Source organism: Proteus sp. FME41, from assembly GCF_014897315.1.
Lineage (GTDB): Bacteria > Pseudomonadota > Gammaproteobacteria > Enterobacterales > Enterobacteriaceae > Proteus.
Genome location: NZ_JABUYL010000004.1, coordinates 57672 through 115342, shown reverse-complemented (window position 1 = coordinate 115342; position 57671 = coordinate 57672). Strand labels below are relative to the sequence as shown.

Genomic DNA, 57671 nt, shown 5'->3' with positions numbered 1-57671 from the left:
AAATTATGCTCTGAAGCCTTAATTAATGACAATAAACTCAATATCACCATTGTTGAAGCCCATGAACTTCTCCCCTCTATTTTAAGCAGCATGTTTGATAGCAAGAAAAATGACAAGATAATTGAGCGAGAAAGTCGCTGGGTAAACATTAGTGCTTCTCATGAAATGGTGTTTAATTTAGATGGAGAACCCCTTTTAGGGAATAAATTTGAATTTATTGTGTTACCTGAAGCGATCCACTGCCGGTTACCGCCTCAATGTGACTTGTTATCTTAATGTAGATAAATGACAATCACTCTCATCTCATCATGAACTGGAGTATGTAATGACTGATATAGTAAGTTTGTTAGGTGCTGATGCAAAATCATTATTAGACCATCGTTGCCAAACCATCCCGAGCGAAAATCTCTACCTGCCAGGTTCTGACTTTGTTGATCGTGTCATGATTGATAACAATCGCCCTAATAGCGTGTTACGCTCAATGCAAACCCTGTTTAATCACGGGCGTTTAGCGGGAACGGGTTATCTGTCTATTCTACCTGTTGACCAAGGTGTTGAGCACTCTGCCGCAGCCTCTTTTGCCGCAAACCCACTCTATTTTGATCCAAAAAATATTGTGGAACTGGCAATTGAAGCAGGTTGTAACTGTGTTGCCTCTACTTATGGTGTTCTTGCTTCTGTTTCTCGCCGCTATGCACACAAAATCCCTTTTCTTGTGAAATTAAACCACAATGAAACACTAAGCTACCCAGCGCAATATGACCAAACACTGTATGCCAGTGTAGAACAAGCCTTTGAAATGGGTGCTGTTGCAGTGGGTGCGACCATTTACTTTGGTTCACAAGAAAGCCGTCGCCAAATTGAAGAGATCTCAATGGCCTTTGAACGTGCTCATGAATTGGGTATGGTCACTGTATTATGGGCTTATTTACGCAACCCTGCGTTCAAAAAAGATGGTGTAGATTACCATGCAAGTGCAGATTTAACCGGTCAGGCAAACCATTTAGCGGCGACTATTGGTGCTGATATCGTTAAACAAAAAATGGCTGAAAATAACGGTGGCTTTAAAGCGATTGGTTTTGGTCATACTGATGAGCGTGTTTACACAAAACTTACCACTGAAAATCCAATTGATTTAGTTCGTTACCAATTAGCTAATTGCTATATGGGACGCGCGGGATTAATTAACTCAGGTGGCGCTTCGGGTAAAAATGACCTTGAAGATGCAGTTCGTACCGCCGTTATTAACAAACGTGCGGGAGGGATGGGCTTGATCTTAGGCCGCAAAGCGTTCAAAAAATCAATGAAAGACGGCGTTGCATTGATTAACGCAGTACAAGATGTTTATTTGGATAAATCTGTCACTATTGCTTAATGGATAGATTTGCCTGTGAAAGCCACTCGAATGAGTGGCTTTTATTGTTTATTATTTATTGCTTAGCGGCTAAACGTTTTTGGTTTTTGCACTTGCGTAACTGAATGTTGATGAGCCTTACTTTCGCTTTCGATCACTTTCATTGTGTTTTGCCCTGCTGGCAATGCTCGTTCAACCAATAGTTCTGCATGAGACTTCGCTAAAATTGTTTGTAATTGTTGATGCTGACTACACCAAATCGCATCAACATCTTTATCTCTCGCGGTATCACGTTGATGTGTTAACGCCACCGTTCTCGCTTGAAAACGTGCCTGTTTTCCGCCTAACTCTAAGCCATAATCAGGAATAGTGGCATGAGACACAACAACTTGCCCATTATCAAGCCATGAATTTACTGCATTTTCATGCACCACATAGCCTAACTCACTTAAACCCGTTAATACGGCTTCACATTGTTGTCGCATTGAAAGTTGCTGTTCATGAGTTTCAATGGCCTGTTTTAGCTTAGTGATCATCACATCCAGTTGCTCGGCTGTTGCTAATGAGGCAATCGCTTCTGTATCACGACCCAGTGTCAGCATCTCTTTATCATCAAAGCTTTCAAGCTCTGCACATAGACGTGTTAATTCGTCCATTAACTCAATGCGTCTTATGCTATTACGCAAGCTTTCAGCCATCTTCATTATCATTGAATCTGCCAGTAAACGCTGTTTCTTGCTATCAGAAAGTTTCTGCATCTCAATAAGCTGATTTGCATGATGATTGGCTTCTACTTCATTCCCCACCAGCCGTAATTTTTCAATCATCAATTCAATTTGGTGGCATTGCTGTGCAAATGGACTTTGAGGCTCACCACCTTGCCATAATTGTTGGTTATATGCAGATTGCACTTTTAGTTGTGCCAATAATTCAGTTTGTGCAGGGCTGAATTGTGCTTTTTGCGCTTCAATTTCACCCGTTACACGAAATAATAATAAGCTCATTTCCTCCATGCTCATGTTTTCGCTCAGTTCAATTTCAGCCTTCAAAACACTGTTGGGTGTTAATTGTGATTTTAATTGTTTTAACAGTGCCGATGATTTTTGTTTACCTTGGTGGATATGACGTGCAAGCGCTTTTTCTTCAAGCACTTGTTCGCGTAGGTTTTTCATATCCTGTCGTAATGGTGCAATAAACTGACTTAATTTTTCTGTTAATCGACTCACTGAATGAGCATCTAATACATCCAATTGTTGATTATCTTTAACCAATGCATTAAAAGTCGATTCAATTTGGCTCACACGTTCATCTTGATATGTAAGTTGTTCAACTAATGCCTTCCATTGCTTAAATTGTTTTTTGCTATTCGCTAATTGTCGATGATAGCGGATAACAGTGGTTTCTTTTATAGAGATATAATGTACCGATGAACTCATCATTCACTCACTTTTTCATTCAGTAAAGCGGCATGTTGTAAGGCTTCAAGAAGTTGTTGTTGTGCTTCTTGGCGATGATAAAACCATTGTGTCAACGAAACGCGATAATGATAGGGCACCACTTTACGCAAAATATCTTTTCGCCATAACTCACGCGCACAAGCCTGAGATAACCACTCATGTTGTGGCATATCGCACTCAATTCCCATCAGTAACTTACCTTGCTGTTCATCTTCAATTAAACAGTCAAAAGAGAAAATACCCACTTGTTGTGACGGTGCCATATGATATCCCTGAGACGCAATAAAGCGTTTCACATCTATAACAAACTGATCGTTTATCTGATCTTGCGTTGCCACGCTGGCTTGAGTTCGGCATAAACGGGCTAATAAACGTTTATTTTCCTCTTGTTTATTAATCTGATGGCAATGACTCGCGTAAGTTAAATAGCCTTGTAAGTAATCGCGTGGAATTTCAGGGTGTTTATGGGTACTTAATAAATCAGAGATTTCATCAATTGGCATTGATGACATGATCACCACTTGCTTTTTCGCTCTGGTGATAGCAACATTTAAACGACGCTCTCCCCCTGTTTGCCCTAACACACCAAAATTACGTCTAAAAGTACCTTGTGCATTACGGCCAAACGTTGTCGAAAATAAAATAACATCTCGCTCGTCACCCTGCACATTTTCAACATTTTTCACAAAAAACGACATATCTTCATCGTTATCCAAACGCGCACTTTCTTCGGTATAAGCCTTTAAAAAATCCACATCATAGTCATTTCGATCACGAATATGCTGATTAATTAACTGCGCTTGTTTCTGGTTAAACGTCACCACCCCCACAGAAGGACGTTTATCAAAAGGCGTTTGCCATAAAGTTGCTAAATGCTCAACGATCGCCAAGGCCTCTTTTTCATTGGTTTGATTAATATAAATGCCATTAATCGCCATAAAATGCAGTGGTTTTACTGTACTAACGGTTTTCGCTGAATGTTGAGCCGGAATGTTCAACCGATTCTCGTAAAAGGCATAATTTGAGAAATTAATTAATTCTCTAAATGCCGAACGATAGTGAATATCTAGGGTATGAATAGGTAAGACGGTTCGTGCAAGATGAAGCAAATCAGGACAATGGCAAATTTGACTTGAGTCCCATTGAGCACTGCTTTTCTCTTGTTGTTCATCTTCCTCGTTATCGCTATCTTCATCGTCTTCATTTTCACTAAATTTACCGCTGAAGAAAGAAGAAGGCGGCATCTGTTTCTCATCCCCACTCACAATCGCTTGTTTACCGCGATATAACGTCGGTAGTGCAAATTCAATGGGCATTTGAGAGGCTTCATCATAAATAACACTGTCAAAAAGCCCTGCTTTTAAAGGTAATACTTGGCTTGCTACATCGGGTGTCATCAACCAAATAGGGCGTAATCTTAACAATCCCATTTGAGTTGCTTCGTCAATAAACTCGCGTAACCGTAATGCTCTAGGTCCAGCTAAACGTGTAATTCTTTCCCAATGACGCGCATTTTCAATTTTTGATAATTCAATGTTGTCAGTTAATAATGCACGATTAATTTGCTGCAATTGCTGATAGTGCTCTGTCAGTTGCTCAATATATTCCTGCAATTGTTCAGCAGGCGTCTTTAATACTGGATTTTTTATTTCAATGTCCGTTTTGACAGCGACATAAAACTGATAACTCAATGTTGCTTTTAAAAGTTCGATAGGATTAGCGAGTGGGCTTTCACTTTCCTCTATTAGCTGTCGCGATAATGCTAAAACTTGCCAATCATTGGGCGAAAAATGTGTCGTTCTTTCTCGAAATAACTGAAATTGGTTTAAAGAAGGCAAGCTTAACGCTAATTGTTGTAATGGAGTTGTCAGTAATTCACCTTTGCTTATCGCTCCATAAAATTGCTGGTAACATTGTTCAGAGAGCGTTTCTTGTAAGTTGGCTAATTTATCAAGGCTCGTTTGATGTGCTTTAGCGCGAACTATAGCATTCTCAATTTCTAAACATTGCTGTTCAAAGCCTTGTTTTTTCGCTAATAGAATAGGTTTAATAAAATGTTCAGGTTGAGGATATAACGCTAATATCAAAAGATCATCACCACAGGCTTTAAGCTCAGTAATCACCGTATTTACAGTGTTCTGCCACTGCGTATCTTGTCGATCGAGACGCTGTTCTAGCCCTAATTGTTGATAAATAGGTTGCAACTCTTGATATAACAAGCGCCATTGTTGTTCAGTGATGATAGTTTTATGCAGTGTTATATAATGCTCAACTCTGTCTTCTTTACCACTTTGTGCAATAAAGCTTTTTAACTTACTGTTTCTACTATAATAATAAGGGTTTAAAAACCGCAAAAATGAGGGTTTAATTTTATCAGCCACAGCTCTTGATAACGTTGCTAACGTTGCATTATCTAACGGAGCCAGTAAGCGGAAAATCAAAGGATCACAACCTTCACTATCAATTTGCTGCAAACGTGCCTCTAATTGCTCTAATTGAGCAATCAACTGTTCCCCTTTATTTTGCTTACCTTGTTCATTTAAAAACAGTGTTAACCAATGCGATAAATTATCCCATTGGTGGTCATTGCGATTTTTTAACTGCTGTTTGCACTGCTCTAATGCCGTTTCGTGAGTCGTTAATTTATCGATTATGATTTGTTGATTAGGCAATCTATATGCCATATCACGCTGTTTTTCTGCTTCGATAAATAGCGGAATATTTTCATTAAACTGACGATATAATGGACTTTCAGGTAAGAACACTGTAACGCCATTTAATGGTGTGTTTTCATAATTAATCGCATACCAATCTAAACCATATAACGCTAAGTTATCGATAAGCTTAACAAACGTTGTTTTATTATATTGAGAAAGCAGTAAGGTTAATTTATCCGAACTCGTTACTAACTTTTGTTGTGACTCTAATTCGAGTAATGCGGATAACACTTCTCGATATGAATAATCATATTGTTTATCCGTTAGATATAACGCTTTATAGTAGGCATCTAATGTCGTTTCATAAAATTGAATTAAATTAAGCGTTCTATCACGATGGAAAGGGGTATCTTGCTTAACATCTGCAATCAGTTGCCGTTTACGCTCTAATTCCAGTTGTTCTCTAATAGCGGAAATAATCTCTCGCCCTTTAGGGTTTTGATGAATAATCAGCACCCTATCTTGCAAGCCATTTGCGACTAATCGTTTATACACCACATCCAGTGCAGCAGGCTTTTGACAAAGCACCAGTGCTGTTTTTTGTCGCCCTATTGCATCAGCAATTAAATTAACAATAGTTTGGCTTTTGCCTGTTCCCGGAGGCCCTTCTATTAATAACCCTGTTTGCTTTCTTGCGGCCTGAATAATGGTATTTTGGGAGGGATCTGCCAACGACAGCAAATAGTTATCGCTCAGTAGATCTTGTGTTTCTAACACTTGTGCCTGTGTATTCACTTTCAGCATAGTGGCAAGTGCCGTGCCATTGATAGGTAAATTAGCAATGTGTTGTAAATCGGCACTTATCATTTGCCCAATAAAAGACGTGTGGAATAACACCGCTGAACAATGAATATAAGCACTATTTTCTGGTATCTCTTCAGTTAATGCAGGTAATGGACTTAATGTATGATCTGATGTGTTTAATAAAGATGAGAGTGTGAGCATCATTTCACTGACACTCAAGCCCGTTTGTGACATTAAGCTATCGAGTACTTTTTGCCATTCATTAATGGCAGGAACACCGACAAAATTCGCCAAAGCTGGATTTAAACGCACCGATGCACGCTCTGTATCAAACCCAATTTGCACAGCACCTTGAGTGCCACCCAAAATATTCATTGAAACAGGCCACAAGAAAAGCGGTGCAATACGGGGTTTTATTTTATTGGGTTGTGTATTTAGCACTAAAAAAGGAAAGCCTAAATACATGCCGTTAATACCCGTATCTCGTTGGTAAGATTGAGTATTTTGTTGCAAGAGCCACAAGCGATTATTTAATTTCTCACGGTGGCGTAAAACGTCCCCCTCTAATGAGAACAACCTTTTCTTACGGTTAATTAAATGCTCAAGTAAGTTTGTTGCTTTTTCATTATCAGAACAACATTCGGTTAGATCAACACGTCCTGCATTTGGCGTTAAACGCATTCTAACTAAATTACCGCGTTGACTTGTCGACACTAATTTTTTAGCAAAAAAATGTAATACTTCTAAAATATATTTTTGTGATCCAGGTACTTGCCATTGTTCAACGGGAATACAAAGCATCACAATAATATGCTCAAGAGGCAATCTACGAGTTAAAAGAAAATCATCAGCCCATCTATCAATAATATCGATATTAACACGCTTAAAATCCCCTATTCTTTCACTAAGCTGTTCAATCAGTTGATATCGAGGTGTGGCTAATAATGTTTTTGCTTGTTGTTTATCAAACGCCTTAATAGCAAGATTTCTGGCTAATTTAGCCGCATTATTCACCAGTGAATCTACTGTGATATATTGCCCAATCTCTGCACTTAATAACAAAATATAGTCATTTTCATGCATATTCTTACGATCGATTAAGGTGCGTAGATTTTCATTATAAGTATCCGGAAATTCGGCACGAATAATTTCCCAACGAGCCACTAATTGACTTAAAGAGGTGATTAATAAATAGAGTTGTAAGCTCTCTTCATTTAATGGGATACGTTGTTGTTGTGCCCTTTCACGAACCGTACATTGACGGTAATAAAGCTGAACAAGCCAATGTGTCTCATCAATAGATTGCAGTTCAGTGGCAAAAGCCTGACAAATTAATGGGTAACCTAATAAGGGATACTCTAAAAGCCATGAAGGTGTAATGATCTCGCCACGGTAAATCAATGGCATATTGGGATTTAAAATTTGCAATGCGAGTGTAAAACGTAAACTTGGCTCAAGATCTTGTTTTTCAACTAATGACTGCAATTGAGCGACTTGTTTTCCACTATTATCAAATTGGCTTAGCCAAGTCGTAATGTCACCATGAATAAGCAATTGTGTTGCTTGATCCCAATATTGTGCTTGTGCCGCCACCATCGCAAATGCATCAGGTTGATTAAACTGATGATCTGCAAATTGAAATTGATAATATTGCTGACTTCCATTGTTGTGATTAATATCAGGCGCTTGTACCGCTAAACCTTGTAACCACGCATTAACTTCGTTCCATTGCCAGCGTTGAAAGCGATCACGACAGAGTAAACCGCGTAAAAGTAATTGAATTTTAGGATCTAAATCATCCGGTAACTCAACACCATTGGTCATGACTTGAATTAAAAATGCATTATCGTGGATATGTTTAAAACAGGCTCCTTGCGTTAATTGCTCCAGTAAAATAATCCCTAAACTCCACCAATCTGATGCTGCCGAAACACCCCCTGCTAATATTTCAGGTGCACTATAACGTGAAATTTCAAGTGGAGAGACAATATCGAGATCGAACTCAGATAAACATGCTGAACCATATTCAATCACCACAATATCTAGGGGATCACGAGCACGGATCATCAAGTTTGAGGGTTTTAACGCGCGATGACGCACACCATGTTCAGTTAATGCTGCTATCGCCGTACCTAATTCAGAGACTAATGCGTTAATTTCATACTGTTGCCAAAAATCACCACACTCAATAAATTGGCTTAATGAGCCGCCGTTTAATCGTTCAGTAACATGCCAAGCACGATTTTCCCATCGACCTGTTTCATAAAACACGGGAATATGGTCAGTAGAGATCAGGTTTAAGACTTGATAAATAGCGGGATCAGGCTCTTCGCCTTTAAGATAGAGTGTTAATACACCTTCTTGCTCTGTTTTGATATTGCTTACGTTATAGCGCTCTCTTTCGCTATTAATAGAATTAATGCGTTGTTCAAGACGCCAATCACCAATCAATCTAAATGTTTCGTTATCAGTAACGCCGCTATTTTCAGTCTCATCAGCTGGATCAGCACCACATTCAAAGCAGATAAAATCGTCTTCTCCCATCAAGTGTCCGTTAACACACTTTCTAGGCTGAATATCAGTAAAATCGGGGATGATCGTAGGTGTCTCAATGGAAGAAGATATAGGAGGAGATGGACGCCACCCTGACTCATGAATAGGTTCAATGGTTAGATCCCAGCCACAAGGTTTATCATTAACCTGTCCTGCACAGAAAATCTCGGTTAATTGGCGCTCCGTTTGGCAGTGAGGACAAAAACGTATCATGGTCATCCTTTATTCCATCTCTGTTATCTTTTTATCTGTTTTAATTGTACATCTTGTTGTGCTAATACTTCACGCAAACGCGCCATATCACCCTTTTGAGGAATACCTGTAAGATAAATACGCCCTTGGTTATCCATTGAAAGATCAAGCACTTTATCTTCTTCAGTCATGCATCTATCAAAAGCACTAAAACGTACACGTCCCATCGCCGTTAAACAATGAAGTTGCTGATTATCGCTACCTCGTAACATCAAACTTTGCGTGGTTTCCACTTGATATCGATCACTCATTAACGCATCAATTAAACCTGACATTTTAGTGACTTGAGGTTCTATCTCATTCCAGTGATAACCACTATAAATAAAAATATCCCCTGTAAATTGCTGGCGAAGTGCAATTAATAACGCATAAAGTGCCTCTGGTTGTTCAAAAGGTTCACCACCAGAAATCGTAATACCCTCAGCCAATGCAAACCAAGGTTGAATTTGTTGAATAAGCGTATCAACGGTTGTGCTTTCAGCTTTTCTTTCCCATGTATCGGGCGATAAACAGCCTTTACAACGCAAAGAGCATCCTTGAAACCAGATACCAATTCGTTTTCCAGGCCCCAATGTTGTCACTGGAAAATGCAGCCGAGATAAGCTGATCTGCATTAATTTGCCTGTGGTACTAAAATAATATTGGTCATTTCACCTATTTGAATATCCGCAATTTGATAGGCGTTTCCTACAGCTAAATCACTGTCAAAAATAGCTCTTGAGAGAGGGTTAATTAAATAAACCTCTAGTTGGTTACGAATACCACGCCCACCATTTGACAAATCAGATAAACAGTAGGATTTTAACGTCGATTTAGCCGTTTCCGATATCGACAATATGAGTGATTGTTTATCAAGGCTAGATAAAATATTTACTACCATTTGTTCAAATATCTGCTCTGCAACATCTTCTCGAATAAAATCAAAAACAATAATATTTTCACCAATACGGTTTAATAATTCAGGTCGATTTAAAACCAATTTAAAATGACGCTCTATTTCGCTTTTTACTTTACGGCTGACATTTTCAAACGGTTCATGAGGAAGAACATTTGCCACTCTCTCGCCATGATTATCAACGCGGTAGATCCCAAGATTAGAAGTAAATATAATTAAAGCTTCAGAAAAATAGACGCGATCACCACGTCCCGACGTTAATACCCCATCATCAATAATCTGTAGGAATTTATCCATTAAATGGGGATGTGCTTTTTCTATTTCATCAAATAACACAACGCTAAAAGGTTTTTCACGAATAGCATTGGTTAATTCACCGCCAGAATCATACCCCACATAACCTGGAGGTGCCCCAATTAAACGTTGATCTGCATGTTCAGCACTAAATTCAGACATATCAAAGCGAATATAAGCACTTTCATCGCCAAACAGCAGTTGAGTCACCGTTTTTGCTAATTCAGTTTTACCTACACCGGTTGGCCCTGCTAAAAACAGCACGCCCCGAGGTCTTCCGCCTTTATTGCTACCTACGCCCGTCATTGCACGCTTAATAATATCTAATAAGTGCGTGACCGCATGTTGTTGCCCTTTAACACGGCGTTGTATCACTTGTGGTGCATTACGAATTTTTTGTTTATCAATTTTTTGCCAAGGATCTTCCGTAATACCAACTTTATAACGTCTTACCGCATCACTAATTCGTGTTATTTCCACTTCTTCAATACGTGCTAATTGCACAATCGCCACTAAATCCAGCAGTAATAGCCCTTCTGTTTCATCAATAAAATCATTAAAAAGTGACTCTTTTTCACTCTCTATAAGCGATGAAAACCCAGCTAATGATACCAATAAATTAGGAGCTAACGCTCTGCGGATCTGGCTATCGGGTTTTGCAACAGGAATGGCTCGAATTCGAGGGTTATTAACGGTAAACCAATCCGGTAAATCGGTTTCTTTTTCCACTACCCAAAAAACACTATTAAAGAAAGGTTGATTATGTTCGCCAGCAGGTCTTGCTTTAGCTTGATGAGAAGTCACTAAGGCTCGTGTAAATAAACTATGTTCGGCAGGCGTAAGATTATCACGGTGAGAAAGTAAGCAAGAGGCGAAATCGATACATAACGCAATCGGCTGACCGGTTATTGTTTGCCATTTTTCTAATACGCTATTTAAGCTGTCGATATTACCTGATGCACGATCGCCCGTAACAGTTAATCCTAATTGTTGCATTAACATTGTGCCATCTTGCAAGGATTGCGTAGGATTCGCGATCCATTGAAATCCCGCTAACGGCGTGTAAGTGATGATATGAACGTAACCCACTTCATACAAACTGTTATAAAGTGACTGGTTAAAAGGCAGTGGTGTTATTACATTGGGTGCAACTTCGCTGGCTTGTAAGTCGCGCACATTACCGAATAACACAAACTGGCTTTTCAATGGAATAAAGCGAAGTAAATCACGTAACCAGCGTGGTTTTTGAAAAGCAGTATTCATATCATCCCTTATTGAAAATAAAATATATCTTACCTTAATTCCTCAATAGACAGGCTGTTAATATTGATGACAGTGTTAATTATCTAGAGAGTTTGATCATAAAAATGATAATAGAGCCATAAAGGCTCTATTTAAGATAAGTATTGTTGTAAGCAACATTACCACCAGCGATGAAAATGGTGTACAGGGCCGAAACCTTGCCCAACCTCTAAACTATCCGCATGTTCTAGCGCTTGCTGTAAATAGGCTTTTGCTTGTTCAACACAAGTTTGCCAATTAGCGACTTGAGGGCGAATAGCAGCTAAAGCGGCTGAAAGCGTGCATCCTGTACCGTGGGTATTTTTCGTATTAACGCGTTTTGAGGTAAATCGCCACTCGCCATCTTGAGTAAATAACCAATCAGGACTTTCATCTTCAGTTAAATGTCCCCCTTTCATCAACACCGCTTTGCATCCTTGTTTTAGCAATTCATAACCTTGTTGCTTCATCATTATTTCATCTTGAGCGACTTCACAACCTAGCAATGCCGCTGCTTCAGGTAAATTAGGTGTGATCAAATCAACCAGAGGCAACAGCTGATTAACCATTTTATTAACTGCATCAGGCTGCAATAGCGGATCACCGCTTTTTGCAATCATGACGGTATCAAGTACAACAAAAGGAATGGCATATTGCTGAAGTTTGTCGCAAACCACATCAATAATAGAGGCATTAGAAAGCATACCAATTTTGGCACTATCAATTCTAACATCAGATAAAACAGCATCTAATTGAGCGGCGACAAAATCGGGGGACAAATCATAAACACGACGGACACCACAGGTATTTTGAGCAACAAGTGCTGTCATTACTGTTGTGCCATAGACACCCAGTGCGGAAAATGTTTTCAGATCAGCCTGAATACCCGCACCACCACTGGGATCGGTGCCTGCGATAGACAATGCATTGAATCTCACTGATTAACTCCTCCTTTCACCAGTTACAGAAAAGTCGGGCTCTGTTAATCAGCAGAGTTACCTTGACTTCCCTACGCTGGCATTATCCAGATCAGGTTATACGGGTTCATCTCAGCCATAAGGCGCCCCGAGCCAAAGCCTGTAAATTCAGGCGATAAGGAGTATCGCACGCTCAAGATAAAGATGCTAGTTTGATAGCTCATCTCAATCTATAGATTCTCTATTGTTGAGATTTGTGATTCAGTAAGATAAATCAGCTAAGGTTGTATATAATAAATACTAAGCCGATGGCTTCTATTGCATGACACATCAATTTAAGGAATATATTTCAGCCATATTTAAATAAGAAGAATAAAATAAATTATTTTGTTCGTTTTAACGACAATCGATATATTATCTGCTAGATGAGGTATTTATAATGCATTTCTGGACAATCACACAATGCGGAGGGGCTAAATGAAAAATGAACCATCGCAACAGAATAATGGACAATCAATGCCTTATCTTATTCCTGATGCAGATTTTAATGTAAAATTGAAAATTCACTCTAGAAATATTGATCATACAAAAGAATTCCTTGAAAAAGGTGTTGAAGACTTTGTATTACCCAAATACAGCATCCCCGATGGGTATCGTTTTGTGAAATCTTTAAAACGAAATCAATATCGTTTAATTTCAACCACCAATGCACCTGAAACAGTTTATCTTGTAGAGCTCATTTTTCGTGAAGACATTATATTTAGTAAAACAACATGTACTCAAGTTAAAGTGTGGCGAACTGTTTCTGAAGAACATGATATTGCGACAAGATATCTCCCTAGATACTTCTTTAGCTATTTACTTCAAAAATACAGCATTGTTGTTTCTGATGAAGAACAGACAGGTGCAGGTAAGCGTTTTTGGGAAACAATGATTGATTGGGCTTTTACAGCTCACCTTAATGTTTACATTTCAGATGGAACAGAAGAAAACCGCTCTCTAACAGCGGTGAAAGATACTGATGATCTTTACGAAAACTGGGATGCTTTCTGCTGGGGCAAAGATCGCGATACGCATACCCATCGGCTACTTGTCATTAGCCAAGAAAAATTATCTCAATAATAAACAACCTATTTCCTGAAAATGTGTGCGTAAACATTACGTAAACATTTTTGCCTTAGGATAATCTGCATAAAAAACAGACGTCTTTCTAAATAAAACCACAGAACCTAAACACTTTATAAACTAACTCTAGATTTTTTCTTTTTTTTAGTTAACTCTTCTTGTTCATTACTCTATTATCCTGCTAGAAATTAACATTATTTTCATAACTAGATGTTATTGATACTAAATTTATATTAATATTTTAGTTAAGTCATAAAAATAGACATTTTATTCTTTTTTTCTGTTAGAAATGACTAATCTTATATTATTCCTCTTTAATCTTATTTATCAGAGAGTTATTTTCAATCTAATAAAAACTTAATTTTAAATGAAAAACAAAACGTTATCATTAAAAGATAACAACATTAAATATTAAAAAAAATGCATTTATAAATGCAATAAACTCACTTATTTTCTTTGTAACCGATTCTTATCCCTTAAGATTTTATTTAAGAAGTAAAGTTTCAGATACCTCTTATCTTAAAACCTTGTCGATTAAATAACACTACTACTCAGTTTATTTTGTCATCACCAGAATCATCGCTATGCCGTACTCGGAGTTATATTATGTCATCATCCTATTTTCACTCTAGCGTATTAGCCACAACGCTGTTTTCACTTGCGTTAACAACGTCCGCTTTCGCTTCTGAAAATAATACAAATACCCATCAGATTATTACGACAGAAAACCAACAAGTCGCCAGCAACGCGTCTCAATCTAATAATGAAGAGAGCTACTGGGGAAAGTTCAAACGTAATGTCAATCAAACTTGGGATAACGACCAATATAATTACTATTTACCAGTATGGACTTGGCATAACCGTTTCACTTACGATAAAGAAAAAACAGATCGCTATAACGAAACACCTTGGGGCTTTGGTATGGGTAAGTATCGTTATGACAATGATGGTGATTGGCACTCTCTTTATGCGATGGCATTTATGGACTCAAATAACCGAGTACAGCCTATTATGGGCTATGGTTTTGAGAAAATGTGGTATCCCGGTGATAAAGACGGTTTTCGTATGGGAGCAGGATTTACACTAAGTATTACCGCGCGTCATGAGTATGATTATATTCCTATGCCACTGCCTTTGCCGTTAGTCTCTGTAGGTTATGGACATCTTTCACTGCAAGCAACCTATGTACCAGGTACTTATAACAACGGTAACGTGTTATTTGCTTGGTTACGTTGGCAGTAATATCCTTATTTTGCCTACCAGAATAAGTGCAAGCAATAAAAATAGAACATAAAAAAACGCATCTAAATGATGCGTTTTTATTATTCAACAAAGTCTGTCAATTAATCTGTAATAACTTAAATATCTTGACTTGCTTGAGTACTATTAGGTGTTTTCTTCATACGGGAAATCTTAAATCCAACCCACAAGAAGGCAATCCAGAATGGCATTAAAATCACCGAAATATTCACTTGTGGCATAAATAAAATAATCACTAAAATCATGCACAAGAAAGCAAGGCAAATATAGTTACCATAAGGATACCAAAGTGCTTTAAAAGAAGGCTCTACCCCTTCTTTAATTTTTGCTGCTCTAAATTTCAAGTTAGCTAAACAGATCATGATCCAATTCAGCACTAATGTTGTCACAACTAACGCCATTAACAGTTCTAATGCTTGATCGGGTAATAAGTAGTTAACTAAAACACCTAATGAAGTTGCAACTGCAGACAATAATAATGACATCACAGGGACACCACGCTTATTCACATTGGCCAGTGAATGTGGTGCATTACCTTGTTTTGCTAAGCCATAAAGCATTCGGCTATTAGAATAAACACCACTGTTATAAACAGATAACGCCGCCGTTAATACCACAGCATTTAAAATATGGGCAACGACGAAATTATCCAAGTTATGGAAAATCAAGACGAATGGGCTTTCACCTTTTATCACCTGAGTCCAAGGATAAAGCGAAAGTAGCACCAACAGTGAACCGATATAGAAAATTAAGATACGATAAACCACTTGGTTAGTCGCTTTGGGAATGCTGACTTTAGGATTTTCAGCTTCAGCAGCGGTGATCCCCACCAACTCAAGCCCACCAAAAGAGAACATGACTATCGCTAAGGCAGACATAAAGCCCGTAAAGCCATGAGGGAAAAAACCTAACGCCCATAAATTACTGACCGAAGCTTGAGGGCCACCATTACCACTTGCCAGTAAGTAGCTCCCAAATAAAATCATACCGACAATTGCCAATACTTTAATAATGGCAAACCAGAATTCAGTTTCACCATACATTTTGACGTTAATCAGGTTAATTAAGTTGATAGCTACAAAAAAAATAGCCACAGAAACCCAAACTGGAATATCTGGCAACCAATAGTTAATGTATTTACCTGCTGCGGTTAATTCTGCCATACCGACAAGAATAAACATCACCCAATAGTTCCAGCCAGACAAGAAGCCAGCAAAGGGGCTCCAATATTTATTAGCAAAGTGACTAAACGAACCCGCAACTGGCTCTTCGGCAACCATTTCGCCTAATTGGCGCATGATCATAAACGCAATAAAACCACCAATAGCATATCCTAATATTACTGATGGGCCTGTCATGTTAATTGTTTGCGCTATACCAAGAAACAGACCAGCGCCGACGGCACCACCCAGCGCAATAAGCTGGATATGTCGATTTTTCAGACCGCGCTTAAGTTCTGTCTGTTGCGACTCTCTCGCCATACATCCTCTTCTTTTATTATTCTATCAACTTAATATGTAAACTAATGTTTACATTTTTGTTTAATTCAGGCCACTATTAAAACACTAATCTGACTTGAATAACAAATAGATTTTATGCTAGGCGAGAAATAATAAGAAAAGCGATTTTTTAGTTATGTTTTGAGGGAAATAATGTGGTGAGGCGGCAAATACCTTGTTGGAAATCTTCTCCACGATCGCAAAAATTATCTAACGCCATAAGATACAGACCAAAGCTAATGGCTAATGCAATAATTAAGCTAATAATTATTTTTTTTGCGTTCAATTTAAAATCCTTTAAATACATTTTGTTAGTCTAACTTATGGCGTTATAAGCATTCGCTTAAATACGATAACAATACAGGGGATTGTTGTTATAAAATTCGTAATCAATTATCTCTATAAGTAAATTTAGCATAACTTTCATGATGAAAGATAAACGCTTCCTCGACAAACTTCAGATAATTTGCATTATTTTCTCTAAATCGCAGGTAAAATGAACACATTTCATTTTAATTACACATTTTGCCAACGATAAGAGATCGCTATCCATTAATATGGATTTCTCTGTCTGCCACTTTTTGTATAAGATTAGGGAGTTAATTTTGATTTTTACCTTAACTTCATTGATAGAATGGAACTGTAATGCCACAAGATAATCATCTCGCATTGGTTTGCGCGCTAAGTAAATGGATTGAGGAGCATTTGGGCCGTGTTATCCATCTTGAAGAGTTGGCGGCTTATTCTGGGTATTCTCTTTGGCACATGCAAAAAATCTTTAAAGAAGTCACAGGCACCTCTTTAGGAAAGTATATCCGTCAACGTAGACTTGCTGGCGCTATCCATTTATTACGTACCAGTGAGCGTTCTATCTTTGATATCGCCCTCGATTTTGGTTTTGGCTCGCAATCTCATTTTACCTATATGTTCCGTAAAGAGTATGGCATTACGCCTTTCGATTTTCGGCAAAACGAAGATATTGCATTAGAAACCAAACAACCATTACATTTGCAATCACCTTGTTGTGATTAACCTTTCTATTTATGTGACATTATACAGAAAGCTTTTAATGTCACATAAATAAAACACAAGCTATGTGATGATAGACCGTTTCACACTTCCTTAATCATGACTGCTTTTATTTAATATGGGGATGCTAATGAGTATTAAGCTTATCGCTATTGATTTAGATGGAACCTTGCTCAATAAACAACACGAAATTACGCCTGAAGTAAAACAGGCAATTCAACGAGCAAAAGACGCTGATGTGAAGATTGTTCTTGCTTCTGGGCGCTCTTTCAATGGCATCTCTCCGTATTTAAAAGCACTCGGTCTTGATAACTCAGATTGTTACTGTATCAGTAATAATGGCAGCCAAATTCACCAAGCAGACAGTGGTGAGGTGATTATTCAAGACTTACTCAATTTTGAGGATTATCTCTATTTTGAAAGCTTAGCCCGTGAGATTGGTGTTCATTTTCACGTTATTAGTGATAATAAAATTTACACAACAAATCGCCATATCAGCCATTTCACCTGTCAAGAAGCCTTCTTATCTTGGACGCCACTTTACTATCTTCCACTTAATGAAATGCAATCTGATATGTATTTTAGTAAATTTATGATTGTTGATGCACCCGCGGTTTTAGATAATGCTATTCAATATTTACCCACAAATATTTACGAACAATACAGCATATTACGCAGTGCTCCTTATTTTATTGAAGTGTTAAATACCAATGTCAATAAAGGAAGCGCCGTTCAAAAAGTGGCTGAACAGTTAAAAATCACACCTGAAAAAATTATGTGTATTGGCGATCAAGGCAACGATTTGGCCATGCTAAAATATGCAGGTTTAGGTGTTGCAATGGGAAATGCCCCCGAAGAAGTAAAAAAAGTAGCGAAATTCGTCACACTTTCTAATGAAGAGCACGGTGTTGCAGTCGCTATCAATAAATTTATTTAAACACGATCTTTTTTGTGTTTTAGCGGGAATGTCTACAAAATTATATAGTCATTGTGATCCTTAGTAGAGGATCACACTGCTTTTAGCCCCAAAATACAGCCTTTTATTATTCTAGCATTGCTGTTAAATCTGCGTTAAATCAGCCTTTCTTCTTACATATCCTTCAGAATTTGTTACTATAAATTCACTTTTCGTTATTTAAACTGTATTTTCACAACATATTCAGCTATTGAATAGGCTAAAAGTAGAATAACAATATAAATCATTAATATAACTTCTTCACAGACAGGTAGTTTTAGTTATGCTTTCTACAAAAGATATGCTCGTTCTTGGAATGATGGTTTTTGCACTCTTCCTTGGCGCTGGTAATATTATTTTCCCACCAATGGCAGGTTTTCAATCAGGAAACCTTTGGTTTAGTACATCCCTAGGTTTCCTTGTCACTGGTGTCTTGCTCCCTTTTCTGACCTTAGTTATTGTTGCCATTCGTGGACGTGGTGAACGTCTCTCTGTTGATTTACCATCATGGGTCGCTGTGATTTTCTGGGTTGCGCTGTATCTGATCGTAGGCTCTACTTTTGCAATGCCTCGTGTCACCAACACCGCTTACGAAATGGGTTTCTTGCCTCTAGGCCTTATTGAGAAAAACACTGCAACACACCTAATTTTCGCACTTGTTTTCAATATTTCTAGTATGTTCTTTATGCTAAAACAAGGCACCATGATCAGCGCCATCGGTAAGTTTATGACTCCAGCACTTTTAGTTTTGTTGGTTGTTGTGGGCATTGCCGTTATTGCTAAACCTATTTCACCTATTGGTGAACCAACAGGCCTTTATGCCGTCAATGGGTTTTTCTCTGGCTTTATTGATGGTTACCAAACCATGGATGTGCTTTCTGCTATGGCATTTGGAGGGATTGTTGCTCGTGCTTTGTATACTAAAGGCATTACTGAACCCCGCCAGATTGGTTTTATTACCATAAAAGCGGGTTTAATTTCTGTTTTACTATTAGCAGCACTTTACCTATGTCTTTTCTACTTAGGTGCCACTAGTCATTCTGTTTCTGTTTTTGCTGATCCTGCACTCAATGCAACTAACGGGGGGCAAATTTTCTCCCGCTATGTCGATTCCCTGTTTGGCTCTGTGGGTACTTGGTTGATGGGGGGGATTGTTTTATTAGCCAGTATGACCACACTTGTGGGGGTAACAAGTGCTGCGGCTGACTATTTCGCAACATTTCATCATCGTTTAGGTTATCGCTTTTGGGTTGTGGTCTTTACATTAATGACCACCGTTGTCTCTACTTTTGGTCTTGATACGTTATTACGTGTCACTATTCCTGCATTACTGATGATTTACCCAACATCGGTCACCTTGGTATTACTGCAATTTATTCGCAATAAATTAAAAGCACCACGCTTTACCTACCGCTTTACTATTGCCATCATTGTATTAATGAGCCTTTTCGATACGTTGAAACAATTGAAATGGTTAAATACAGATTTACTGCAATTATTTAGCCATATTCCTCTTTCTGATTATGGTCTAGGTTGGGTATTACCCGGTGTGATCGCATTTGTCATTTCGTTAGTTGTTAGCTTAAATCTTAAAGAAGAAAACCTTCCAGTAGAAAATGCAGCGAAATAATAAATAGATACTGCTATTGTGTTATCAAAGTAAAAAGCGTCTTTTATTAAAGACGCTTTTTTATTATCGACTATCAGCTTTTTTATTTTTTTACACAAACAATCAAGCCCGATATTTATCAATTAAGGCCTTTAGAATTGCCTCTGATTGTGCATCCGGAATACCATTCGCTTTTGTTGACCTAAAATGCATTTGAAAAGCTTTAACTACTTTTTGTGCCTTATCATCTAACACACCATTCGTTGGTGTTTGATAACCATATTGCTGTAATAACGTTTGAAAGTTTGCAACATCAACAGGCTCTGAAGGATCTCTATCGGCTAAATACGCTTGTACTAACTGCTTATCAGGCCAAGCGCCTATTCCTTGGCTTGCAAGTCTTTCCCAAGGAAATAAAGGGCCTGGATCAACCTTTCTTAGCGGTGCAATATCACTGTGACCTAAAACGTTTTGAGGTTCGATATCATAACGATCAATAATATCTTTCATCACCATTGAAATAGTCACGATTTGATCTGCTGTATAAGAATACCAATACCTAAACTTACCATTATCACGATAGCCAAGATTCACTATTTCAATACCAATAGAACAATTATTTAAGCTAGTTGCCTCTCCCCATTGACTAATGCCTGCATGCCAAGCAATTTGTCTTTCATCAACTAATGAAATAACCACAGGCTTATTATCAATGGTTGAAGGATGTGTGGGAATAAGATAATGGCTACTGACTCTCCCGCCAGTAAGAACCTTAAGTGAGCGCTCATCATCTAACGCGGTATAATGCATCACTAGGTATTTTACACAGTCATTAGATACCTGCTTATTAGGAATTACTTTAGCAATATAATTGCCTCTATCAATAAACACTGACTGTTGAGCACAACTGCTTAAAAGGCTGATTGCAATTAGTAACCCAATGTAATACCCGCTAGACCTCATTACTGATCCTTGATGTTGTGTTCCCAAAGTTAAATTGTAATAAAAAAACCTACATTAAAAAATATAGGTTTTTCATTTTGACCTTTTTTTATTACTTTTTTCAGTTATTGCTTACTTTTTCACATCGCACTAACGGTATATCAGGAGTCGTCTCACTTCCCCAAATACCTTCTTCAATATCTGCTTGTAACTCGGGATATTGGCGTATATCAAATGTAGGTAATAAACCTGCTTGCCGTTGTTGGTTATAATCTTTAACTAATTTTAAGGCAACACCAGAAAGTAAGACGATTGCAATTAAATTCGTCATTGCCATTAATCCCATTGAAAGATCGGCCATTTTCCAGACTAGAGGCATATCGGCTAATGCGCCAAACATCACCATCGCTAAGACGGCTGAACGTAAAAGAAACAATCCTGTTGTATGATTACGACCAAGGAAAATCATATTGCTTTCAGCATAAGCATAATTGGCAATAATAGAGGTAAAAGCAAAGAAGAAAATAGCGATAGCAATAAAGGTACTTCCCCAGCCGCCAACACTTGATGACAATGCCATTTGTGTCAATTGAATACCATTAATTCCCTCAGGGTAATGATCAAGTACGCCTGATGATAAAATGATCACCGCAGTTGCACTACAGATAACCAAGGTATCCATAAATACACCTAGCATTTGAATATAGCCCTGTGATGCTGGATGAGGGGGATAAGGTGTTGCAGAAGCAGCCGCATTAGGCGCAGATCCCATACCCGCCTCATTAGAAAAGAGACCTCGTTGAATACCTTGTGTCATCGCTTGGCTAATACCATAACCAATTGCACCTGCAGCCGCTTCTTGCAAACCAAAGGCACTATTAAAAATTAAACGAAAAACATCAGGCAAACGTTCAATATGATCGGCTACAACCCAGAATGCTAATAATAAATATGCGGTTGCCATAATTGGAACAACAAGCTCAGCGACACGTGCAACCCAACGCAAACCACCAAAAATAATAAATCCGCTGGCTAAGACCAAGAATATTCCAACATAAAGTGGATCAAAACCGAAAGCTGAAGCTGTCGCTTGTGCAATGGAATTAGCTTGTACTGCATTAAACACTAAACCAAAAGCGATAATTAAGAAAATGGCGAAGAGAACGCCCATCCAGCGCATTTTCAGTCCCTTCGTCATATAATAAGCAGGGCCACCACGATAGTTACCCTCATCATCTTTTGTTTTATATAGCTGTGCTAGTGTGCATTCTATTAAAGAGGTTGCCATTCCAATTAAAGCAACAACCCACATCCAAAAAATAGCCCCTGGCCCACCTGCTGTTAATGCGATTGCGACACCGGTCAGATTACCAGTACCAACCCGCGCTGCTAAACTTGTACATAGCGCCTGAAAAGAAGAGATCCCTGATTTATCTGATTTATGACTATTTTTTAAAAGAGAGAACATATGGCTAAAATGTCGGATTTGTATAAACCCAGTACGAACAGTAAAATAAATACCTACACCAAGAAGTAAGTATATAAGGACATATCCCCATAAAATGTTATTTGCAAAGTTTATTAGCCCAGTCAAATTAATCCCCCTATATAATAACGTATATAACTTATCCTTACATCGCTATTGAAATAAAAACAAAAACCGTGTAATTGGATCAATTAGTGATCCAAGTATGTTTTAATGTAATATCAAAGATTGCTGTGTAAAAAGCGAATTAAATGTAACACAAGATTATACAATATGTATATTTTTTGTTTATTTTTTTACATGTTAGTATTTTAATTTAATTATCTCATTAACTAAAATCAACAATATTGTAAAATAAAAAAATCATACATATCATTGGGATAAATAATTATAATTTAACTTTATTAGCTTATAAAAGTAAAATACGCACTTTAATGATTAAGTTAATCAGTCATTTTAGAAAAGAATAAATAGATTAAAAAAACAGCAAGTAATAGTTTTTTCAATTTATCAAAAATACAATTTAAATGAATTATTAAAATGATTCGTTAAAATAGCATTGTAAAAATTGATTACTTATTATGATAATTAACATTTAAGAAATAAGGTTTTTTATAACAATTAACAATAAAAATTTTATATTGCCACATCAATAAAATGCTTTAATATTAATGAGATATTTAAATAAGATTAAAATTAATATTTAATAGAACCCTGATAGATTTATCCTAGTATTTAATTTTTAAAATCTCTTTTTGTTTTTAATTTACATGAATAGCACTGCTTGATTCTTAATCTATTTTTTATTCACTGACTATTCATTAATAGCACTCTTTTTTTTGAAAATTAATTAAAACTTAATAATTCTTTATTTAATATTAATAAAAAAATGAAGAATCACGTAAGTTTACCTATTAACCATTTAGTTAATTTTATTTATACTATGTTTTTCCCTGGTGTTGTATTATTTTTCGCCCTGTTTCCCCAACAGGGCATTTTTTTATTCTAATATTTCAGCATGTTATCATAAGTCCTTGTCAAATAATGTAAAATAAAAACAAGTGTAACTCCTGCCTAATGAATTAACATTGTTTACCTATTTTCAATACAAAATTCGTTGTTTTTTTCATTGATCTAAATCAAATTAAACTTTTAAATTATTTACTCTTTAAAGCGGTAAATTGTTTTTTTCGCTATTTTTAATCTATTTAATAACGTGTTTAAATACACTTTTTAGTATTATCTTTATTTTTATTACCTATAAAGTAGTATAACAATTAATGAATAATAATATTATTTTGTTATATTCAGCGGATTGTCTGATTTTTAGCCTAAATAAAATGATTATTTTTTTATCTCTATTTAATGACTAATATCTTTATTTACTTGCATTAATAAGCACGCTCTTTTACCTTACTCTTATCACGATAGGAGAAGAATAATGGGCCATAATCTTTCAGAATTAACACAAGAAGAAAAAGACAAGCTTAATGTGAGTTTAGCTGCTTCTGGGGTTGCGTTTAAAGAGCGCTATAATATGCCTGTTGTGGCTGATGCTGTTTTAAGAGAACAACCTCACGACTTTCAAGCTTTTTTTCAAGAAAGGCTGGTATTTTATCGAGCAAGAAGTCAACACTATTCTCGTTTACCTTATGAACCCCACGTAAAAAAATAATCAGATACTGTCTATTCTTTTTGTGGAATTAAACAAAAAAAGAGATAACCCATATGTTGGTTTATCTCTTTTTTCAATCATTCTACAACTGTAGAGATGTCACTTATCTATTATTTAGTCGAAACATAAGTGATAGTATTATCATCACAATTGACTTGAACATTATAGCGAAGGTCTGTTCTAGCACCTCTTACATTCAATATCATCTGATAATTATTATCCATCTTGATAACTTCATTAGCATTGATACTTGCTACAGGCTTTGGACCTAGTGCTTTTTTATCTTCTTGCCAACGAGGAAGTCGATTCTGTAGATAATCATTCTTCACTCTAGTAACCAGTTGATTGTTATCTAAATTAATGCAACTCGCAAATGGCGCAGAACGCACAACATCTTGATTAACATTATCGACACTTTCTGCAGATGCTCCAAAAGAAACAGCAAGTAAAAGAGCTGCACCAAGTATCCCTGTTTGACCTGCTAACTTGCTTAATTTCATATAACCTCCCGAAAATATCCTTTAAAACAGGATGTATTTCTTTTAAGCATAGCATAGTGTTAGCAACATAATTGTGACGTTTGTTAAAAAATTGTTTTATTCATTCTCATCATCAAACACAATGGAAACTGATTCGCGCGTGCTGTGTTTCTCTCTTAACTCTTGAGCAATTAATTGGATAGCCTCTCCACTGCTCATACCTTCTGACATCAGTAATTGAATTTTTTCTACTGCTTTTTGTTGTTCTTCATGTGTTAATGTAGGCATTCCTAGAAACATAATGTTACTCTTGTCTTTATCAACTACTATTTTGTATTTACATGAATGTTATCTTTTTGATTACATTCATTGTGCGAATAATGCAACATACTTTGTTTATATGGTCATAAGATGGATATGCAATTACAACAACATGAATTAATTTATACCCCAGATCTAGCACTTCGGGTATTTGCTCCTATTGCGTCATTGCCTTGGTCTAGTTTACTTCATTCTGGCTTTGCCGAACATCCTCATAACCGTTTTGATATTATTGTCGCTGATCCCGTTGTGACTTTAGAAACCCGTAAACAAACCACCACAATTAAAGAAAATAATGGCACCGTTAAACGCTCTAAAAAAGATCCTTTCGTACTGATTCAAACTGCATTAGAGCAGTTCAACTTTTGCCCTCAGCATAATGAATCATTACCTTTTTTAGGGGGCGCTTTAGGTATTTGGAGTTATGACCTAGGCCGCCGAATTGAAACATTACCTGAAAATGCTAAAAATGAACTTAATTTTGCCGATATGGCAGTCGGCATTTATGATTGGGCATTAATTGTTGATCATCAATTAAAAAAAGCAACCTTAATCAGTTATCACAATATTGATGAGCGTTTACAGTGGTTAGAAAATCAAACATCAACGTCTATTAATACTCCTTTTGCCTTAACAAGCGATTGGCAATCAAACATAAGTAATGATGAATACAACGAAAAAATTGCCAAAATTCATCAATACTTACTTTCAGGTGATTGCTATCAAGTTAACTTGGCCCAACGCTTTTGTGCAAATTACACTGGCAGTGAATGGAACGCGTTCTTAACACTGAATCAAGCGAATAAAGCCCCTTTTTCTTCTTTTATGTGTTTGCCCCATCATTTTGTGATCAGTGTTTCTCCAGAACGTTTTATTCATCTGGTTGATAATAAAATAGAAACACGCCCAATCAAAGGGACGTTACCGCGTAAAGCATCACCAGAAGAAGATGATGAGCAAGCACAAAAACTCGAAAACTCACGTAAAGATCGTGCTGAAAATCTCATGATTGTCGATCTTATGCGTAATGATATTGGAAAAGTGGCTATTACAGGTTCTGTTAAAGTACCTGAGTTATTTGTTGTTGAACGCTTCCCTGCTGTACACCATTTAGTCAGTACCGTTACGGCCCTATTACCTTCACATTTAACTGCAACTGATTTGTTAAGAGCGGCTTTTCCTGGCGGTTCAATTACAGGTGCACCTAAAATCAGAGCCATGCAAATTATTGAAGAATTAGAGCCTCACCGCCGTCATGGATATTGTGGCGCAATTGGTTATATCAGTTTTTGTGGCACGATGGATACCAATATTAGTATTCGTACTTTATTGACTGAGAAAAATAAAATTTACTGCTGGGCAGGTGGTGGTATTGTTGCTGACAGCATTGCTGAAAAAGAGTACCAAGAAACTTTCGATAAACTTGGGCAAATATTAACTGTTTTAAGTGAGTCTACTCTTAATGACACCCATTGATACCTTTATCAATCGTTTTCAACTCACATTACCTGATGATAACGTTAATCAGCACCCTCACGCCCAAAAAACGGCAGCTGTCTTGCTGCCTATTATTAATAAGCCTAATCCAACATTATTATTAACAGAGCGCGCCTCAACTTTACGGACTCATGCTGGACAAGTTGCTTTGCCCGGTGGTAAGCGCGATCCCGAAGATAGTAATCTTATTGTTACTGCATTAAGAGAAGCTCACGAAGAAGTCGCTATTCCTCCTGATGCCGTTTCCGTGATCGGTCAATTAGCTCCTTTACAAAGTTCTAGCGGATATTTAGTTACCCCCATTATTGGTGTTATTCCTGCGGGTTTACCTTTACGCCATAACCCTGCGGAGGTCGCTTCTATCTTTGAAATGCCATTAAGTCATGTGCTGAATGCTCAACATTATCAGCCTCTTAATTTTCATCGTTCAGGTGAAAATCATCAGATCTATTTTTATCCGTATGATGGGCACCTTGTTTGGGGATTAACCGCCGCTATTTTACATAGACTCGCCCTTCATATCACTTAAGACGCTATATTATATTCAGCTTGTGCTTTTTCTCATCACCGTCACAACTCTACTTAGCTATTTTAAAAAAATGTTGTAAACTACACCATTAACGGGACGATATAATCGTAAAAACGATCCCTTTACTATAAATAACTATATTTTATTCTTTTTTAACCCTCTCTCTTATTATTAAGGAGTCTGACGTGATTAGCGTTTTTGACATGTTTAAAGTGGGCATCGGACCCTCTAGCTCTCATACCGTAGGGCCAATGAAAGCGGGTAAAGAATTTGTCGATGAATTAGTCAGCCAGGAATTAATTGCATCCGTCACTCGCGTATCTGTTGATGTTTACGGCTCCTTGTCTCTAACAGGCAAAGGTCACCATACTGATATTGCCATTATTATGGGATTAGCAGGCAACGCACCTGCAACTGTTGATATTGACAGTATTCCTGGTTTTATTCGTGATGTTGAAGAAACAGGCAAACTCTCATTAGCAAACGGTTTGAAAATTGTCGATTTCCCAGCAGAAAGTATGCATTTTAGTAATGACAATCTGTCATTACATGAAAATGGTATGACTATTCATGCTTTTGCGGGCGACAAAGAAATCTATCGAAAAACCTATTACTCAATTGGTGGTGGTTTTATCGTTGATGAAGAAAATTTTGGTAAATCAACACTCAATAGTAAACCCGTTTCATACCCTTACGCCAACGCAGAAGAGCTATTAAAACACTGCAAAGAAACAGGCTTATCCATTTCTAGCTTAATGATGAAAAATGAGCTAGACCTGCACACCCAAGCAGAAATTAATGCTTATTTCGCAGATGTCTATAGAACGATGCAAGAATGTATTGAGCATGGTTTAAATACTGAAGGCATATTACCAGGACCATTGCGTGTCCCTCGTCGTGCAGCCGCATTAAATCGCTTATTAACATCAAGCAACAGCCTGTCAAATGATCCGATGAAAGTTGTCGATCTGATCAATATGTTTGCATTGGCGGTTAATGAAGAAAACGCAGCCGGTGGACGCGTTGTAACTGCTCCGACAAACGGCGCATGTGGTATCGTGCCTGCGGTATTAGCTTACTACGATCGTTGCATCGAACCCGTTACACCAGAAACCTATTTACGTTACTTTTTAGCATCAGGCGCTATTGGTATTCTTTATAAAATGAATGCCTCTATTTCAGGTGCTGAAGTGGGTTGCCAAGGTGAAGTGGGTGTTGCTTGTTCAATGGCCGCAGCAGGTCTTGCCGAATTACTTGGTGGAAGTCCAGAACAAGTCTGCATCGCTGCTGAAATTGGCATGGAACATAACCTTGGTTTAACCTGCGATCCTGTTGCAGGCCAAGTACAAGTACCTTGTATCGAACGTAACGCTATTGCATCTGTTAAAGCTGTCAATGCAGCACGTATGGCTATTCGCCGTACCAGTGAGCCACGCGTTTCTCTCGATAAAGTCATTGAAACCATGTATGAAACAGGTAAAGACATGAATGCTAAATACCGTGAAACATCACGCGGTGGTCTTGCAATCAAAGTACAATGTGACTAATTAACACTATTTAGGCGAAAAGCCATTCATTTGAATGGCTTTTTATATTTACTTTTTTTATTTTCGATCGTCACTTAACTCATAGATTATTAAAGAAAAATATAATATTTAAATTAAAAAATCTATTTTTTATAAATTAGACTTCTTATTTTTATATTTAAATCCATCTATATACACGTATTAAATATAGGTTTATTTAATATTCATTTAATATTAAAATAAATTAAAGCTTATTATTTGCAGGTGTACTACCTTCTTTTTTAAATTTAATTTATTATTATAAATATAGCTATAATACATTATTTATTATATGGTTAATATTTCATCACATTGAATTTTATCATTTTTTTAACATTAAGCGATCGTTTTAATTATATTTAAATCTTCCAGATATAATAATGATAATTATTATCAATATCATCTTTGAAATATAAAAAATAATATGTTGCCTTTAGAAAATAATATGTTATCTTCTGCATCAAGTCATTGGGGAGTAGCCTGTCTTAAAATAAAGATTTTTATTTTAAGAAGTCTGTATCAACATACTCGCTTATTTTCATTTAGCGTGGTGCAGATGCCGTAATACGGTTGGCAAGACCATAGACACATAATTGTACTTCTTTGGTTGGGGGTCAATTGTGTGTATATGGAAATACCCCAACCGAGGCTTTATTATGAGTTTCTACGCTACCATTATTCTCGCCCTTGCCCTTTCTATGGATGCATTTGCTGTTGCAGTCTGTAAAGGTGCCACATTACATAAACCTCATTTTCGCGAAGCACTCCGCACTGGATTTATATTCGGTATTATTGAAGCCAGCACACCTGTTATTGGTTGGGCCATAGGTTTATATACAAGCCAATATATTATTCAATGGGATCATTGGGTTGCCTTTGGATTATTGTTTATTCTTGGTAGCCGTATGATTTACCAAAGCTTAAAACGTGGTGATGAATGCCCTTGTGAAGAGGATGCTCCACAACGTCACGGCTCGCTGTCTTTAATTGCAACGGGCATTGCCACCAGCCTTGATGCAATGGCAATTGGTGTTGGTTTAGCCTTCCTTCAAGTGAATATCGTTCATACCGCCATGACTATTGGTATGATGACCATGATTATGGCAACACTAGGTATGTTGATTGGTCGTTATATTGGCCCAGTACTTGGAAAGAAAGCAGAAATTATTGGCGGGATCGTATTAATTGCTATTGGCTTTAATATCGTATTTGAACACCTTGAATTATTTATGTACGCCAAATAATCTCCTATACTGCACAATAAAAGCTTAGGTTTTAAAATACCGACCTAAGCTTTTTTATTTTATATAAATAATTATTCAACACGTTGATAAACACAAATTAAAAAGTCTGTTTCACATTCAAAGCTTTTATTTTCAGCTAATGACTGTTTTACGTCTTCACTTGCACGCCATGCAAACGGCGTCATCTGTAATAAATCAAAAGCTTGTTTACCATTTAAATTCATCTTATAAGCTACTTGGTGTTCAGCCACTTTATTAAATCCATTAAAATGTTCTTCTTTTAAAGGATGAAGATGGACTTCTGAATAAATCAATGCTTTTAACTGGTAAAGATGACGAGGTGCCGGTGTAACCGTAATAATATAACCATTGTGTGCAATAACTCTTGCTAATTCATCGCTATTACAAGGGGCATAAATACGAACAACCGCATCTAAAGAGGCATCGCAAAAAGGTAAACGTTGGCTAGAGGCCACACAAAAATGAATAGATGAATAACGCTTAGCGGCATATTTAATGGCAACTTTAGAAACATCTAAACCATACACTTGTGGATTATGTGATTTTAAATTCTGATAAAATTGGTTTGTATAATAACCTTCACCACAACCAATATCCAACACCACGCTATTATTTTCAGGCAATAATATTTGTATTAAATCAGCCACTTTATCTCTCATTGGCTGATAAAATCCCGCATCTAAAAACTCACGGCGAGCGTTTATCATTTCAGCGCTATCACCAGGCTCTTTTGAGCGTTTAAATTGTACTGGCAACAGATTTACATACCCTTCTTTAGCACAATCGAATTGATGATTATTTTCACAGATCCAACTGTGAGCTTGAAGAGAAAGTGCCTGATTACATAATGGACATTGATAGGACATAGTAATATTTTTGTATAACCCAGAATAAAATTGAGAGAGATAATAACATACCTCTCTCAATCTTGCGGAAAACCTTCTTTTTATTTTAAATCTTAAATCTCGACTTTGTATGCCAAGTGGCTTAACACCCGTAGCTTTCAGGCGATTAAGTTCGTTTTAATTTTTCAGTATTAGCAATAAATAACGCAATAACTAACAATAAAATTGCACCTGATTGAATTAGTGTATCCACAGAGTCTTTATGTTCAACAATAATTAAACGCACTATTGCAGTAATACCGATATAGATAAAATATCTCAGAGGGAAATGCCCGCCAGATAAAAAATATTTAACAATAAGTGCAATAAACTCAAAATAAAGAAAGTAGATCAAAATACCTTCTAGCAATTGATAAGATGACTCTTGTGCACCTAAATTAAATAATAATGAAGCAATGACATACGTTTCTTTGATAAGAAAACTGACCAATACAATCGCTAAAATAAGCAATCCAATATTCAGTACCCACTGCAATAGAGTCGCAATACCTTTAAGTAAGTCTTCGCTTGATTTTCTCATATAAACTATAACCTAGTGAGATCATTCCGTGATGTGTAAAAATAATAAAAATACCTATTAGGTAATTTAACTAAATATTAAAGTATTTACGCATTTACCACACCATTTTTTTGTCTTTTAGAGCCAAAAAATAAAGAATAATGATGCAATAATCGCAATATTCGTTTTTAAATTTTAACTTGTAAGCTAGTTTACTTATACTTAATTTAAGAGCTAATTTATTGAAAAGGCATACTATGGCTAACAAATACCTCGTTGCAATTGATTTATTAGAAGATAATAGAATTCAGCGCATGATCGACGATATTCACTTCCTTGCAAGGAAACCAGAGAATTATTTCCATTTCATTACCGTTATGCCTAATTTACGTTCTTTAGAAGCTTATGGACTTAATTGTGATAGCACATCTATCGTTGAGAAAAAGCAACAAGCTTTAGTGTTATTGACTGAAAAATTAGAGCAATGCGTAAAACAACAATTTAACTTACCTAAAGAGCAATACCAATGCCATGCCGTTATCGGCACACCTAATTATAATATTCTAGAGTTAACAGAAAAAGTGGATGCAGATACCATTATTATTGGTTCCAGCTCACGCAATAAACGCAATATATTGCTGGGTTCTACAGCAGATTATATAGTAAACAATACGTCACGTTCAGTAATGGTTATTCGCAAATAAAATTACTAGCCCTCTTTCCTTTTGGCAATAATATTAGATTATTTATTGCCAAAAGAACTCTGCAATTATCTTCGTTATAAATAGCACTAAATGCGCCTTAATTTTTTCACTTCAAATAGTTAACTTGTTAGAATACGAACCAAAAAACTAAAATTTTAGGTCTTTTTTATCGCTATTTCTACTTTTATCCTAAATTTAATTCCAATACATTTATTTTCATTCTCTGTCTTCCAAACCTTAAATGAGATACTTATGAATCAAGAACTAAAACAGAAAATCTGTACATTTGAAGAAGGTTCTCCTGATGAAAATCCGTGGGTAAATGGAAAACCAACACCAAGTGTAATAAAGATTGAGCCGTATAATGAATTATGGGTAACATTATTTAATCAACAAAAAGAAAATATTATCCAAAAATTAAAAGATAAATGTTTAGCTATTGAGCATATTGGCTCAACAGCAGTACCTGAGTTAGATGCAAAACCGATCATTGATATTGACTTAATTGTTGCAAATCCCGCTGATGAACCCAGCTATATTCCTTGGTTAAATCAGTTAGGCTATGAACTTACAGTAAGAGAACCTTCGTGGTATCAACATCGTATGTTGAAACTAGAAACACCCAAGGTGAATTTACATGTTTTTGCGCCTAATTGCCCTGAACATCTTAGACATGTTTTATTTAGAGATTGGTTAATTAACCATAAAGAAGATAGAGAACTGTATATCGATGCAAAACTTAGTGCAAAAGAAGATGTTGAAAATGTACATCAATATAACCAGAAAAAAGATCACGCTGTAAAAGCTATTTATCAGCGAATTTTTGATTCACTTTAAGCAATCTTTTCTCTTTTTTATTTCATATCCTCACTCAATTCCTGAAGTGAGGATATAAAATTTATTGTTTATTTTTATTCAAAAGATAAAGATTGTCCTGCGTTAAAATCTTTCGCATTAAGATATTTTCGCCCTAACACGCCAGTGCAATGGCATCCATAGACATCAATATTTGTATCTATGGCTTTTTTCGCGCGCTGTAATGCTGATGGTGTTGCACAACGCAAATGTAAGCCCCCCACAATTGCTTGAATTTGATGATTACCTGTTATTTTTTTCGCATGTTCAACTATAGATTCAATACCAGAGTGACTACAGCCCGTAATAATCACTAAGCCTTTTTTTCCTTGCCAAACAAGAAAACTATCATCAAGAACGTAATCATCCTCTTCGCCTGATTCATGAATAATAACACCGTAGCGTTTATTCACTTCACGTTGAGTCACCTGCCCTGAATAGATAAAGTTTTCTTCAATTGATAACGGTACTTGTGTTAATTCAAAAGAAAACTGTGCTTCAAGTTTTGCACGATCAAATAAAGGGGCTAAGCGTTTAAATTTGATATTTTTATTACCTAAAAAAAGTGCTGAATAACGAACCGAAAAGAGATGAGGATGAGCGATAACTCGTGGCTTATTGAGAAAAAATTCTACTGGTAAATGCGTAAGTCCACCAAAATGATCATAATGCCCATGAGACACAACAATCGTTTTCAATGTGGTTAAATCAATACCCATTTTTTTTGCATTTGAAATAAAGGTAAGATCTTTTCCAGTATCAAAGAGAATTTTAGCTTGGCACTCATCATCTTCTAGCAATAATGATAAACCAGGATAATAGTTAAGTTCCGGATTAATTGATTTGTTTTCTAGCAATGCGGTGATCGTTAACATAGCGATTTTTTAATTATTATCAGTAGATAACTAATAATAATTAAAAAAAGAATTAGTGCCAAATATAAAAACTGCTAATTTGTGCGATTGTTTTACCTTTTTAGTTACATAATCGCTGTTATGTACTAGATAAACATAACAGCGACATCACTAAACCTGCAAACAGTCTTATTTATCGCTCATAAACACATTAGGCATATCTTACGATTCTATTTACCTTACTACCATAACCGAACGTTTTGCATAACGTGTAATATCTGCAGCGGTTGAACCTATATGATAAGAATCATCTTCAGGATTATGCGAGCCAATCACAATTAAATCTGCATTCACTTCATCAGCAACCTGCAATATGGCATCTCGTGGTGTACCAATACAAATGTGAGTTTGCATTCTATCGTCAGGTAAATCAAAACGCTCAATTATTTTTTTTAGCTCTTTTTCTGCTGATGTTTTTAAGCATCCTTGATCTAATTGATCACCATTCATAACAAGTCGATAATAAGAAGATTGTGGAAGTTTAGGAAGTACATACAAAAAGTGAACGTAAGGATCTTCATTTTTTGCAATATCTTCTACTAACGGAATTGCTTTGTTCATCAGGTTATCTTCATCAATATCAATGGGAACCAAAATATTCTTATACATACCGTCTCCTTTTATTTTAATTGTAGGATAGTGTATTTTTAAAAAATTACCGGATGTAGTTAACATATTTTAAAAAAATTATATCTCTTAAAGATAATGTTTATTTTTCACTCAATATAATATTGAAATACTCGTAAATTAAATAAGTCATAGTGAATATAAATTTTATTTAAATATAAAAAAGAGCCTGATTATTTTCTCAATAAAAAAACCTTATCAAAATAAAATGATAAGGTTTTTTTGTATCCCGCAATGGCGTTATTTCTGAATAAGCCTTTTTTGTTTGTGTTTTTTAACGTATTGATAGCCAATTGCTAATGCAATAAACCATAACGGCGTCACACTTAATGCTTGCCGTGTATCATGTTCTAAAGCCAATAGCACCGTCATAAAGGCAAAGAAAGCAAGACATAACCACGACATAATAATTCCCAACGGCATTTTATAAATAGACTTCTCATGCAATTGTGGCCGTTTTTTACGGTATGCTAAATAAGAGCATAAAATCATACTCCAGATAAACATAAATAATAATGCAGAGACTGTTGTTACTAAGGTAAATACATGCATTACATCAGGAATAAAATAAATTAATACAATTCCACATGATAAACATAAACTCGTGAATAACAGTCCATTAGCTGGCACAGCTCTCGTTGATAATTGGCTAAATTGCTTTGGCGCTTCACCTTCTTTAGACAAACCGAATAGCATACGACTGGTGGAAAAGATGCCACTATTTGCAGAAGAGGCTGCTGCAGTTAATACCACAAAATTCACTAAACTTGCAGCCGCAGGAATACCGATCATGACAAATAACTCAACAAAGGGGCTTTTATCCGCCAAAATAGATCGCCATGGTGTTACTGACATAATAATTGCTAATGCCAATACATAGAAAGTAATTATACGGATAGGAATAGCGTTAATCGCTTTAGGCAACGATTTTTCTGGGTTACGGGTTTCAGCGGCTGCCGTACCCACTAATTCAATTCCCACAAAAGCAAAAATAGCAATTTGGAAACCAGCAAAAAAACCACTTAGCCCTTTAGGGAACATACCACCATCATTCCAAATATTCTCAAGTGCTGCGGTATGCCCCGCTGGCGATTCAAATCCAATACTGATCAGAAAAACACCGACAATAATCAAAGACACTATGGCCGTTATTTTTATCATGGAGAACCAAAATTCCATTTCTCCAAATAGTTTCACTGTCGCTAAATTTAAAATAAGTAATGTCAGCACACAAATAAAAGAGGTTCCCCATTCAGGGAAATTGGGTGCCCAATAACTAATATAGGAAGTGATAGCGACAATATCAGCAATACCTGTAATAACCCAGCAAAACCAATAAGTCCAACCGACAAAAAAACCAGCCCAAGGTCCTAATAAATCACCCGCAAAATCACTAAATGATTTATATTCTAAATTTGATAATAACAATTCGCCCATAGCTCTCATTACAAAGAACAGGACAAAGCCAATGATCATATAGACAAAAATAATTGATGGTCCAGCTAATGAAATGGTTTTTCCTGATCCCATAAATAGACCAGTGCCAATAGCACCACCAATGGCAATTAATTGAATATGACGATTTGTTAACCCGCGTTGTAGAGTGGCATTTTTTACTCTAGCGGGAGGAGAAATTTCTGTTTGATCTTCCATACAATACCTGAAGTGTGTTCATATTTTTGATGTTGTTTTGCCGCTATTTTATTTTTTGGCGCAGCAATATGTTTGCGAAATTATTGTGACACAAATCGCAGTGTAAGTAATGAAAAGATCACTTTTAGTAAAATGAATGATGCTTTGATAACCAGACAAGATCCTTTCTTTCATTTATTTGGCGATATTTTATCCATTTGGAAAAAAATTAAAATAAGGGCTTGACCATCGCTTTTTAGAGGTGAATAATCTGCGCATCGGGTTGTTAGCTCAGTCGGTAGAGCAGTTGACTCTTAATCAATTGGTCGGGGGTTCGAACCCCCCACGACCCACCAATTTTACGCTGAGAAATCAGGCAGATAGGCCACTTAGAAATAAGTGGCTTTTTTGTATCTGGAAGAAAATGGTGACAAAATGGCGACAGAAAATTTTACGTTTTTATATTAAAACTTAAACCTTATTTTAATATATACGTGTTTATAAATCACACAGAAAATATCTAATATAAGAACATATACAAGTGAAATTTTTCACTAATTAGTTTAGAAAAATAAATGTAATTCACTAACCTCTCTACTTTATTTCCCTTTTATTTTGAAATTCACCGCCAAAATCATCAATTAACACATAGCTAATCTGGTTTATTTGATTGTTTTCTAATACAGCTTGTTGTTTTGAAAAAGGCGCTAACATAGGGATAATGATATTAGGGTTATTCTCACCAAATGCAGATTTCACTGTGACATAAAAAGAAGTTGGATTTTCTATTGTTAACAACTTATCTGATTTTGTAAATTTTAGTGATTCACTTACCTCTGAAATTTTCATCATTAAATTATCTGGCCGATAAAATACTTTGATTTGTAACCTCACTACCACGTTAATTAAGTTTTCATCTTCTTTTTTATTAACGGGTTTTGGTGTAATTTCATATAAATTAAGCCAATAAAGTGTCTCTTTTTCTTTATCCATATTAGTGAATTTATTAATGACTCGAACTAATTGAGATTCACTAGGCTTTAATTGTAATACTGGAGGTAATGACAGAGCAGAAACATCTGTTATTGTTTCGGGTGTATTATCAGGATTTCCATCATCAACCCATGTTTGAATAACAACCGGATATTCTCCATCATTTTTGATATTTAATGATGCCTCTCTATCAGAATGATAAAGTACAACTCTTGAGCCATCTAGTGCTAAATTAGCGCTGGCTATAATAGAAAAACACATTAACAAAATAAATATCCCTACCCTCTTCATTTTATTGCACCTGTATAATCACTTGTACTGTCGCATTAAATTTTCCTGCTGTGATTTTTTCTCTTGGCAGAGCTTCTAGCGAGGCATATAAAGTCTTCGTTAATTCAGCAACTCCATTATTAAAAGAGACAGATCTTGCATCATCATAAATAGGATACCAACCATATCCATCTCCTTGCCCTTCATTTGCTAGCGTTGATAGGAAATTTAATGGTACGCCTGATGGACGATATATTCTCACCCCTACACCTTTTGTCATATTAGGGTTAGTACCATAACCATCTGTCACTAAATGAGTTATGCCGGCACCATTAGGTGCAGTTAATCCTAATTCAATTGCTTTATTAACATTGGCAGGGCGAGGTAAAAATCCCATTGCTGTTTGCCCTGCACCTGTGCCACTAGCAAGATTACTCATTCCTTCACTAGCCGGTGGGGTTAATTGACAATAAAAATCAATATCAATAGGCAGTTTTACTTTTTTACCTTCAGCCAATTCATTTATCGTTACAAGTGGAAAGGTAACATAAGGAGTGACATTTCGAACAAAGCATGTTGAAGCATTGCGAATATAAATACGACGAGCCATATTTACCGAAGCTGGCCAATAAGCATAAAAACCATGATAATTTGACGCATGATCAGATCCATCTTTCAATAAGTAAGAAAAATTAGAACTTTGAAAAGCAATATAACCAGCAGGTTGATTAATAAAAGTAATAAGCCCACTACTTGATTGTGCTGGAGGAATATCTGCCGTTCTTTCATAATTGATTTTAAACAACTCAACTTCCATATTAGAAAAGTCTTTCGCTTTCACCAATATCCAACCCTGGCTATCTCTTTCCAAATTTGTCAACGGACGAGATTTCCAGTAACGACTATAATATTCACCTGTAATGGTATTTTTAATTCTCATTCCTAAGCCTCTTGCAAGGCTAATATAAGTATCATTTAATCCTAAAGCTGGATTAACAAGCTTGTTCCCTGCATAAAGATAATCACCATTTGTTGAATAAAATTCCCTTAGTTTTCCCTCTTCATCTGCGGTACAACGAAAGAGTATTTGCTCGGGATCATACGTTTCATAACCCGCTTCTAATATAGAAACAAAACCACTTGCCACTAATGTTCCTGGAGGTTGGAATAGATCATTATTCACATTAATCACTTTAGGTGTCGTTCCCATAGAACCAGAGTCATCTCTTGCACCAGCCCAGTTTTTTCCTGTACCTTTACCTGGCTCTGTATAGTAAACACTATTTGGATTCGTTGTCGTCGTTGTTATTTTATAGCAGATAGCTGAAGTAAAAACAGGAAATAGCATCAACACGAATAACGTACATATTTTATAAAAGAAATAGTGGCAATTTAATTTCATAAGCATTGACCTGATAATAGAATGAGTTTATCTGCTTCTTTTTCTTCTGGTATCGAATAAGCAATTTTACAGCTATTTTCATCTTTACCGACAACTAACGAGCCTTCTCTATTTTCAATCCGAACATAAACTTGGTTGCTTTGCCCAACCATTCCTACAATATGCCCCTCTTTATCATAGACATTTTCACCTAAAGCCAATTGTGTTTCAGGTTTAACCCCAATTAATACAGGATATCCAACTCTTGTTTTAAAGACTATCTTGGTACTTGCGCCCGAATAGGGTGCTATTTGTTTAGTATTTTCCAATAGTTCAATATTATTATTCTTAATATTTTTACCCTCTAAGCTGACATTATTATATTGGTAAGGCACCAGAGAGGGCACAATTGCGTAACCAAAGGGATCTATTTGTGACCCCATCCCATTACTCACATTCGCCCCACTTGCACCTTTAGCCTCAATCAACGCAAATGACTCGCTGATACGAGGCCCCAATGTCACGCCACCACTATGGGCAACTAACGCACCTTGTATACCAATACTTCCTTGAGTGTAATGTTTTCCATTAGAAATACTGCTGGATAACGTTGTGAATGGCAGTTGTTTAATTAAATGCAAGCCACTTCCTATCGCTCTATTTTGAGAGTCATAATCAGTATTTATGCTATAAGACAAGGTTTTATCCTCACCTAAAAGACCTGAAAGATTCGCTTGATAGCTAGCATCATGACTAGAATGGTTTGAAGATAAAGATAACATTGGCGAATACTCTGACATCCCTAATGGCATAGAGACAGAAAACATAATCATATCTTCTGATGTAGGGTCTGTTTTTGTAGATGTAAATGTATTATTAGCTATCATCTGCCCTGTTTTTTGGCGACTATAAGCAATATTGTAGGCAATATTGTTATAGCTATTCGAATAACCAATTTGATACTGAGCATCATGCCCTTTATTACCATAATAATTACTCATTGAGCCTGAGATATAGAGCTGTCCCCATTTATCAAGAGACTGATTTACGCTCAGTGTAAATTGGCTTTCTTGGTTATAGCTATTTGAATTCCATACCAAGTCATTATTTGCACTTTTTCTTAATCCCAATACATCGTTATATTCACGAAAGTTTTCTGTTGAGTATTTATAACCCGCCAGCGTAATCACAGTATTTGTGGGGCTAAACGTACGACTATAACTCACACCTAATCGCCCACCTTGATAATTTTTACCATTAACTTCAGCATTAGAAACAGCACTATTAAATCCAAAAGCACCTAATTTTGTTGCAATAACAGAACCAGCAAATATTGATTGATATTGATGACCTACTCGTAATCCTGTATTTAACGTAACGGTATTATTTAAACCATATTGCAGAGCAATATCCGAAAAATAGCTATTCTCGGAACCAAAATTATTTACTTCACCTGCTGTAAAATTATATTTAAATCGACCTGGCCTAACGGATTCAGGTAATGCCGTAAAAGGAACAATAAAAGATGAAACTTTGCCATTACCTTCATGTATTTCAACGAACAAATCCCCTTCATAACTTGTGGGATAGAGATCATTTATTTCAAATTGCCCAGGAGAAACCGTGGTTTGATAAATTTCAGTACCATTTTGTTTTACTACAACTCTCGCAGTGGTTGCCGCAATTCCTCTAATCACAGGGGCATACCCTTTTTGCGAATCAGGTAACATTCTTTCATCAGACATTAATTGAACACCTTTAAATGCCAGACTAGAAAATTGAGCACCTGTTGTATAAATATCACCCACCACTAACATTGATTTTAATGAAAGTAATGGTTTCTGTAGATAAGTTCTTATCCAGTTAAATTCACTATCACTCGCTGATTTTGATGAGTTATAAGAATAAGAGGCTTGTTGACGAAATTGCCATGTTCCTAAATTCATCCCCATATTAATACTCGCAAAACCATAGTCTGATGTTTGCCCACTCGATTTGTTTTTATAATAATTACCTGAGTAGTTAGTAAACAACATCGTATTTCCGCTATCTAAATCAGCCTCATTAACATATCCTTGTGGCGTTCGTTTTAACAAAATTTGTGGTACTGCAATCGTTATTCTGAAATTTGATACATCGAAGGTATCTACAATATTTTTATTAATCTTATTTAACTCTAAGCATTGAAATCTTTCATTACTCAATCTGTTATCAAGTAAAATGCCTATCTCATTGATTTGTTGATAAGTAAAACAAGGAACAACTTTATTTTTATCATTTAATTGAAAATTTATATTTTTCCTTTCAACAAAACGGTTATTGATGTAGATATCAACATCGTAATCACCAGGAGTAATATAATTACTATCATGAAGTTGATTAATATTAATGTTATTTTTGCTACCTAATAATAAAGCAGGATCAAACTCATATTCATCTGCAAAGGCAGACGGCATTGAGTGAAAAATAAAAGCAAATGAGCTAATTAAGAATACACTTCTTAGTCTCTTATTGAATTTAGCGATGCTTTTTTTTGTTAATTTCATTTCAATGCCACTTTAATTAATGAATTAAATACGTTGCGATATTTTGTCCGCCTAAATCATTAAGATATTTATAATTTATCTTATCGGGTGAAAATGAAAGCTTGTCACTTGTTTCTGGTGATAATACCTCTGTAGATAGAGGCGAAACCATGGTGGACTTATATACAAACTTTTTCCCTGTTGAATTTGTGGCTTCGAGTGAGGAAAATGATACAAAAAATGGTGAGTCATTTTTAACTGTTATATTATTATTGGCTCCCTTTGAAAATGATATATGTTTTTCAATGTGACTAAATTGAGATTCAATAGAGGTCGGACGATAAAATATTTTTAATCTATGGTGCACAATAACGGTAAAACTATTCCCTTCTTTAATATCCTGATTCAGATCTTTAGGGGGAATTTGAGCTACATTTAAATAAAAAATTGACTCTTTATCTTGAGGGAGACCTTCTCCAGTATAAATAAGCCGAGCATCTCGTCCTGTCTTAGGGTCAATACGAAAAACAGGCGGTTGGATCATAAAAGGGGCATCCGCATTATCAGGCGTAGAGTTTGGATTATTTTTATCAGCCCATATCTGCATGATGTAAGGAATATCATCATTATTCATAAACTTTAATACTTCAAAGCGTGAATCTGATGAATAAACAATTCGTGTTTTTAACATCGTGACACTTGAAAATACGGTTGTGCTATAACTTAAAAAAAGGACTGCAATTAACATTATTATTTTTTTCATGGCTTATCTTCCTCTTATATAAACAAAAAATGTCTCCTTTATAAAAAAGGAGACATAGTAATATTATTGATAAGAGATAGAGTACTGCACACTACCTTCTACTTTACCTGCCGTCGCAACATCATCAGCATAATAACGAACGGCATAATCATAAGATGCTGACTTTTCGTTTGCTTTTAAAACAAGCCCCGCATTACCCACACCCGTTAAATCAATTTTTGTTCCTGTGTTTGCAGGATCAATAATTTCTAAGCTGACATTGTTATTTGCCGCAGAGTTACCAATACGACCATCTGTTGTCAGGTTATTTGCAACAAAAATTGTTTTAATATTGGTATCTGCGGGTTTGGAACCAGTGCAGCCGCTCACCGCAATAGTAAATGGAGTTTGTCCTGCTGTTTTACCTGCTGTATCTAAAGCAGTAACAGGAACTGTAGGTAATAAAACGACAGGAAGTGCAGAGTTGCCATTAATAGTTACAGTACAAGTTTCATCAGAAACCTCACCTTGGAAACGAATGGTATTATCTGAAGCTGCAAAAGCCGTGGTAGAAAAAACACCTGCAATTATAGTCGCAAGAAGTATTTTATTCATAATAAAACTCTCCGGTAATATATAAAAATAAGACTAGTTTATTGTGTTAAAAATATAAAAAGGCGAACATGAAATAATGTAGTTTATCAATAACAATATTTCATATTTATTGCGTAACAATCTGTAAGTAATTATGATTATCTGCTGTTTTACTCTAAATATGCAACTATTTAGCGTAATTTTAAGTATTAACACCTACATTATTTACAATAAATATCTTAATTAGACCTTCTTTTTGTGACTAATTGTTATTTTAAAACACCGTAATCGATTATATTAAGATTAATATTAAAAATAGCATTTCTTTATTTGAATTGATCCTTATCATTTTTATTTAATACTCAATCACTGATTGCATTAATAATTAAATTAACTAATTTAAAAACACAAAACAATAAAAACATAGCGATACAACCATGATGATTATTAATAAAAAAACAAAAATTAACTTATAAAACAAATAAAATTTATATTTCCTAATAATTAAATTAATATATTAAAAGTATTTAATACATTAATAAAAACCCCTCAATCAGCTATATCTACTTTCAATATGAGATAGTTTGTAGATCAAAAATAGCTAGAATGGCGATGTCTGTCATAAAAGAAAAAATTTCAACCTTTATATCGTCCATAAAAAATGAGCATTACCCCTTTATCGTCCCATTAATTTTATAGGATTTTATCTATACTATTTGGTAAAGGAATTATCTATACTAGGCTCATATTCTGTACTATAAATAATTCGAGGTGCAGCTAAGTGACAAGAACATGAGTCACTAGGCACATACAGAAGTTTACGGCTAGTGCGGAGTGAACGTAATCAACAGCGCTGCGACTTGAAGTATGATGAGTATATACACAGTATTATCACGGACGCTCCTATGAAATCACCCTTACTCCTTATTCTTGCATTCTATACCACGTCTTCATTTTCAGCGGTTACCCCCCCACGTCAATGCACAGATACTGAAAAACAAAATAATATTGCCAATAACACCATCATATTACTCAATTCTTATAATGGACCAATTAAGTCAATAACAATGACAAGTACTCTGCCTGATGATGGGCGATTTAAAGCACTGAAAGGTGAAATAAAACTTGATGAGTGTGGAAATTTACTTAAAGACAGCACTTCAATGCAAGAATATGTCGAAGGAAATGTTGAGACTAACCTGATACGAACATCCCCTGATAATCCTTATGTTATTCGATACCAGTTCCAAATAAAAAACCCCCAAAGAACACATTCTATCTATATGCAAGAAACTTATAGTAAAGATGAGCAAAATCGACTTAATAAGAAAATCACTCAATACTATACCAATGATGGCGTTTTAATAGAGACAGATATCAGCCGATTTGACTATAAAGATGGGCGCATCATTAAAGAAATCAGTACCTCATCATCACCTGATCAAGACGTTATCACAACACAGTATGCTTATAACGCTCAAGGAAAGCTGGTTCAAGTCATAGAAGATAAAAAACTAAATGTAGAATATCAATATGATGATAAAGGGAAAGTTATTAAGCAAGCAAACTATATCAAAGGTATGTACGATGAAGATAAAGCATTTATCACAACTTGCCTTGAATGGGATACATTTAATAACTGCTCAAAAGAACAACTTGAGAGTACGATTAAATATGGTGACGAAATCATTAATTATAGCAAAGCTATGCTTTATAACGAATTTACTTACTATGAATAATATCTAATTCTCTTCTATTATTTTAACAACTCACAAACAACATACAAATCAGACTATCTTAAATAGACTGTTTTGTATGTTATTATTTAAAAACAAATCTTTTATTAATACTTTCTAAAAAAAACAATTTGTGTAAAACTACTTAAATCAATAAATGATAAATTCATACTTACTAAGAAAAACGACTTATCTTATACTACTTATCAAATAATGATGAATGCACCTTGTTAATCGCATTCTTTAATAAATATTTTAAGACGGCGCATTATATGAAATTACCTTTATTTTTTATTTTTTCTTTATACACACCGCTCTCTGCTTTTGCTTGTGACGACGTACAAAAACAGGTTAACACCTCTAATAACATGGTCACTATGCTTGAATATTATAATGGGCCTGTTAAATCAATAATAACGACTAGCACACTACCTGAACATGGCCGGTTTAAAGCCTTCAAGGGGGAAGCAAAATTTGATGAATGTGGTAGCTTAACTAAATATCATTTTTCAACACAAGAATACATCCACGAGCATATTGAAACAAATATTTTAAGAATGTCAGATCCCTATGACACTAAACACAAATATCAATTAAAAAATCGCCATAGAAATCATACACTCTATTTAAATGAAATTTACAATAAAAATGAACAAAATCAGCTAACACATAAAATATCTAATTTTTATGATGAATACGGCACATTAATGGGCTCTGAAACAAGTCAATATTTTTATAAAAGTAATAAAATAATTACATCAACAGTTACTAAATCTGATGTTGAAAATCAAGGTAATACAATAAATTTTTACTATGACGAACAAGGACGGTTACTAAAAGTTATTGAGAATAATGACGTTACCTTAGAATTTAATTATGGTAATGACGGTAAAGTTTTACGCCAAACTCAATTATTTAGTAGCCTCTATGATGATATTAGAGAATATGATAATACATGCCGTGAGTGGGATAACTATAATAATTGTTTAACATGGGATTTAGTCAGCATAGTTAAACAAAACAATAAAATCATCGATACAAGTAAAGCTACTGTATATAATAAAATCGAATATTATGAATAACTTCTTTTTTATCTTAAAAAAAATTAATTATTTCAAACCTTAAATTAACAATTATATTTAAACATAAAGGCCACCTTATTTTGTAATAAAGTGGCCATTTATTTAGCTTATTCAATTTTTTATTATGTATTACGGTATTCAGTTTCTACTTCATTAAAACGCTGTTGGTTCTCTTTACTTGGCTCTTTACCCATCAAACTGATAACAATGATAGCAATAGAAGCAAAAATAAAGCCCGGAATAATTTCATATAATCCAAACCATTTATATTGCATCCATACTAATACAGTTAAAGCACCAATCAGCATGCCTGCAAAAGCACCATTACGCGTCATTCGTTTCCAAGTTACCGAGATAAGAATAACAGGACCAAATGCGGCACCAAAGCCAGCCCATGCATTACTGACTAAATCGAGCACTTTATTATTAGGATCACGCGCTAAGAAGATTGCAATAACCGCCACTAGCAACACCATCCCACGCCCTACCCAAACTAACTCTTTTTGGCTCGCACTTTTGCGGATAAACGGTTTGTATAAATCTTCAGTTAATGCACTCGCACAAACTAATAACTGACAGCTTAATGTACTCATTACTGCAGCTAAAATAGCTGACAGCAAAATACCCGCAATCCATGGATTAAACAGCAGTGATGCTAATTCCATAAAGATACGTTCATTTTTAGCGGTTACTGCCCCTGCTTGTGCTGGGTTCATTTCAAAGTAAGCAATACCAAAGAACCCAACGGCGACAGTACCGCCTAAACAGAGGATCATCCATGTCATACCAATACGACGTGCTTTACGAATAGTCTGGTTAGAATCAGCAGCCATAAAGCGGGCAAGAATATGAGGTTGTCCAAAATAGCCCAATCCCCACGCTAATAAAGAGACAATAGCGATAAAATCAAGGCCTTTGAACATATCAAGATAAGACGGATCTTTAGCTTTAATGATCGCAATAGAGGTATCAACACCACCAACCGCGAATATGACAATAATCGGTGTCAGGATCAGGGCAAATATCATTAGGGTTGCTTGAACAGTATCCGTCCAACTTACTGCAAGAAATCCCCCTAAAAAAGTATACGCAATAGTTGCAAGCGCGCCATAAATCATTGCTTCTTGATAAGGAATATGGAAGGTTGATTCAAAAAGCATACCACCTGCGACCACACCAGAAGCACAGTAGATAGTAAAGAAAATAAGAATAACGAGTGCTGAAATAATCCGTAATATCTTACTTTTATCATCAAAGCGTGATGTCAAATAGTCTGGCAGTGTTAATGCGTTATTATTTCTTTCAGTTTGTAACCGTAGACGCCCTGCGACTAAACGCCAGTTTAGCCATGCGCCTAAACATAAACCAATAGCTATCCAACTTTCAGAAATACCCGCGAAAAAAACGACACCGGGTAATCCCATTAATAGCCAGCCACTCATATCAGAAGCACCCGCAGAAAGTGCGGTCACCACACTGCCTAGCCGTCGCCCCCCAAGAATATAATCATCAAAATTTTTCGTTGAACGATAAGCAAGATAACCAATAAAAAGCATACCCAAGATGTAGATAGTAAATGTAATTAGCATTGGCGAAGTTAGAGCCATAATTGCAGTTCTCCATAAATCTGTTTCTAATCATCGTGATGTTTTTGGCCTGTACAGGAACGTTGCACATCGTTGCACACCAATGATCTTTTCAGTTTTTAATTAAAATAATTTCTTACAGCAACAGATAAAGCATTCACATCAATCCTAGAATAGGTTAACTGCATTTAACAAGAAATTAACGTTTAAATGTTTAAATTTTGTTTATGACTTCACATTATTTGTCTTAATTCGAGGGTGCATTATAAATACAAACATTAGTAAAATAAATATAATTTATTGATTTATATGTAAATATGTAGGAATTGATAAATTACACTCTTTTTAATTATGTACAAAACCTGACTACTTTCACATTATTTATAAATAAATTGTTAACAATGTTGCACAAAGTTGCAACATGAATGATATTAATAAAAATAACGGGTAACAGTACTTGTGAATGAGAAATAGAATATGAGGAGCACTGCATGAGTAGCACAACAATGGGTGTTAGACTTGATGAAGAAACTCGCAATAGATTAAAAGAGGCTGCACAAAAATTAGATAGAACATCGCATTGGCTAATTAAACAAGCTATTTTCAATTATCTTGAACAAATTGAAAATGATCAGGTAAATATTAGTAATACTACATTGCTTGAGCAAGATATTGATGAAAATACTGACGTGCCAGCATCCCACTATCAGCCTTTCTTAGAATTCGCTGAACATATTCATCCACAATCTGTTTTACGCTCTGCCATTACTTCCGCATATCGCACACCTGAAATACATGCCGTTCCAATGTTATTGCAACAAGCGACATTGCCTGAAAATGAAGCTCAAGCAACACATAAATTGGCCTATTCCATTGCTGAAAAATTACGTAAACAAAAAAATGGCATAGGGCGTTCTGGGCTTGTTCAGGGCTTATTACAAGAGTTTTCACTATCTTCACAAGAAGGTGTTGCCTTAATGTGTTTAGCGGAAGCGTTATTACGTATTCCCGACAAAGCCACCCGTGATGCCCTTATTCGAGATAAAATTAGTCATGGAAATTGGCGTTCACACGTAGGACAAAGCCAATCTATGTTTGTGAATGCGGCAACATGGGGCTTATTATTCACTGGCAAATTAGTTTCTACCCATAATGAAGAAAAACTATCTAACTCTTTAAATCGCATTCTGACCAAAAGTGGCGAACCTCTGGTGCGCAAAGGTGTCGATATGGCAATGCGTTTAATGGGTGAGCAATTTGTGACAGGTGAGACGATTTCTCAAGCACTGGCGAATGCACGTAAGCACGAAGATAAAGGCTTTAGCTACTCTTATGATATGTTAGGTGAAGCCGCATTAACGGAAAAAGATGCACAAGACTATTTAGTCTCTTATCAACAAGCAATCCATGCTATTGGTAAAGCCTCTAATGGCCGAGGCATTTATGAAGGACCCGGTATTTCAATTAAACTTTCAGCGTTACACCCTCGCTATAGTCGCGCACAATATGAGCGTGTTATGTCTGAATTGTACCCTCGCCTGCTCACATTAACCTTACAAGCAAAACAATACGATATTGGTATTAATATTGATGCAGAAGAAGCCGATAGACTTGAAATATCACTCGATCTCCTTGAAAAACTCTGTTTTGAACCTGAATTAGCGGGTTGGAATGGGATAGGTTTTGTTATTCAAGCCTACCAAAAGCGTTGCCCATTAGTGATTGATTATGTAATTGATTTGGCACGCCGTAGTCGTCGTCGCTTAATGATCCGTTTAGTCAAAGGGGCGTATTGGGATAGCGAAATAAAGCGCGCTCAAATTGATGGCCTTGAAGACTATCCTGTTTATACTCGCAAAGTGTATACCGATGTTTCTTATCTTGCTTGTGCGAAGAAATTGCTTGCGTCACCTAATTTTATTTATCCTCAATTTGCAACACATAACGCACACACACTTTCTGCTATCTATCATTTAGCGGGGCAAAACTATTATCCGGGGCAATATGAATTCCAATGCCTACATGGCATGGGTGAACCGCTTTATGCTCATGTTGTAGGTAAAATTGCAGAAGGTAAACTGGGTCGTCCTTGTCGTATTTACGCACCCGTGGGTACTCATGAAACATTGCTTGCCTACTTAGTTCGTCGTTTGCTTGAAAATGGTGCAAATACCTCATTTGTCAACCGAATTGCGGATACCACTATTTCTCTTGATGAATTAGTGGCTGATCCTGTTAAAGAAGTGAACAAAATGGCGCAAATTGAAGGCCAAATTGGGCTTTCTCATCCTAAAATTCCTCTTCCTCATCAGCTTTATGGTGATGAACGTAAAAATTCACCGGGCATTGATATGTCAAATGAACATCGTTTGGCATCTCTTTCTAGTGCATTATTAACATCAGCAACTGAAAATAGATATTGCGAACCTTTGTTAGGTGGCGATTTTATTTCATCAGAAAAAATGTCAGAACCTCAGCCTGTCGTAAACCCAGCAAATCACACTGATATTGTGGGTTCAGTGCGTGAAGCTACAGAAGATGAAGCTGATTTTGCCTTAACCATTGCACAAGATAATGGCGAAATATGGTTTGCCACCCCACCAGCACAAAGAGCGTTATATTTAATCCGTACAGCAGAATTAATGGAACAACAAATGGGGCCATTAATGGGTATTTTAGTGCGTGAAGCAGGAAAAACATACAGCAATGCCATTGCAGAAGTCCGCGAAGCGATTGATTTTCTATATTATTATGCGGCACAAGTTGAACGAGATTTCGATAACAGTACTCATCGCCCTTTGGGGCCTGTAGTGTGTATCAGCCCTTGGAACTTCCCTTTAGCAATATTTAGTGGACAAATTGCGGCTGCCTTAGCCGCAGGAAACACCGTGCTGGCTAAGCCAGCAGAACAAACACCATTAATCGCGGCAAAAGCCATTGAACTCTTTCACCAAGCGGGGATCCCACACTTTGCTCTCCAGCTTTTACCCGGTCAAGGTGAAACCATTGGTGCTCGCTTAGTGGCTGATGAGCGCGTTCGCGGTGTGATGTTTACAGGCTCTACCGATGTTGCTCATATTTTACAAAAAACCTTAGCGGGTCGATTAGACAGCGAAGGACGTCCAGTTCCTTTAATTGCGGAAACCGGCGGCTTAAACGCCATGATTGTTGATTCATCAGCATTAACAGAGCAAGTGGTTACTGATGTTATGGCATCGGCTTACGATAGTGCAGGCCAACGTTGTTCTGCTTTACGTCTTTTATGTATTCAGGAGGAAGTTGCTGAGAGTACAATCGAGATGCTTAAAGGGGCAATGGCGCAGGCTGTTATGGGTGATCCCAGTTTATTATCTACCGACATTGGCCCTGTTATTGATAAAGACGCTAAAGCAGGCATTGAACAGCATATTCACGTTATGCGCACTGAGGGGCACGATGTTTATCAAGCTTCACATAACAGTCTGTCAAAGCACATTGAAAATAACAGTACTTTTATTCAACCCACCTTAATTGAACTTGATAACGTCAGTTCGCTAAAAAAAGAAATTTTTGGTCCTGTATTGCACGTTGTCCGTTATGCCAGCCAAGAGTTACCCGCATTACTCGAAGAGATTAATGCAACAGGCTATGGCTTAACAATGGGTGTTCATACCCGTATTGATGAAACTATTGCTTATGTTGCCTCAAACGCCAAAGTCGGTAACTTGTATGTCAATCGTAATATGGTTGGTGCGGTTGTGGGGGTTCAACCTTTTGGTGGTGAAGGATTATCAGGGACGGGGCCTAAAGCAGGCGGCCCTGTTTATCTGTATCGCTTATTATCTAAACGCCCTGAAAATGCCGCAACGCAAACACTAGCACGCCAAGATGAAACACTTCCTCTTGATACTTCTATGCGCAATACGTTATTACAGACTTATCATAAGTACATGGAATGGCTATCAAACAAAACAGATAAACCACACTATGAAGCCTTAGAGAAATATGCCCTTGCATCCCAAGCAGGAACACTACGTGTATTACCGGGCCCTACTGGTGAACGTAATACTTACCAATTGGTTCCTTGCGGTAATGTGCTGTGTATTTCAGATAATGAACAAGATGCACTAACCCAAATAGCGGGTGTTCTCGCTTCGGGCTGTCATGCCGTTGTCGTTAATAGTCCATTCTCACAAAAAACGTACCGAGAGTTACCTGATATTGTTAGAAAAGCAATGACACTCACTGAAAACTGGACTGATGAGTCACTGAAAATAAATGCGGTGATTTACCATGGTGATGGCGATCAATTACGTGAAACTTGCCAGAAAATTGCTCAACGAAAAGGGGCGATAATTTCTATTCAAGGCTTTTCTCGCGGTGAAACAAGCCTATTATTAGAGCGTTTATTACATGAAAGAGCATTGAGTATTAATACTGCCGCGGCAGGCGGTAATGCCAGTTTAATGACCATTAGTTAATTAGCCCCCTCTCTTTTTCTCCTTGTTTTTGAGACCACCTTTAAACGCTGTTTTCTTAAAGGTGGTTTTTTCTTTGGCTACTCTATTATTTCTAAAGAGATAGTCAAAACAGTTATTTTTTTGAATGCTGTGATTGTTTTCACTTTTTTCATATTTATTATTCGCGATGAATTAGTTTAGTAAATATACTTATCATCAAGTCAACCTAGAAGTTGATTTAATTATATCTTTATGAATACCTGAAACTTGCGCCCCACTGTGGGCGCTTTTTTTATTTATTAACAAATATTTCACTAGTACAATATCGCTATAACTAGCTAATAATAAAAAAGAATTTAGAGATAAAAAAGAAATAGTAAAAAAGGAACAATAAGAAAAGAGAAAGAGGGATTCAAAATGGAAAAGAAAAAGGAGTAGGCTAGGCTACTCCTTTTAAGGTCTCTCTTGAGCGCAATTAGTGACTGCTATTCATCGATGGCGGCTCTTGGCACCAATCGAGATATTGCTCGTACTTACGTAGTGCAATGTTGTAGTTACTAAATGCAGAGGGAGTGAGCTTTTTACTCAAGTCTGACTGAATTTTCTCTGTCGTAAACTCTTGACGCGGAAAATTAGTGGAAGTCAGTAATTCATCGAGCCGACGTAAACGAACCACATACTCACGAACAGTACTGTGGCTCATCTCCGTTTGTTCAAACAAATACTGCTTAAAAGACATAATGTCAAAGTAGTCAGTTTCACTATTACAGTAAATCTCACTACAAAAACGGCATAGCGCAGAGAACTTCTCTTGTAACGTTTCCCACGTTTCATCATCAACTAAATCCGTCATTTCAGAAATGGCTTCTTTATTGATAACTTGGCGATTGAATACGAGAGAGATCCGATCAAGCGCCTTGTGGCAATGTAGACAATGAGTCTGGCTGTGTTTATAGTCTTTAATGTAACGGCTTAGCGGCCGTTTCTTTTGTGTTGAAACAGACATAAGAGATAAAGCCCTGTGTTGTAGTCTTAATAAACAAAAACAAAAATAAGCAAAACTTCTATTTCTCTGGGTTTAAGCGTGCTCGCAGCCTTTTTATGGCTTGGCTGTGTAGCTGGCTCACGCGGGATTCCCCGACATTAAGCACTGCGCCTATTTCTTTCAAATTAAGTTCTTCCTGATAATACAGAGTAAGAACCATTTTTTCCCTTTCGGGAAGCAATTCTATCGCGTCTATGACTCTTTGGCGAATATCACTTTCTAACAACATCTGTAATGGATTGTCATCATGATCTTCGTCTTGAGACGGTTCACAGCTTTCACCGTAAATTTCATGCCATTCGTCATAAGAGAACAATTGGCTGTTATTCGTATCCAATAGGATCTGCCGGTATTCTGCTAACTCAATCTGCAAATGATCAGCAACTTCCTGTTCTAATGGTGGTCGTCCTAGATCCTGCTCAAGTTGATGAATAGAATGTGTTACTTCTCTTGCATTGCGACGCACACTGCGTGGCGCCCAATCTCGACTGCGCAGCTCATCTAACATTGAGCCACGAATACGTTGAACAGCGTAAGTGGTAAAAGCAGCACCTTGCATTGAGTCATAACGCTCAACCGCATTTAGCAACCCAATTCCACCCGCTTGCAAAAGATCATCCAATTCAACACTCGCAGGTAACTTGACCTGTAATCGTAATGCTTCATGGCGAACCAACGGGACATATCGCTCCCAGAGGCTATTTTTGTCCATCACGCCTTCGGCGGTATACAAATCACTCACAACAAAAGACACCTTTGGATAAAAGACCGGAAACCATTATCTGGCGAAATAGATTTAGCAATCGGCGGAACAGTGGCGCAAAAGCGTCTCTTTTTCACCTATGCCAAATTTTCAGCGAACGTTGGGTTTTCATTGATAAATTAATTTGTCATTGCATTACGAGAACTACTTTACCTTAAAACACTCAGTGTTAATCCTTAGAAAAACCGTTAATTAAATTGATAATTTATCTCATTAAAAGAAATCGACATGTAAAATACGCATTCAGTTCATAAAAAAATAACATATAAATCATAGTATTTTATTTTGTGAGATTTTAGCGTCTTATTGGTGAGTTGAAATACTCATAAATGATTAATTAAAAAAACGATTGTTTTGATGAAAAAACACCCACTGCAAAAAAACTTGCAATGGGTGTCAATTGAGGATTATTTAAAAATAAGATTAACGTAGTAGAGAAAGAACAGATTGAGGAATTTGATTTGCTTGAGCCAGTACCGCTGTACCTGCTTGTTGCAGAATTTGCCCTTTGCTCATATTGGATACTTCAGTTGAATAATCTGTATCTAAAATACGCCCGCGTGAAGCCGATAAGTTATTCACCGTGTTATTTAAGTTGTTAATGGTCGATTGAAAACGGTTTTGCACCGCACCTAATTTAGAACGTGCTTCATCCACCTTATTAATTGCGCTATCTAAGGTTGCAAGTGCATCATCATTTACTGTTAAGACTTTAACATCAGCACCTGCACTAGCAGTAAATTCGTTAGCCGTTGTTTTTGATGCTGCTTTTATGCTCACTTCATTTTTAGTTGTCGCACCTGTTAATTCAAGGTCAGATGCTGAAACCAAATAGTCTTTAGTACCCGTAGCATCATGATAGATATATTTTCCTTTGACTTCTTTACCATCTTCCATATAGGTAGATAAAGTGTCACTACCTGACATTTTAGTTGCACCCACGACAATTTTATCAAGCTCCGCTTGCGTTGTAATACTCGTGCCGGCTTTTGTTACCCCTTTCTTAACTGTTGCTTCGGTATATAACTTATCGTTTCCAACACCTAAAACATCATTATCAATTTTATCTAATTTAAATTTAATCGCTTCTTTATCGTTAGTACCGACTTGAATGCTCATTTCTGTATCACCACTCAATACTTTTACACCATTAAATTGAGTTTGTTCTGAGATACGATCAATTTCCGCTAAACGTTCAGTGACTTCATTCTGAATAGATGAAATATCTGAACTAGAGTTAGTCCCATTTTTGGCCTGAACCGTTAACTCACGAACGCGTTGCAGGTTAGTATTAATTTCGTTTAATGCCCCTTCTGTGGTTTGAGCAACAGAGATACCATCATTGGCATTACGAGAGGCTTGTGTTAAACCGTTAATATTTGAGGTAAAACGGTTCGCAATGGCTTGACCTGCGGCATCATCTTTTGCGCTATTGATTCGCATACCCGAAGATAAACGTTCAATCGCAGTGCCTAAAGCGCCTTGTGATTTATTTAAATTATTTTGGGTCACTAAAGACAGATAATTGGTATTAATAACTTGTGCCATATAATATTCCTTCGACTTAATTTTAAAATGCTTTTAAATGAATAGGTTTGTTATCACGTCACCGTAATAACGTTGCCTAAACACTATCGTCATCAATTTCGAAGGTTTTACGATTTTTGGCGTCGCGAAAATAGCAATAAAAGCCAGTCAATTAATTTTTAAGAACTTATTGATTTAAAAGAAAAGAGAAATAAATTGAGAGAAAAATAAAAGCTAAAAAAGAGTGGGTTTAAAGATAAAATACAAAAACAAAAAAAGGCCCTCTTACGAGGACCTTTTGGATATAGAAAGGTATCTTTTGTGTCAGTGTACGAATTAACGTAACAGAGACAGAACTGATTGTGGTACTTGGTTTGCTTGAGCAAGTACTGAAGTACCAGCTTGTTGCAGGATTTGACCACGGCTCATGTTAGAAACTTCTGTTGCATAGTCAGCATCTAAGATACGGCTACGTGCAGCAGATAAGTTGTTAACAGTGTTGTTCAGGTTGTTGATAGTAGATTCAAAACGGTTTTGAATCGCACCTAAGTTAGAACGAGTAGCATCAACTTTATTGATAGCGTCATCTAAAGTAGCTAATGAAGTCTCATTAACTTCAACTTTAGAAGCAGTTTTAGCATCATCTTCGATTTTTTTACCTAAAACTAGCTTAACGTTGCCATCAGCATCAATTGATTTAGAAGTTACTTCAAATTTATCACCACCTTTAGTAGCAATAAATTTGTCATCAAACTCTTTAGTACCTTCTTTACGTTTAGCAACAGTTACTTCAGCGTCATCAGCAGTATCTTGAATTTTCTTAGTTGCAGTACCACCTAAAGCTTCAACGTCTTGTGCTGCACCACCAGTGATTGCTACACCTTCTTTTTCTGTGAACACTTTAAAGTCGTTCACACCCAGTTCAGTTTTATCAATTTTTTTCAGAGAAACATTGATTGCTTCGCCGTCGTTAGTACCAACATGAATTTTCATATCAGTATCTTCGCTTAATACTTTAACGCCATTGAACTGAGTTTGGTCAGAAATACGTTGGATTTCATTTAAACGCTCATCAACTTCTTCTTGAATTGATTTAACGTCTGAAGTTGAGTTAGTACCGTTTTTAGCTTGAACGGTTAACTCACGGATACGTTGTAAGTTGTTGTTGATTTCGTTCAGAGCACCTTCAGCTGTTTGAGCTAATGAGATACCATCGTTCGCATTACGTGATGCTTGAGTTAAACCATTTACGTTTGAAGTGAAACGGTTAGCAATCGCTTGACCTGCTGCATCGTCTTTAGCGCTGTTGATACGCATACCAGAAGACAGACGCTCGATTGCACTTCCTAAAGCTCCCTGAGATTTGTTCAGGTTGTTTTGAGTTACCAGAGACAGATAGTTGGTATTAATAACTTGTGCCATAGCTAGATTCCTTTAAAATCAAGTCGATAAAATAAAAGTTTGCCTATTCATTTTCGGTGTTAATCACCGGCAACAAGTTTATCGGCACCCCACATACAACCTTTAACTTTTCCTACAAATATTTCTGCGATTTTTTATAGAATAAATATCAAGCCAATGATAATTAAAGGATTTAAATTATTATTTTTTTATTCAATTTTTATTAATTTTAGTCTCACCTCTTTTTTACTGCTTTAAATTCGACTTTGGTCACCAATGGCAACAAAAGGCTTCTATATGGCAGCCTGTTTCACTCATCAAAAATACCAAATAGACGTAAACTTTTCGCCGATTCTACCGATAACACTTTTTGAGGATTATTTTACGAACACAGAAAGGAGACTGGTATGGCTGGTATTGCTTCACTAGGCGCGGGCTCAGGGATGCCTCTTAGCCAAACATTGGCACAATTAGAGGCGGCGGAAAATAAACGCCTTGAGCCCCTTGATAAACAGATGAAAAGCTACGAAGCGCAAATTACTGCTTACGGTAAAATTCGTGGCCAACTTGATAAGTTACAAAAAGCCTCTGAAGATTTAAAAAAATTCGACAAGATTGTTGCAACTAAAGTTGATGATGAGTTTGATGCCTTTAAAGTGACGACGGATGGTAAAGCCAGTATCGGTAACTATACCGTATCAATTAAAGAATTAGCTCATGCTCAGACACTGAAATCAATAGCAATTCCTGATATTGAAACTCCTATAGGTGAAACCTTAGGTGAAGGGAATAAACGCACCTTAGTAATAACTCAAAAAGGTGAGAAAGAACCATTACGTATTGAGTTAACAGATAAACAGACTTCTATGATTGAATTGCGTGATGCAATCAATAAAAAAGAGGGTAATGTTTCTGCCACTATTGTTAAAGCCAAAGATGGTGTTAACCATTTAGTTCTGACTTCTCGTAAAGAAGGAACTGATTCTCAGATGGAAATCACTGTTGAAGGTGATAACAAATTGAATGACTTTATTAGTTATTCAACTAAAACGAGTAGTGGTGCAATGCAACAAATCGTTCCTGCAAATAATGCACAAATAACGATTAATGGTATTGATATTGAGCGCCAAACTAATGAGATTAAAGATGCACCTGAAGGTATCACCTTAAATCTTAAAAAAACGACTTTTGATAATAAAGACAAAGCAGATAAGCCTGAAATAGTCACTGTTGCCCGTGATATTGAGCCAATGAAAGAGGCTATAAAGGCTTGGACAGACGCTTATAACGATCTAAATAGTACCTATAAATCTCTGACTAAATATACACAAGTAGAGAAAGGTGAAGCAGCATCGAAAGATAATGGCGTATTACTCGGCGATGGTACTAGCCGTATGATTATGTCTGAGCTAAAAAGTTTTGTGACTCGTTCTCAAGATGGCGTTGAAATGGATACCCTAAATAAAATGGGTATTAAGTTTAAGGTCGATGGCTCTTTAGATATCGATAATAAAAAACTCGATGAAGCGTTAAAAGAAAAACCGGCTAACGTGAAAGAGTTTTTTATGGGTGACGGTAAAGAAACAGGGTTTGGTACCCAAACGTTTAATTACCTAAAGAAAACCCTGCAATCTAATGATGGTACTTTAGATATCGCCACTGACGGTGTAAAAAAACGTAAAAAAACGCTTGATAAACAGATTAAAAACACGGAACGAAACATTGCAGCCACCATGGAACGTTATAAAAAT

The 57671-nt window shown here is 36.3% G+C and carries 44 protein-coding genes, 1 tRNA gene and 2 riboswitches (2 of these 47 cut by a window edge); of the genes, 19 read left to right on the top strand and 26 right to left on the bottom strand.

Annotated features, from left to right (window positions below; all coding sequences use genetic code 11):
• Together yegS and fbaB are read left to right on the top strand one after the other, a co-directional pair.
• Window positions 1-276, top strand: the final stretch of a protein-coding gene (yegS, locus tag INT04_RS05530) for a lipid kinase YegS (RefSeq protein WP_193015175.1). It extends 618 nt beyond the left edge of the window; the window shows 276 of its 894 coding nt (coding positions 619-894); the start codon falls outside the window, past its left edge; the stop codon is at window positions 274-276.
• Window positions 277-325: 49 nt separating this feature from the next.
• Window positions 326-1375: a class I fructose-bisphosphate aldolase gene (fbaB, locus tag INT04_RS05525; protein ID WP_193015174.1), complete on the top strand. Its 1050-nt coding sequence runs from the start codon at window positions 326-328 to the stop codon at window positions 1373-1375.
• Between the two features lie 62 nt (window positions 1376-1437).
• Here fbaB and INT04_RS05520 read toward each other — a convergent pair whose 3' ends face one another.
• The 5 genes from INT04_RS05520 to thiD all read right to left on the bottom strand — a co-directional run bounded on the left by INT04_RS05520 (window position 1438) and on the right by thiD (window position 12485).
• Window positions 1438-2793: a hypothetical protein gene (locus tag INT04_RS05520; RefSeq protein ID WP_193015173.1), complete on the bottom strand. Its 1356-nt coding sequence runs from the start codon at window positions 2791-2793 to the stop codon at window positions 1438-1440.
• Window positions 2790-9044 (bottom strand): protein kinase domain-containing protein, encoded by a 6255-nt coding sequence (locus INT04_RS05515; protein WP_193015172.1) that lies wholly within the window; start codon window positions 9042-9044, stop codon window positions 2790-2792. The genes INT04_RS05520 and INT04_RS05515 overlap by 4 nt, the downstream gene beginning before the upstream one ends.
• A gap of 17 nt (window positions 9045-9061) precedes the next feature.
• Complete coding sequence (locus INT04_RS05510; RefSeq protein ID WP_193015171.1) at window positions 9062-9691, bottom strand: 4Fe-4S single cluster domain-containing protein; 630 nt, start codon at window positions 9689-9691, stop codon at window positions 9062-9064.
• Window positions 9691-11529 (bottom strand): AAA family ATPase, encoded by a 1839-nt coding sequence (locus INT04_RS05505; RefSeq protein WP_193015170.1) that lies wholly within the window; start codon window positions 11527-11529, stop codon window positions 9691-9693. Before INT04_RS05505 ends, INT04_RS05510 begins: the two co-directional genes overlap by 1 nt.
• Before the next feature lie 158 nt (window positions 11530-11687).
• Window positions 11688-12485, bottom strand: coding sequence for a bifunctional hydroxymethylpyrimidine kinase/phosphomethylpyrimidine kinase (gene thiD, locus INT04_RS05500; protein WP_193015169.1), 798 nt, complete (start codon window positions 12483-12485; stop codon window positions 11688-11690).
• A 51-nt stretch (window positions 12486-12536) separates the two neighbouring features.
• Window positions 12537-12625, bottom strand: a riboswitch (TPP riboswitch).
• 316 nt (window positions 12626-12941) lie between these two features.
• Here thiD and INT04_RS05495 point away from each other — a divergent pair.
• Both INT04_RS05495 and pagP read left to right on the top strand, forming a co-directional pair.
• Window positions 12942-13586 (top strand): hypothetical protein, encoded by a 645-nt coding sequence (locus tag INT04_RS05495; protein WP_193015168.1) that lies wholly within the window; start codon window positions 12942-12944, stop codon window positions 13584-13586.
• A 609-nt stretch (window positions 13587-14195) separates the two neighbouring features.
• Entirely contained in the window at window positions 14196-14831 is a 636-nt protein-coding gene (gene pagP, locus INT04_RS05490; RefSeq protein WP_193015167.1) for a lipid IV(A) palmitoyltransferase PagP, read from the top strand.
• A 116-nt stretch (window positions 14832-14947) separates the two neighbouring features.
• Here pagP and INT04_RS05485 read toward each other — a convergent pair whose 3' ends face one another.
• Together INT04_RS05485 and mgrB are read right to left on the bottom strand one after the other, a co-directional pair.
• Complete coding sequence (locus INT04_RS05485) at window positions 14948-16330, bottom strand: amino acid permease (RefSeq protein WP_193015166.1); 1383 nt, start codon at window positions 16328-16330, stop codon at window positions 14948-14950.
• Window positions 16331-16478: 148 nt separating this feature from the next.
• The gene (gene mgrB, locus INT04_RS19310) at window positions 16479-16634 is read right to left on the bottom strand and encodes a PhoP/PhoQ regulator MgrB (RefSeq protein ID WP_226893987.1); all 156 of its coding nucleotides are present in this window, start codon (window positions 16632-16634) and stop codon (window positions 16479-16481) included.
• Between the two features lie 359 nt (window positions 16635-16993).
• On the opposite strand from mgrB, the gene INT04_RS05475 reads away from it, so the two are divergent.
• The 3 genes from INT04_RS05475 to brnQ all read left to right on the top strand — a co-directional run bounded on the left by INT04_RS05475 (window position 16994) and on the right by brnQ (window position 19962).
• Window positions 16994-17380 carry a helix-turn-helix domain-containing protein gene (locus INT04_RS05475; RefSeq protein WP_193015165.1) on the top strand — a complete coding sequence of 129 codons (387 nt, stop codon included), beginning with the start codon at window positions 16994-16996 and terminating at the stop codon, window positions 17378-17380.
• A gap of 127 nt (window positions 17381-17507) precedes the next feature.
• Window positions 17508-18314 (top strand): sugar-phosphatase, encoded by an 807-nt coding sequence (yidA, locus tag INT04_RS05470; protein ID WP_193015164.1) that lies wholly within the window; start codon window positions 17508-17510, stop codon window positions 18312-18314.
• 301 nt (window positions 18315-18615) lie between these two features.
• A complete protein-coding gene (gene brnQ / locus INT04_RS05465; protein ID WP_193015163.1) occupies window positions 18616-19962 on the top strand; it encodes a branched-chain amino acid transport system II carrier protein in 1347 nt (448 codons plus the stop codon).
• A 102-nt stretch (window positions 19963-20064) separates the two neighbouring features.
• On the opposite strand, the gene INT04_RS05460 is transcribed toward brnQ, so the two are convergent.
• Entirely contained in the window at window positions 20065-20904 is an 840-nt protein-coding gene (locus INT04_RS05460) for an N-acetylmuramoyl-L-alanine amidase (protein ID WP_193015162.1), read from the bottom strand.
• Between the two features lie 100 nt (window positions 20905-21004).
• Window positions 21005-22477 carry an alanine/glycine:cation symporter family protein gene (locus INT04_RS05455; protein WP_193015161.1) on the bottom strand — a complete coding sequence of 491 codons (1473 nt, stop codon included), beginning with the start codon at window positions 22475-22477 and terminating at the stop codon, window positions 21005-21007.
• A gap of 1333 nt (window positions 22478-23810) precedes the next feature.
• Between INT04_RS05455 and INT04_RS05450 the strand changes: the two genes are divergently transcribed.
• A complete protein-coding gene (locus INT04_RS05450; protein WP_193015160.1) occupies window positions 23811-24044 on the top strand; it encodes a DNA polymerase III subunit theta in 234 nt (77 codons plus the stop codon).
• A 110-nt stretch (window positions 24045-24154) separates the two neighbouring features.
• Here the strand turns inward: INT04_RS05450 and yebF are convergent, their stop codons facing one another.
• Together yebF and INT04_RS05440 are read right to left on the bottom strand one after the other, a co-directional pair.
• A complete protein-coding gene (yebF, locus tag INT04_RS05445; RefSeq protein WP_193015159.1) occupies window positions 24155-24544 on the bottom strand; it encodes a protein YebF in 390 nt (129 codons plus the stop codon).
• Between the two features lie 96 nt (window positions 24545-24640).
• The gene (locus INT04_RS05440) at window positions 24641-24823 is read right to left on the bottom strand and encodes a YoaH family protein (RefSeq protein ID WP_193015158.1); all 183 of its coding nucleotides are present in this window, start codon (window positions 24821-24823) and stop codon (window positions 24641-24643) included.
• 111 nt (window positions 24824-24934) lie between these two features.
• Here INT04_RS05440 and pabB point away from each other — a divergent pair, with 111 nt between their 5' ends.
• The 4 genes from pabB (at window position 24935) to mntP (ending at window position 29679) form a co-directional block, all read left to right on the top strand.
• On the top strand, window positions 24935-26320 hold the full coding sequence (gene pabB, locus INT04_RS05435) for an aminodeoxychorismate synthase component 1 (RefSeq protein ID WP_193015157.1): 1386 nt from the start codon (window positions 24935-24937) through the stop codon (window positions 26318-26320).
• On the top strand, window positions 26307-26870 hold the full coding sequence (locus tag INT04_RS05430; protein WP_193015156.1) for a CoA pyrophosphatase: 564 nt from the start codon (window positions 26307-26309) through the stop codon (window positions 26868-26870). The genes pabB and INT04_RS05430 overlap by 14 nt, the downstream gene beginning before the upstream one ends.
• Before the next feature lie 185 nt (window positions 26871-27055).
• Complete coding sequence (locus tag INT04_RS05425) at window positions 27056-28417, top strand: L-serine ammonia-lyase (RefSeq protein WP_193015155.1); 1362 nt, start codon at window positions 27056-27058, stop codon at window positions 28415-28417.
• A 476-nt stretch (window positions 28418-28893) separates the two neighbouring features.
• Window positions 28894-29006: riboswitch (yybP-ykoY riboswitch) on the top strand.
• An 85-nt stretch (window positions 29007-29091) separates the two neighbouring features.
• Window positions 29092-29679 (top strand): manganese efflux pump MntP, encoded by a 588-nt coding sequence (gene mntP / locus INT04_RS05420; RefSeq protein WP_193015154.1) that lies wholly within the window; start codon window positions 29092-29094, stop codon window positions 29677-29679.
• A gap of 71 nt (window positions 29680-29750) precedes the next feature.
• Here the strand turns inward: mntP and rlmA are convergent, their stop codons facing one another.
• Together rlmA and psiE are read right to left on the bottom strand one after the other, a co-directional pair.
• Window positions 29751-30566, bottom strand: a complete 816-nt coding sequence (gene rlmA / locus INT04_RS05415; RefSeq protein WP_193015153.1) for a 23S rRNA (guanine(745)-N(1))-methyltransferase — start codon at window positions 30564-30566, stop codon at window positions 29751-29753.
• 145 nt (window positions 30567-30711) lie between these two features.
• Window positions 30712-31125, bottom strand: coding sequence for a phosphate-starvation-inducible protein PsiE (gene psiE / locus INT04_RS05410; protein WP_193015152.1), 414 nt, complete (start codon window positions 31123-31125; stop codon window positions 30712-30714).
• 236 nt (window positions 31126-31361) lie between these two features.
• Between psiE and INT04_RS05405 the strand changes: the two genes are divergently transcribed.
• Window positions 31362-31808 (top strand): universal stress protein, encoded by a 447-nt coding sequence (locus tag INT04_RS05405; RefSeq protein ID WP_193015151.1) that lies wholly within the window; start codon window positions 31362-31364, stop codon window positions 31806-31808.
• Window positions 31809-32060: 252 nt separating this feature from the next.
• A complete protein-coding gene (locus INT04_RS05400; protein ID WP_193015150.1) occupies window positions 32061-32645 on the top strand; it encodes a GrpB family protein in 585 nt (194 codons plus the stop codon).
• 74 nt (window positions 32646-32719) lie between these two features.
• Here INT04_RS05400 and INT04_RS05395 read toward each other — a convergent pair whose 3' ends face one another.
• The 3 genes from INT04_RS05395 to cycA all read right to left on the bottom strand — a co-directional run bounded on the left by INT04_RS05395 (window position 32720) and on the right by cycA (window position 35857).
• A complete protein-coding gene (locus tag INT04_RS05395; protein WP_193015149.1) occupies window positions 32720-33538 on the bottom strand; it encodes an MBL fold metallo-hydrolase in 819 nt (272 codons plus the stop codon).
• 213 nt (window positions 33539-33751) lie between these two features.
• Window positions 33752-34186, bottom strand: a complete 435-nt coding sequence (locus INT04_RS05390; RefSeq protein WP_193015148.1) for a universal stress protein — start codon at window positions 34184-34186, stop codon at window positions 33752-33754.
• A gap of 258 nt (window positions 34187-34444) precedes the next feature.
• Window positions 34445-35857 (bottom strand): D-serine/D-alanine/glycine transporter, encoded by a 1413-nt coding sequence (cycA, locus tag INT04_RS05385; protein ID WP_193015147.1) that lies wholly within the window; start codon window positions 35855-35857, stop codon window positions 34445-34447.
• Between the two features lie 259 nt (window positions 35858-36116).
• Here cycA and INT04_RS05380 point away from each other — a divergent pair.
• Window positions 36117-36192: transfer RNA gene (locus INT04_RS05380), tRNA-Lys, on the top strand.
• 238 nt (window positions 36193-36430) lie between these two features.
• On the opposite strand, the gene INT04_RS05375 is transcribed toward INT04_RS05380, so the two are convergent.
• From INT04_RS05375 to INT04_RS05355, 5 genes are all read right to left on the bottom strand, one after another.
• Window positions 36431-37120: a molecular chaperone gene (locus INT04_RS05375; protein ID WP_193015146.1), complete on the bottom strand. Its 690-nt coding sequence runs from the start codon at window positions 37118-37120 to the stop codon at window positions 36431-36433.
• A gap of 1 nt (window position 37121) precedes the next feature.
• Window positions 37122-38501, bottom strand: a complete 1380-nt coding sequence (locus INT04_RS05370) for a fimbrial protein (RefSeq protein ID WP_226893986.1) — start codon at window positions 38499-38501, stop codon at window positions 37122-37124.
• Entirely contained in the window at window positions 38498-41026 is a 2529-nt protein-coding gene (locus INT04_RS05365; protein ID WP_193015145.1) for a fimbria/pilus outer membrane usher protein, read from the bottom strand. Before INT04_RS05365 ends, INT04_RS05370 begins: the two co-directional genes overlap by 4 nt.
• 16 nt (window positions 41027-41042) lie before the next feature.
• On the bottom strand, window positions 41043-41768 hold the full coding sequence (locus INT04_RS05360; RefSeq protein ID WP_193015144.1) for a molecular chaperone: 726 nt from the start codon (window positions 41766-41768) through the stop codon (window positions 41043-41045).
• A 63-nt stretch (window positions 41769-41831) separates the two neighbouring features.
• Complete coding sequence (locus INT04_RS05355; RefSeq protein ID WP_193015143.1) at window positions 41832-42362, bottom strand: fimbrial protein; 531 nt, start codon at window positions 42360-42362, stop codon at window positions 41832-41834.
• An 884-nt stretch (window positions 42363-43246) separates the two neighbouring features.
• Here INT04_RS05355 and INT04_RS05350 point away from each other — a divergent pair.
• Entirely contained in the window at window positions 43247-44080 is an 834-nt protein-coding gene (locus tag INT04_RS05350; RefSeq protein ID WP_193015142.1) for a hypothetical protein, read from the top strand.
• 269 nt (window positions 44081-44349) lie between these two features.
• Window positions 44350-45159, top strand: coding sequence for a hypothetical protein (locus INT04_RS05345; protein ID WP_193015141.1), 810 nt, complete (start codon window positions 44350-44352; stop codon window positions 45157-45159).
• 122 nt (window positions 45160-45281) lie between these two features.
• Here INT04_RS05345 and putP read toward each other — a convergent pair whose 3' ends face one another.
• Window positions 45282-46766, bottom strand: a complete 1485-nt coding sequence (gene putP, locus INT04_RS05340) for a sodium/proline symporter PutP (RefSeq protein ID WP_193015140.1) — start codon at window positions 46764-46766, stop codon at window positions 45282-45284.
• A gap of 470 nt (window positions 46767-47236) precedes the next feature.
• Here putP and putA point away from each other — a divergent pair, with 470 nt between their 5' ends.
• On the top strand, window positions 47237-51205 hold the full coding sequence (putA, locus tag INT04_RS05335) for a trifunctional transcriptional regulator/proline dehydrogenase/L-glutamate gamma-semialdehyde dehydrogenase (protein ID WP_193015139.1): 3969 nt from the start codon (window positions 47237-47239) through the stop codon (window positions 51203-51205).
• 454 nt (window positions 51206-51659) lie between these two features.
• On the opposite strand, the gene fliZ is transcribed toward putA, so the two are convergent.
• The 4 genes from fliZ to INT04_RS05315 form a co-directional block, all read right to left on the bottom strand.
• Window positions 51660-52190: a flagella biosynthesis regulatory protein FliZ gene (gene fliZ / locus INT04_RS05330; RefSeq protein WP_023581849.1), complete on the bottom strand. Its 531-nt coding sequence runs from the start codon at window positions 52188-52190 to the stop codon at window positions 51660-51662.
• 58 nt (window positions 52191-52248) lie between these two features.
• Window positions 52249-52971 carry an RNA polymerase sigma factor FliA gene (locus tag INT04_RS05325; protein WP_036912728.1) on the bottom strand — a complete coding sequence of 241 codons (723 nt, stop codon included), beginning with the start codon at window positions 52969-52971 and terminating at the stop codon, window positions 52249-52251.
• A 444-nt stretch (window positions 52972-53415) separates the two neighbouring features.
• Complete coding sequence (locus INT04_RS05320) at window positions 53416-54540, bottom strand: FliC/FljB family flagellin (protein WP_193015138.1); 1125 nt, start codon at window positions 54538-54540, stop codon at window positions 53416-53418.
• Between the two features lie 315 nt (window positions 54541-54855).
• Window positions 54856-55941, bottom strand: a complete 1086-nt coding sequence (locus INT04_RS05315; protein WP_193015137.1) for a FliC/FljB family flagellin — start codon at window positions 55939-55941, stop codon at window positions 54856-54858.
• Between the two features lie 386 nt (window positions 55942-56327).
• On the opposite strand from INT04_RS05315, the gene fliD reads away from it, so the two are divergent.
• Window positions 56328-57671, top strand: the 5' portion of a protein-coding gene (fliD, locus tag INT04_RS05310; RefSeq protein ID WP_193015136.1) for a flagellar filament capping protein FliD. The gene runs 75 nt beyond the window's last position; only the first 1344 of its 1419 coding nucleotides appear in the window; its start codon is at window positions 56328-56330; its stop codon lies beyond the right edge, outside the window.

Bases quoted from the DNA above. Each gene is read 5' to 3' on its own strand.
- INT04_RS05460 (WP_193015162.1), bottom strand. From the start codon at position 20,904: ATGAGGTCTAGCGGGTATTACATTGGGTTACTAATTGCAATCAGCCTT.
- INT04_RS05370 (WP_226893986.1), bottom strand. From the start codon at position 38,501: ATGAAATTAAATTGCCACTATTTCTTTTATAAAATATGTACGTTATTC.
- pagP (WP_193015167.1), top strand. From the start codon at position 14,196: ATGTCATCATCCTATTTTCACTCTAGCGTATTAGCCACAACGCTGTTT.
- INT04_RS05440 (WP_193015158.1), bottom strand. From the start codon at position 24,823: ATGTTTCTAGGAATGCCTACATTAACACATGAAGAACAACAAAAAGCA.
- INT04_RS05520 (WP_193015173.1), bottom strand. From the start codon at position 2,793: ATGATGAGTTCATCGGTACATTATATCTCTATAAAAGAAACCACTGTT.
- yebF (WP_193015159.1), bottom strand. From the start codon at position 24,544: ATGAAATTAAGCAAGTTAGCAGGTCAAACAGGGATACTTGGTGCAGCT.
- fbaB (WP_193015174.1), top strand. From the start codon at position 326: ATGACTGATATAGTAAGTTTGTTAGGTGCTGATGCAAAATCATTATTA.
- INT04_RS05395 (WP_193015149.1), bottom strand. From the start codon at position 33,538: ATGTTAACGATCACCGCATTGCTAGAAAACAAATCAATTAATCCGGAA.
- INT04_RS05485 (WP_193015166.1), bottom strand. From the start codon at position 16,330: ATGGCGAGAGAGTCGCAACAGACAGAACTTAAGCGCGGTCTGAAAAAT.
- INT04_RS05365 (WP_193015145.1), bottom strand. From the start codon at position 41,026: ATGAAATTAACAAAAAAAAGCATCGCTAAATTCAATAAGAGACTAAGA.
- INT04_RS05450 (WP_193015160.1), top strand. From the start codon at position 23,811: ATGGGCCATAATCTTTCAGAATTAACACAAGAAGAAAAAGACAAGCTT.
- yidA (WP_193015164.1), top strand. From the start codon at position 17,508: ATGAGTATTAAGCTTATCGCTATTGATTTAGATGGAACCTTGCTCAAT.
- INT04_RS05390 (WP_193015148.1), bottom strand. From the start codon at position 34,186: ATGTATAAGAATATTTTGGTTCCCATTGATATTGATGAAGATAACCTG.
- putP (WP_193015140.1), bottom strand. From the start codon at position 46,766: ATGGCTCTAACTTCGCCAATGCTAATTACATTTACTATCTACATCTTG.
- INT04_RS05475 (WP_193015165.1), top strand. From the start codon at position 16,994: ATGCCACAAGATAATCATCTCGCATTGGTTTGCGCGCTAAGTAAATGG.
- INT04_RS05355 (WP_193015143.1), bottom strand. From the start codon at position 42,362: ATGAATAAAATACTTCTTGCGACTATAATTGCAGGTGTTTTTTCTACC.
- INT04_RS05430 (WP_193015156.1), top strand. From the start codon at position 26,307: ATGACACCCATTGATACCTTTATCAATCGTTTTCAACTCACATTACCT.
- INT04_RS05345 (WP_193015141.1), top strand. From the start codon at position 44,350: ATGAAATTACCTTTATTTTTTATTTTTTCTTTATACACACCGCTCTCT.
- putA (WP_193015139.1), top strand. From the start codon at position 47,237: ATGAGTAGCACAACAATGGGTGTTAGACTTGATGAAGAAACTCGCAAT.
- INT04_RS05360 (WP_193015144.1), bottom strand. From the start codon at position 41,768: ATGAAAAAAATAATAATGTTAATTGCAGTCCTTTTTTTAAGTTATAGC.
- pabB (WP_193015157.1), top strand. From the start codon at position 24,935: ATGGATATGCAATTACAACAACATGAATTAATTTATACCCCAGATCTA.
- INT04_RS05375 (WP_193015146.1), bottom strand. From the start codon at position 37,120: ATGAAGAGGGTAGGGATATTTATTTTGTTAATGTGTTTTTCTATTATA.
- INT04_RS05350 (WP_193015142.1), top strand. From the start codon at position 43,247: ATGAAATCACCCTTACTCCTTATTCTTGCATTCTATACCACGTCTTCA.
- brnQ (WP_193015163.1), top strand. From the start codon at position 18,616: ATGCTTTCTACAAAAGATATGCTCGTTCTTGGAATGATGGTTTTTGCA.
- rlmA (WP_193015153.1), bottom strand. From the start codon at position 30,566: ATGTCCTATCAATGTCCATTATGTAATCAGGCACTTTCTCTTCAAGCT.
- INT04_RS05495 (WP_193015168.1), top strand. From the start codon at position 12,942: ATGAAAAATGAACCATCGCAACAGAATAATGGACAATCAATGCCTTAT.
- INT04_RS05510 (WP_193015171.1), bottom strand. From the start codon at position 9,691: ATGCAGATCAGCTTATCTCGGCTGCATTTTCCAGTGACAACATTGGGG.
- INT04_RS05515 (WP_193015172.1), bottom strand. From the start codon at position 9,044: ATGACCATGATACGTTTTTGTCCTCACTGCCAAACGGAGCGCCAATTA.
- INT04_RS05400 (WP_193015150.1), top strand. From the start codon at position 32,061: ATGAATCAAGAACTAAAACAGAAAATCTGTACATTTGAAGAAGGTTCT.
- INT04_RS05320 (WP_193015138.1), bottom strand. From the start codon at position 54,540: ATGGCACAAGTTATTAATACCAATTATCTGTCTTTAGTGACCCAAAAT.
- cycA (WP_193015147.1), bottom strand. From the start codon at position 35,857: ATGGAAGATCAAACAGAAATTTCTCCTCCCGCTAGAGTAAAAAATGCC.
- psiE (WP_193015152.1), bottom strand. From the start codon at position 31,125: ATGAGAAAATCAAGCGAAGACTTACTTAAAGGTATTGCGACTCTATTG.
- INT04_RS05405 (WP_193015151.1), top strand. From the start codon at position 31,362: ATGGCTAACAAATACCTCGTTGCAATTGATTTATTAGAAGATAATAGA.
- INT04_RS05315 (WP_193015137.1), bottom strand. From the start codon at position 55,941: ATGGCACAAGTTATTAATACCAACTATCTGTCTCTGGTAACTCAAAAC.
- mntP (WP_193015154.1), top strand. From the start codon at position 29,092: ATGAGTTTCTACGCTACCATTATTCTCGCCCTTGCCCTTTCTATGGAT.
- fliZ (WP_023581849.1), bottom strand. From the start codon at position 52,190: ATGTCTGTTTCAACACAAAAGAAACGGCCGCTAAGCCGTTACATTAAA.
- INT04_RS05505 (WP_193015170.1), bottom strand. From the start codon at position 11,529: ATGAATACTGCTTTTCAAAAACCACGCTGGTTACGTGATTTACTTCGC.